Source organism: Pseudomonas sp. TKO26, from assembly GCF_003225665.1.
Classification (GTDB): domain Bacteria; phylum Pseudomonadota; class Gammaproteobacteria; order Pseudomonadales; family Pseudomonadaceae; genus Aquipseudomonas; species Aquipseudomonas saponiphila.
In genome coordinates this window covers 111,103-167,819 of the sequence record NZ_QKLN01000036.1, presented here as the reverse complement: position 1 = coordinate 167,819, position 56,717 = coordinate 111,103, and the positions used below count along the sequence as shown (strand labels likewise).

Here is a 56,717-nt window from a genome sequence, read left to right as displayed (position 1 = left end):
GTGATTTTCTTGGAGACGATGACCGGGTCGAACGGCACGTGGTTCTTGTCGCCCAGTTCCAGTTGCAGGGTGTGCTTGCCGGGGGCCAGGGTCACTTCGGTTTCGGTCTGGGCCTTGCCGAAGTGCAGGTGGTTGGCGTCCATCGGAATCGGCAGGTTCTCGGCCGGCAGCTGGTCGACGTCGATCAACAGGTGATGGTGGCCGGTGTTGGCGGTCTGATCACCGGCCGGGGCCAGGGCGACGCCCTCAACGCCGAACTTGACGGTAAAGGTCTTGTCCACAACGGCCCCATCAGCGGGGGAAACGATGAACACCTTGGCACCGGCGGGGGCTGCAGTGCGCGGTATTTCCGCTGCGCCGGCCAGCATCGAGGCACCAAGCAACAGCCCGGCCAGGGCCGCACGAGACATAAAAATTTTCATTATCTTCTCCAGTTTTTCCGCAATTCTTTTACGGTGATGACAACTTCGTGGCGATTCGTTGTCGAAGGCACTCAACACCTTAGCAAAGCGAGCCTGAACGGCGCATCGCTCATATAAATTCAAGGAGTGACCATGCGTTTCCTGCCTGGCCTGATACTTTTGCTGCCCCTTGTGAGCACTTGCGCTCAAGCCGAACTGATGGACGACATCAATGACCGCGGGGAACTGCGCATCGCCCTGGAAGCCAATGCGCCACCCTTCAACTTCAAGGATGACGGCAAACTCACCGGTTTCGAGGTGGAGCTGGGACAGTTGCTGGCCAGTGAGCTGGATGTGCGCCCGGACTTCGTGGTGACGGCTGCCGCCGACCTGCTGCCCGGTGTTGAAAGCGGCCGCTTCGACGTGGCCATCAACCACATAGCAGTGACCCCGGAACTCAAGGATCGTTTCGATTTCAGCGAGCCCTATAGCTACTCCAGCGCTCAATTGATCGTGCGCAAGGAAGAACAGCGCCCGCTGTTTTCCCTGCAGGCCCTGCGCGGCCAGGCCCTGGGCGTGGCTCAGGGCAGCCAGTTCGTCGACCAGGCGCGCACCGTGGAAGGGATCAATCTGCGCAGCTACGCCGATGCCCAGCAACCGATCAAGGACGTGGCGGACAAACAGATCGACGCCGCCATCAGCGATCGCCTGTTGATTCCCTACGCCATTCGCGACAGCCGCCTGCCGGTGAAGGAAGGGGCCAAGGTGGGGCCGACCCTGAGCCTGGCGATTCCGTTCCAGAAAGGTAACCCGGCGTTCCAGGCCAGCCTGGACAGCGCCCTGCAGCGGATCAAGGCCGATGGGCGACTGATGGCCCTATCGGAGAAATGGTTCGGCATGGATGCCAGCAAACCGCCCAGGACCGACGCCGGGCAATAAACCTGGCCTGTGGCCGCTTCGCAGGCTGTGAACGAGCCGAAGGAACGCCGGTGCTCGGACCCCAGGGTTCGGCGCAAGACCGCCAAGCAAGGCCCTGCGGGGCTTTTCACCGCCTCGCAGGAGCGAGGCGGCTACACGGACAATGCGGCCAGGGCGGCAGCGGCTTCAGGGAGTTGCAGTTCGCTGAAGACCTGGACCCCGTGCTGCATCAGCAATGCTGCGGTCACCCCTTCGCCCGGGACTCTGACCCCGCTGAAGGTGCCGTCATAGGTCAGCAGGTTGCCGCAAGATGGGCTGTTGGCCTTGAGCACGGCAACGCGGATCCCGTGCTGCTCCACCAGCTCCAGGGCTTGGCGCGCCCCAGAGAGGAACTGGGCGCTGACATCTTCGCCTTCGGTGGTCATCACCGGAGCCCGTCCCTCAAGCACATCGCCCCCCTGGCCACCGGGAATCTCCGCCGCCGCCCGTGGCGTCGGCAAGCCACCGGCCACTTCCGGACAGAGTGCAACCACCCGCCCCTCTTGCAGCCAGGCGGCCAGTTGGTCGAACGGGCCGCTGGCGCCGCCGTCGTAGCGTACGCGGTGGCCCAACAGGCAGCGGCTGACCAGGATCTTGTGCATGTTCAGAACGGCTCGTTACCACGACGCCGGAACCAACCGGTCAGGGACAGGCGTTCCCGGGTCGCGGGCAGGACTTCATGGGGTACCTCGCCGGAGAGAAACACCACCAGCCGGCCCCCGACGGGGAGCACATCGTATTGCCCCTGGTCATTGAGGTACATGCGCAACTGCCCGCCGTGCTCGGGCAGCCACTGCTCATTGAGGTAGATCACCGCCGACACCATGCGCCGGTCATCGTCACGAAAACGGTCCACATGGCGTTTGTAGAATGCCCCTGGCGGATACATCGCAAAGTGGCACTCAAAGTCCTCCAGCCCCAGGAACAGACCGCGATTGAGGGCCTCGCGCAGGCTGTCCATCAACCCCAGGTAGGTATCACTGGCCTCGGCCTGGCCGGGCTCAAGCCACTGGATATGGTCGCCGCGGATACCCTCGCGGATCTCCTGGGCTGGGCCGCGTCCCACCGCCGCCGGCGCCAGTTCACCTTCAGCCGCACGTTTACGGCACTCGGCCGCCAGTTCGAGGGTCAGAGCCTCGGACAGAAAGACACTTTGCTGCGACCAGCCACGGGCGGCCAGGTCGTCGACAATGCTCAACAACAGCGGATGATCAGAGGGTATTTGCATGGCGCGCATAGTATCCAGCCTCAGATAAATCTGACAGAGCCGCAGAGCGGGGGATCGAGCATTTTTTTCAATGGGCTTACACATCATCGGTTTGCCGAGCGATGCTGATACGAATTCTCGACAACCACCGCCTTGCCCCGGAGAATAGTCGCCTGCTGACAGGAGTCCTTATGCGCCGTTTGCTTTTCTCACTGTTGATGTTCTGCGCCTTGCCTGCCTGGGCAGACAGCCACGACCAGTTGTACAAGGTCGCCGGTTGGCCGGAACAGCGCGCGCATTTCAACGATGCCCTCAGCGCCGCCCAGCAACGCTACCAGAACAGCCTGCCACCGGCGGTCTACCAGGCCCTGGTGGACAACAGCAATCAGCGCTTTGCACCCCAGGCCGTGGACCGCCGTGCCGAAGCCCAACTGCGCCAGCACCTGGCCGATCCAGCTCCGGCCCTGGCCTTCTTCCAGTCGCCCCTGGGCCGCAAGATCGTTGCCGCCGAACTGCTGGCCACCCGTCGCGACCAGTTGGCCAAGAACGCCCAGGGCCTGCCGAAGATGCAGGCCAGCGACACCCGCCAGTTGATCATCGGCCACCTGGCCCAGGCCCTGCCGGCCAAGGAAGCCGGGGCGGAAGTCAGCCTGGCGATTGCCGGGGTCGCCGCCGACAGCCTGAGCCAGATGATCCCCGGCCTGCTGGGCGGCGGTCAGGCCCAGGGCATGCTCAACGGCCAGCGCCAGCGATTGATGCAGCAGATCGGCAACGACCTGAACAACACCTTGCTCTACGTCTATCGGGATCTGTCCGACACCGAGCTGGAAGAGTTCGCCACCTTCGCCGAATCCAGCGAAGGCAAGGCCTACTACCAGGCGGCCCTGGCGGCGATTCGCGCCGGCCTGGCGGTCGGCCAGAGCACCTCCAGCCTCGCCCCCTGATTCCTGCACGCAAAGTACCCCCGTAGCGGTTGCCCAGGGCCGTGCAGCAGATTGCTGCTGCGTGCAACGCTCGCAGGCGGTCGTCGAGGTAACTCAGAAATACCGGTTGAGAAAGGCGAAATACTGGTCGCGGTACAGCGCAATTTCATTGGCCAGGTGGTGCCGGGCTTGCGACAGCATCAGAACCTCGGGCGTGGCGAACTTGTCGCGAACCACCTGCAGGTTGTGCTGCCAGTCCACGGTCATGTCCGCATCGCCCTGGACGATCAACGGCTGCCTGGAACAGCGTGGCGCCGCTTCCAGGCGCTTGATCCAGCGCGACAGCGCCCCCACCCAGGCGGTGGGTAACCGCAGCGGCTGCAAGGGATCAGCCTGGAGAAAGGCGAGAAACTCAGGATCATTGGAGTTCTCGCTGAAGCGTCGGGCAATGCCGGTGACGAAGGGCCGCAGCACGTAGTAGCTGAGCATCGACCAGCCCCAGGCCCGCGGCCGCACCAGCGGCGAGAGCAGCACCACCCGCCCCTGGGCCGGGCTCTCGGCGCCCTGGTTGAGCAGGTGATCCATGATGATGGCGCCGCCAGTGCTTTGCCCGAACAGGTGCCAGGGCTGGGGCAGTTCCAGGGCCCGAGCCTCGCCGAACAGGCCTTGCAGCACCCGCTGATACACCGCGAAGTCATCGATGCTGGCGCGCTCGCCGCTGGACAGGCCGTGCCCTGGCAGATCGCAGGAGATCACCACGAAGCGGCGCTGCAGCGCCCACTCGATCACATGCCGGTACAAACCCATGTGATCGTAGAAGCCGTGGAACAGAAACAGCGTCGCCCGCGGCTGCTCCGGCCACCAGACCTGGCAGACCACCTGGTAGTCGTCCACCTGGATACGGCCCAGGCGACTCTGGGACACCAGCGCCCGTCCGGCAAAGTCCAGCCCGTAGAAGCGTTGATAAGCCTGAGCCTCGGCCGACAAGGGCTGCCCGGCCACCAGGGGTTGCAGGCTGGCACGCAGATGGTCGGGGTCGAAGTTCACGGACATGGTTTTTTCCAAAACGGAGGGCATTGGGACAAAACGGGCTTTCTGGGCCTGCGATATTCATCTGTCGCGACAAGCATGGCAAGCTACGCGACCTTCGAGGACCGATCTCAATGCGCCACTCTTACCGCACGTCCCTGCTTGCCAGCCTGCTCGTCCTGATGTGCGCCGTTGTGCTGTGGAGCGCCTACGACTGGTTCCAGGGCCGCTATCTGCGGGCGTTCAGTGAACACACCGCGGTATTTTCCGGCGACCCGCTGCAACTGCCCGCCGAACTGGCCGGCCCCGGGGCCATTCGCCTGGTGCATTTCTGGGACCCGGCCTGCCCCTGCAACGTCGGCAACCAGCAGCACCTGGCCGAATTGATTGCCACCTATGGCCCGCAAGGCGTGGAGTTCTACTCGGTGCAGAAACCCGGCAGTCACGGCCAGTTGCCCGCGACCCTGAGCGCCCTGAAAGCCCTCGACCACCTGCCCGGCGCCGAACAGATCCCCGCCAGTCCGGCAGTGGCGATCTGGGACCGCAACGGCAAGCTGGCCTACTTCGGGCCCTACAGCGAGGGCCTGACCTGCAACTCCAGCAACAGCTTCATCGAGCCCATCCTCCAGGCCTTGGCCAGCGATCGCCAGATCAATGCCACCCATACCCTGGCGGTAGGCTGCTATTGTCCCTGGCCGGCCAATACCCACTAGGGCATTCGCGACTATTCAAGGACCGCCTCCTGACCGCGGCCCAAGACTTGTGCTAAATCTCTGCAGCTCTCAAGGCGGCACTGACAACAACAGCAAGGAGCCCGCATGAAACGCAGCCTGACCCTGGTCGCCGTCCTGATCCTCGCCCTGCTGGCGGGTGCCGCCGGTTATCTGTACAGCAAGCAGCCGACGCGTCAGGGCCAGGTGGAAATCCGTGGCCTGCAAGGCTCGGTCACCGTGCGCTACGACGAACGCGGGGTGCCGCACATCCGCGCGGAAAACGAAGCCGACCTGTATCGCGCCCTGGGTTACGTCCACGCCCAGGACCGGCTGTTCCAGATGGAAATGCTGCGCCGCCTGTCCCGGGGCGAGCTGGCAGAAGTCCTCGGCCCCAAGCTGCTGGACACCGACAAGCTGTTCCGCAGCCTGCGCATCCGCGAGCGCGCCGACAGCTACGTGGCCGGCCTGGACCGTCAGTCTCCGGCGTGGAAGGCCCTGGAAGCCTATCTGGACGGCATCAACCAATATCAGGACAGCCATGCCAGCCCCATGGAGTTCGATGCCCTGGGCATCCATAAGCGGCCGTTCACCGCCGAGGACACCGTCAGCGTCGCCGGCTTCATGGCCTACAGCTTCGCCATGGCCTTTCGTACCGAACCGCTCCTGACCTACATCCGCGATCAGCTGGGCAACGATTACCTGAAAGTCTTCGACCTCGACTGGCAACCCAAGGGCGTGCTGGCCAAGGGCAAGCCACAGCCGGCGCTGCCCCTGGCCGCCGTCGACTGGCAGGACCTGGGCCGAATCTCCCGCCTGAGCCAGGATGCCCTGAGCGACGCCGGGCTACCGCAATTCGAAGGCAGCAACGCCTGGGCCGTGGCCGGTACGCGGACCAGGAGCGGCCGCCCCCTGCTGGCCGGCGACCCGCACATCCGCTATTCCCTGCCGTCGGTGTGGTACGAGGCGCAGCTGTCGGCGCCGGGCTTCGAACTCTACGGCCATCATCAGGCCCTGGTGCCTTTCGCCTTCCTCGGCCACAACCTGGATTTCGGCTGGAGCCTGACCATGTTCCAGAACGACGATCTCGACCTGATCGCCGAGAAGGTCAACCCGCAAAACGCCAATCAGGTCTGGTTCCGTGACCAGTGGGTCGACCTGATCAGCAGCGAGCAGCAGATTGCGGTCAAGGGCCAGTCCCCGGTCACCCTGACCCTGCGCCGCTCGCCCCACGGGCCGATCATCAACGACATGCTCGGCACCACCGTGGGCAAGGCTCCGGTGGCCATGTGGTGGGGTTTCCTGGAAACCCCGAACCCGATCCTCGACGGTTTCTACCAGCTCAACCGCGCCGACACCCTGGCCAAGGCCCGCGCTGCGGCGGCCAAGGTCCATGCTCCCGGCCTCAACATCATCTGGGCCAACGCCAAGGGCGATATCGGCTGGTGGGCGGCGGCGCTGCTGCCCAAGCGCCCGGCCGGGGCCAAGCCGGCGTTCATACTCGATGGCAGTACAAGCATGGCCGACAAGGAAGGCTTCTATCCCTTCAGCGCCAACCCCCAGGAAGAGAACCCGCCCCGGGGCTACATCGTCTCGGCCAACTTCCAACCGGTGTCCCCTACCGGCATGGAGATTCCCGGCTACTACAACCTCGCCGACCGCGGCCAGCAACTGGATCGCCAGCTCAGCGACAAGAGCGTGAAATGGGACCTGGAAAACACTCAGAGGCTGCAACTGGGCACGACCACCGCCTACGGCCCGCGCCTGCTGGCACCGCTGCTGCCCGTGTTGCGGGAAGTGGTCGGCGACCCCGAGGAACTGAAGCTGGTGGAGCAACTGGCCAAGTGGCCGGGCGACTACCCGCTGGACTCCACCAGCGCCACGCTGTTCAACCAGTTCCTGTTCGAGCTGGCCAACGCCACTTTCCATGAAAAACTCGGTGACGCCTACTTCGACGCGCTGATCCAGGCCCGGGTGGTGGATGCCGCCCTGCCCCGGCTGGCGGCCGATCCCGACTCGCCCTGGTGGGACAACCGCACCACGCCACAGCGTGAAAGCCGGGCCGACACGGTCAAGCTGGCCTGGCGCGCCAGCATCGACCACCTGCGCCTGACCCTCGGCGCCAACCCGGCGCAGTGGCGCTGGGGCAGTGCCCACACCCTGACCCACGGCCATCCCCTGGGGATGCAGAAGCCTCTGGACCGGGTATTCAACGTCGGCCCCCTGGACGCTCCCGGCAGCCATGAGGTGCCGAACAACCTCACTGCCAAGATCGGCCCGGCGCCCTGGTCGGTGGTCTACGGCCCCTCGACCCGACGCATCATCGACTTCGCCGACCCGGCCCACAGCCTGACCATCAACCCGGTGGGTCAGAGCGGCGTGCTGTTCGACAAGCACTACGACGACCAGGCAGAGGCCTACATCGAGGGCGTCTACCAACAGGCCCACTTCAGCGAAGAGGAAGTCACCGCCAATACCCGCAGCACCCTGAAGCTGCTACCGGCACGCCGCCCCGCCCCGTAGCTGGCTAAGCCCTGCATACCACTCACGAACGCCTTCGCCGGCAAGCCGGCTCCTACGACGTGACGGGCGGCTCCTGGCAATAAAAAACCTCGCTCCCAGTCACGGGGCGAGGTTTTTTCGGTGACGCAACGCAGGTCAGACGGTTTCCGATGCCTGGGCCCGACGCACGTCCGGCTGCTTCCACGAGTCGGCAGCGCTTTCTTCGATGGCCTGCTGGATCGCGCGCTTGCGGGATTCTTCGGCGCGACGGCTGAAGAACCAGACCAGGAAGGTCACCAGGGACACCGCCAGCAGGATCAAGCTGGCCACGGCGTTGATCTCCGGTTTGACCCCCAGGCGCACCGCCGAGAACACTTCCATCGGCAAGGTGGTGGAACCCGGGCCGGAAACGAAACTGGCCAGCACCAGGTCATCCAGGGACAGGGCAAAGGACATCATGCCGCCGGCCGCCAGCGAGGGCGCGATCATCGGGATGGTGATCAGGAAGAACACCTTCCACGGCCGCGCCCCCAGGTCCATGGCCGCCTCTTCGATGGACAAGTCCAGCTCGCGCAGGCGAGCCGACACCACCACCGCCACATAGGCCGCGCAGAACGTGGTGTGGGCGATCCAGATGGTGACGATGCCGCGCTCCTGCGGCCAGCCCACAGCCTGGGCCATGGCCACGAACAGCAGCAGCAAGGACAGACCGGTGATCACCTCGGGCATCACCAGCGGCGCGGTCACCAGGCCACCGAACAGGGTGCGGCCCTTGAAGTGGGTGATCCGGGTCAGCACGAACGCCGCCAGGGTACCCAGGGCCACCGCCGCCACGGCGGTGTAGCAGGCGATCTCCAGGGAACGCACCACCGAGCCCATCAGCTGGGTGTTGTCCAGCAGGCCGATGTACCAGTTGATCGACCAACCGCCCCAAACGGTCACCAGTTTCGAGGCGTTGAACGAGTAGATCACCAGGATCAGCATCGGCAGGTAGATGAACAACAGGCCCAACACCAGCATCAGGCTGGAGAAACTGAAGCGCTTCATTCCTTGCCCTCCATTTCCTTGGCCTGACTGCGGTTGAACAGGATGATCGGCACAATCAGGATCGCCAGCATCACCACCGCCAGGGCGGACGCCACCGGCCAGTCACGGTTGTTGAAGAACTCTTGCCACAGCACCTTGCCGATCATCAGGGTTTCCGGGCCGCCCAGCAGTTCAGGAATCACGAACTCGCCCACCACCGGGATGAACACCAGCATGCAGCCGGCGATGATGCCGTTCTTGGACAGCGGCACGGTGATCTTCCAGAAGCTGTTGAAGGTACTCGAGCCCAGGTCGGCAGCGGCCTCCAGCAGGCTGGTGTCGTGCTTCACCAGGTTGGCGTACAGCGGCAGGATCATGAACGGCAGGTAGGAATAGACCACGCCGATGTACACCGCGATGTTGGTGTTGAGGATCTGCAGCGGCTCGTTGATCCAGCCCATGGACAGCAGGAAGCCGTTGAGCAGGCCGTTGTTGCTGAGGATGCCCATCCAGGCATAGACGCGGATCAGGATCGCGGTCCAGGTCGGCATCATGATCAGCAGCACCAGCACGGTCTGCAGCTCTTTGCGGGCACTGGCGATGGCATAGGCCATCGGGTAGCCGATCAGCAGGCAGAGGATGGTGCTGAAGAACGCCATCTTCAGCGAGCCGAGGTAGGCGGCGATGTACAGCTCGTCGTCCCCCAGCATGGCGTAGTTGCCCAGGTTGAGCAGCACCTGGAGCTTCTGGTCGACGTAGCTGTAGATCTCGGTGTACGGCGGAATGGCCACGTCCGCTTCGGCGAAGCTGATCTTCAGGACGATGAAGAACGGCAGCATGAAGAACAGGAACAGCCAGATGAACGGAACCCCGATGACCAGCTGGCGGCCACCGGGAATTATTCGATTGAGTCGGCGCTTGAGCTTTCGCATGTTCATGAGCGCAGTACCACGCCGCTGTCGTCTTCCCACCAGACGTAGACCTGGTCACCCCAGGTCGGCCGCGCGCCACGGCGCTCGGCGTTGGCGACGAAGGACTGCACCAGCTTGCCGCTCGGCAGCTCGACGTAGAACACCGAATGCCCGCCCAGGTAGGCGATGTCATGCACCTTGCCGCTGGACCAGTTGTTCTCGCAGGTCGGCATTTCGGCGGTGACCAGCAGCTTCTCGGGGCGAATCGCGTAGGTCACCGACTTGTCCTGCACCGAGGTACTGATGCCGTGGCCAACGTAGATGTTGCGGTCCAGGTCCTTGCAGGTGATCAAGGCGTGGCCTTCGGCGTCGTCCACCACTTCGCCTTCGAAGATGTTGACGTTGCCGATGAATTCGCAGACCAGGCGGCTGACCGGGGTTTCATAGATGTCGATCGGGCTGCCGATCTGGGCGATCCAGCCCAGGTGCATGATGGCGATGCGTTCAGCCATGGTCATGGCTTCTTCCTGGTCGTGGGTCACCATCACGCAGGTCACGCCGACGCGCTCGATGATTTCCACCAGTTCCAGCTGCATCTGCGAACGCAGTTTCTTGTCCAGCGCGCCCATGGGTTCGTCCAGCAGCAACAACTTCGGACGCTTGGCCAGGGAACGGGCCAGGGCCACGCGCTGGCGCTGGCCACCGGACAGCTGGTGCGGCTTGCGCTTGGCGTATTGGCTCATCTGCACCAGCTTGAGCATTTCCGCGACCCGGGCGTCGATCTCGGCGGCAGGAATCTTGTCCTGCTTGAGGCCGAAGGCGATGTTCTGGGCCACGGTCATGTGCGGGAACAGGGCGTAGGACTGGAACATCATGTTGATCGGCCGCTCGTAGGGCGGCATGTCGGTGATGTCCACGCCATCAAGGAAGATTCGCCCCTCCGTTGGCCGTTCGAAGCCGGCCAGCATCCGCAGCAAGGTGGACTTGCCCGAACCCGAACCGCCGAGCAGGGCGAAAATCTCGCCCTTCTTGATTTCCAGGGACACATCGTCCACGGCAACCGTCTCGTCGAACTTCTTCGTGACCCGGTCGATCTTGACCAGCACCTGCTTAGGTGTCTGGTCGCCCTCGAGGGCTTTCTTATAGGCGCCGGAGGCAACTGCCATTTGCGAAACTCCCAACAAAATTTGCAGCCCGCCCCACGCGGGCGGACCTTGGATAGTTTGAGCCTGTGGAACTATTTACCCGTCTTGACCTTGGTCCAGCTGCGGGTCATCAAGCGTTGGATATTGGCTGGCAACTCGATGGACACGTAGGTCTTGTCGAGCACGGCCTGCGGTGGATAAACCGCTTCGTCGGTGCGAATGGACTGCTCCATCAGCTTGTCCGACCCGGGGTTGGGGTTGGCATAACCGACATAGTCACTGACCTGGGCAATCACCTCAGGCTGCAGTACGTAGTTGATGAAGGCGTGGGCTTGCTTGACGTTGGTCGAATCCTTGGGGATCGCCAGCATGTCGAACCACAGGGCTCCCCCTTCCTTCGGAATGGCGTAGGCGATGTTCACGCCCTTGCCGGCGTCGGCGGCCCGGGCCTTGGCCTGGAACACGTCGCCGGAAAAGCCGATGGCCACGCAGATGTTGCCGTTGGCCAGGTCCGAGATGTACTTGGACGAATGGAAGTAGGTCACGTAGGGACGCACCGCCAGCAACTTGGCCTCGGCCTTCTTGTAGTCCTGGGGGTTGGTGCTGTTGGCATCCAGGCCCAGGTAATTGAGGACCGTGGGCATCATCTCATCGGCGGAGTCGAGGAAGGCTACGCCGCAGCTGTTGAGCTTCTTGATGTTCTCCGGCTCGAACAGCACGCTCCAGGAGTCGATCTTGTCCACGCCCAGGACAGCCTTGACCTTGTCGACGTTGTAGCCGATGCCGTTGGTGCCCCACAGGTACGGCACCGCGTACTGGTTGCCCGGGTCGTTCATTTCCAGGCGCTTGAGCAGCGCCGGGTCGAGATTCGAATAGTTGGGCAGCAAGCTCTTGTCGAGTTTCTGGAACGCGCCGGCCTTGATCTGCTTGCCCAGGAAGTGGTTGGACGGCACCACCACGTCATAACCGGTGCGGCCGGCCAGCAACTTGCCTTCCAGGGTTTCGTTGGAATCAAAAACGTCATACACCGGCTTGATACCCGTGGCCTTTTCAAACTCGGCCAGGGTGTTTTTCCCGATGTAGTCGGACCAGTTATAAATATGCACGGACGGTGCAGCCTGGACGCCAGCCACCAGCGTCAGGCTGGCGGCGACCAGCATGGCTTTGCGAAATAAAGAAATAGGCAAGTGGAGGTCCTCTTCAATAGTTGGGCCCAAGTTGCCCCGCGCTACCTGACAGCCTCCGAGCTGCCCAGCAACAAAACCGGCGCGCAACTTACCCTCGATAAACCAATCCAGCAAAACTTTCTGTCATTTAATTGTTTCCTGTTGCCGCCCTCGCCATGACGACGGCAACAGGTAGTGCTGCAAATCGACTTATTTGCCGGATTTGATCTTGGTCCAGCTGCGGGTCAGGATGCGCTGGGTCGCGGCCGGCAGGTCGGCAATCGCGTACAGCTTGGCCTGGACTTCAGCTGGCGGGTAAACACCCGGGTCGCTGGTGATGTCTTTATCGACCAACGGGGTTGCAGCCGCGTTACCGTTGGGGAAACGCACGGCGTTGGTGATTTCGGCCATGACTTCAGGCTTTTGCAGGAAGGTCATGAACTTGTAGGCGCCTTCGACGTTTTCGGCGTCTTTAGGGATGGCGACCATGTCGTAGAAGCTGCCAGCACCTTCTTTCGGAATGTTGTAGCTGACCTTGACCTTGTCGCCGGCTTCGGCAGCACGGGCCTTGGCCTGGTAGATATCGCCCGAGTAGCCGACGGCGACGCAGATGTTGCCGTTAGCCAGGTCGGAGATGTACTTGGACGAGTGGAAGTAGGCGATCGAAGGACGGATCTTGAGGAACAGCTTCTCGGCTTCGTCCAGTTGCTTCTTGTCCTGGCTGTCGGTCGGGTAGCCCAGGTAGTGCAGCGCCACCGGAATCATTTCGGTTGGCGAGTCGAGGAAGCTGACGCCGCAGGCCTTCAACTTCTCGGCATTTTCCGGCTTGAACAGCAGGTCCCAGGAGTTGGTCGGTGCGTCGGCGCCCAATACCGCCTTGACCTTCTCGGCATTGAAACCGATGCCGATCGAGCCCCACATGTAAGGGAAAGCGTGCTTGTTGCCCGGGTCGCTCACCGATACCGCCTTGAGCAGCGATTCGTTGAGGTTCTTCCAGTTCGGCAGCTTGGACTTGTCCAGTTCCTGATAGACGCCGGCCTTGATCTGCTTGGCCAGGAAGTTGTTGGAAGGCACTACCACGTCGTAACCGGATTTGCCGGCGAGCAACTTGGCTTCCAGGGTTTCGTTGCTGTCGAACACGTCGTAGACCACTTTGATGCCCGACTCGGCTTCAAACTTCTTGATGGTGTCCGGAGCGATGTAATCGGACCAGTTGTAAACGTGCAGTACTTTATCGTCCGCTTGCGCTGCCGCCGCCATCACGCCCATCAGGGACATGGCGAGGAGGGTCTTGCCAGCTAACTTCATACCTAATGCCTTCATGCGTAATGCTCCAATTATTCTTTTTAACCACTCGTTCAGCGGCCAATATCCGGGCAACCAAAACGGCGGGTAGTCTGGCAAGATCCAAGGCCGGCTTTCAAGGAAAGACCGGCCTTTATGCCTGCTTCGAACAGGGTGCCCGCAAGCACCGCGCTCAAAGCCTAGCACTCAGCCCTGCAGGGCACTCAAGGTCAGGTCCAGGCACTTGCGCGCCTTGGCTACCAGCTCGTCGATCTCCGCTTCGCTGATCACCAGCGGCGGGGCAATGATCATGGTGTCGCCCACGGCACGCATGATCAGACCGTTGTCGAAACAGAACTGGCGACAGATCATGCCCACGCCCCGGCCCTGATAGCGCGCCCGGGTGGCCTTGTCCTTGACCAGCTCGATCGCCCCCAGCAGACCAACCCCGCGAACCTCGCCCACCAACGGATGATCGCTCAGCTCACGCAGACGTTTCTGCAAATAAGGTGCCGTTTTTTCATGGACGCGCTGGATAATTTTTTCCTCGCGCATGATGCGGATGTTCTCCAGGGCCACGGCAGCGGCTACCGGATGCCCGGAATAGGTGAAACCGTGGTTGAAGTCGCCGCCCTCGTTGAGCACCGCCACCACTTCGTCACGCACGATCAGGCCACCCATGGGGATGTAGCCGGAAGTCAGGCCCTTGGCGATGGTCATCATGTCCGGCTTGAGGTCGTAGAAATCGCTACCGAACCACTCACCGGTACGACCAAAGCCACAGATCACCTCGTCGGCGACGAACAGGATGTCGTACTTGGCGAGAATTTCCTTGATCCGCGGCCAGTAGCTGTCTGGCGGCACAATCACGCCACCGGCGCCCTGGATCGGCTCGGCGATAAAGGCACCGACGTTGTCCACGCCCAGTTCCAGGATCTTTTCTTCCAGTTGATTGGCCGCCCAGATGCCGAACTCGTCGGGGCTCATGTCGCCGCCCTCGCCGAACCAGTAGGGTTGCGGGATATGGACGATGCCCGGGATCGGCAAGTCGCCCTGTTCGTGCATGTAGGTCATGCCGCCGAGGCTGGCACCGGCCACGGTGGAGCCGTGGTAGCCATTGACCCGGCTGATGATGGTTTTCTTGTTCGGCTGGCCCTTGATCGCCCAGTAATGGCGGACCATGCGCAGCATGGTGTCGTTGCCTTCGGAACCGGAACCGGTGAAGAACACATGGTTCATGCCTTGCGGCGCGATCTCGGCAATCACCTTGGACAACTCCAGCACCGGCGGATGCGCGGTCTGGAAGAACAGGTTGTAGTACGGCAGTTCGCGCATTTGCTGGCTGGCGGCATCGGCCAGCTCATCACGGCCATAGCCGATGGCGACGCACCACAGGCCGGCCATGCCGTCGAGAATCTGATTGCCTTCACTGTCCCAGAGATACACACCTTTGGCGTGGGTGATGATCCGCGGTCCCTTTTCTTTCAATTGCTTGAAATCACTGAAGGGCGCCAGGTGGTGATCACTGCTGAGGGTTTGCCACTCGCGGGTTTGCGGGTTTTTTTGAGTCATCAATCTCTCCTAAGTGTCAGTGAAGGCGCCACTGGCGGGCAGTGGCGCCCGGCGAATCAGACGGCGAACAACAGGAATTCCCGCTCCCACGAACTGATCACGCGCTTGAAGTTTTCATGTTCGGCCCGCTTCACCGCGACGTAGCCGGTGATGAACTTCTGGCCCAGGTACTTCTCGATGGTCTTGCTGTTCTCCATACGCTCCAGAGCGTCCTCGATGGTCAGCGGCAGACGCAGGTTGCGGCGTTCATAGCCGCGCCCGACCACCGGCGCACTCGGGTTGTGGCCCTCGACCATGCCGATGTAGCCACACAACAGACTGGCGGCGATCGCCAGGTAGGGGTTGGCATCGGCACCCGGCAGGCGGTTTTCCACCCGACGGTTCTGCGGACCGGCATCCGGCACCCGCAGGCCCACGGTGCGGTTCTCTTCGCCCCACTCGACGTTCACCGGTGCCGAAGTGTCCGGCAGGAAGCGGCGGAACGAGTTGACGTTGGGCGCGAACAGCGGCAGCAGCTCGGGGATGAACTTCTGCAAACCGCCGATGTGGTTGAGGAACAGCTGGCTCATGGTCCCGTCCTCGTTGGAGAAGACGTTCTTGCCGGTGTTGATGTCGATGATGCTCTGGTGCAGGTGCATGGCACTGCCGGGCTCGCCGGTCATGGGCTTGGCCATGAAGGTGGCGGCCACATCATGCTTGAGCGCGGCTTCGCGCATGGTGCGCTTGAACACCAGGATCTGGTCGGCCAGGGACAGGGCATCGCCGTGACGGAAGTTGATTTCCATCTGCGCCGTGCCGTCCTCGTGGATCAGCGTGTCCAGGTCCAGCTCCTGCAGTTCGCACCAGTCGTAGACGTCCTCGAACAGCGGATCGAATTCGTTGGCCGCTTCGATGGAGAACGACTGACGACCGGTTTCCGGGCGGCCGGAGCGGCCGATCGGCGGCTGCAGCGGGTAGTCGGGGTCATCACTGCGCTTGGTCAGGTAGAACTCCATCTCCGGCGCCACGATCGGCTGCCAGCCGTGGTCGGCGTAGAGCTTGAGGACTTTCTTCAAGACGTTGCGCGGCGACAGCTCGATGGGGTTGCCCTGCTTGTCGTAGGTGTCGTGGATCACCTGGGCCGTGGGCTCGATGGCCCAGGGCACCAGGTACACCGCGTTATGGTCCGGGCGGCAGACCATGTCGATATCCGCCGGGTCCAGCAGTTCGTAGTAGATGTCGTCTTCGACATAGTCGCCGGTCACGGTCTGCAACAGCACGCTCTCGGGCAGGCGCATGCCTTTTTCGGCAATGAACTTGTTGGTCGGCGAGATCTTGCCCCGGGTGATACCGGTCAGGTCGCCGATCATGCATTCGACTTCTGTGATCTTGTGGTCTTTCAACCAATCGGTGAGCTGGTCGAGGTTGTTACTCATAAATGCCTCTAGGCTGAGTTTCCTGACTCTCTATTAAGTCAGGCGTTGTGTGACGCTTCGGCGTCGCGTTGTTTTGCCCGCTGGCGGCAGGCATCACCAAAAGCCTGGAAAATGGCCAGGTAGTGAGGGTTGCAGCTTACCTGCCATTCGGGGTGCCATTGCACCCCCAACGCAAAAGCCTTGCTGGCCTCGACCGAAATGGCCTCGACCAGGCCGTCGGCAGCCAGCGCCTCGACCCGCAGCCCCGGCGCCAGACGTTCAACGCCTTGAGCATGAATCGAGTTGACCTGGATCGTCTGCGGCAGGCCCAGGCCCGCCAGGACACCGCCGGCCTGGACGTGCACGTCATGGGCCGGTGCGTACCAGGCATCCAGGGGCTGGTCGGCCTCTTCATCATGGCGGTGGTCCATGAACGGCTGCACTTCATGCACGTTCTGGTGGAGGCTGCCGCCCAGGGCGACGTTCATTTCCTGAAACCCGCGGCAGATGCCCAGCACGGGAACGCCCGCGGCAACGGCGGCGTCCAGCAGGGGCAGGGTCGCTGCATCCCGTGCAGAATCATGAGCAGTACCGGGCGCGCTGGCGGGCCCCTGATAATGGAAAGGTTCGATATTGGAGGGAGAGCCGGTAAAGAGGATGCCGTCCAGACCGTCCAGAATATCGGACGGGGAAACCAGCTGCGCCAGGGACGGAAGAATCACCGGCACGCCCTGGGCCGCGCTGGCTACTGCCTGGACATACTCGTCGCCACTGATGTGATAAGCATGCAGACCGATCTGCCTGGAGCAGGCGGTGATGCCGATTAACGGCAGGCGAGACATGAAACACCCCGGTATTATTGCTGTTATGGGTTTGATTCGAGCTTAGCCTTGTTCATTTTTTTACACAACACCCCCGTAAAAAATACAACACGGCCCGCTCAAGCCTGCGCTACCCGAGGCAGTCGCGTCCCAAAAAATGCCCTGTTTTGCCCCAAAAGAGCCTCACCAGCCCTTTATTAGGGCGTAAAGAGCCTTACTTGACTTCGGCATGCCGTTCGGGTTGACTGAAACCAGAAAAGATCAATGATTGATATTTTTAACAACAAAGGTGTTGCATCATGTCGGTACCCCCGCGTGCCGTTCAGCTTAACGAAGCGAACGCGTTCCTTAAGGAACATCCTGAGGTTCTGTACGTTGACCTTCTGATTGCGGATATGAATGGTGTGGTGCGCGGCAAGCGCATCGAACGCACCAGCCTCCACAAGGTTTACGAGAAAGGCATCAACCTGCCGGCCTCCCTCTTTGCCCTGGATATCAATGGCTCTACGGTGGAAAGCACCGGCCTGGGCCTGGACATCGGCGATGCTGACCGAATCTGCTATCCGATCCCCGATACCCTGTGCAATGAACCCTGGCAGAAGCGCCCTACCGCGCAACTGCTGATGACCATGCACGAACTCGAAGGCGACCCGTTCTTCGCCGATCCACGGGAAGTGCTGCGTCAGGTCGTGACCAAGTTCGACGAACTGGGACTGACCATCTGCGCGGCCTTCGAACTGGAGTTCTACCTGATCGACCAGGAGAATGTGAACGGCCGTCCACAGCCGCCACGCTCACCGATCTCCGGCAAACGTCCGCATTCCACTCAGGTCTACCTGATCGACGATCTCGACGAATACGTCGACTGCCTCCAGGACATTCTGGAAGGCGCCAAGGAGCAAGGCATTCCGGCCGACGCCATCGTCAAGGAAAGCGCCCCGGCGCAATTCGAGGTCAACCTGCACCACGTGGCCGACCCGATCAAGGCCTGCGACTACGCGGTACTGCTCAAGCGCCTGATCAAGAACATCGCCTACGACCATGAGATGGACACCACCTTCATGGCCAAGCCTTACCCGGGCCAGGCGGGCAACGGTCTGCACGTCCACATTTCGGTTCTGGACAAAGATGGCAAGAACATCTTTTCCAGCGAGGATCCCGAGCAGAACGCCGCACTGCGTCACGCGATCGGCGGTGTGCTCGAGACCCTACCGGCGCAGATGGCCTTCCTCTGCCCGAACGTCAACTCCTACCGTCGTTTCGGCGCCCAGTTCTATGTGCCGAACTCGCCAAGCTGGGGCCTGGATAACCGCACCGTGGCCATTCGCGTACCGACCGGCTCCGCTGATGCGGTACGCATCGAGCACCGGGTCGCCGGTGCCGACGCCAACCCGTACCTGCTGATGGCTTCGGTCCTGGCGGGCGTGCACCACGGCCTGACCAACAAGATCGAGCCGCCGGCACCGACCGAAGGCAACAGCTACGAGCAGAACGAACAAAGCCTGCCGAACAACTTGCGCGATGCCCTGCGCGAGCTGGACGACAGTGAAGTGATGGCCAAGTACATCGATCCGAAGTACATCGATATCTTCGTGGCCTGCAAAGAGAGCGAGCTGGAGGAGTTCGAACACTCCATCTCCGACCTCGAGTACAACTGGTACCTGCACACCGTCTAAGCGGTTGTCGCAAAAAAACGCCGCGTAGCTCACCGCTCGCGGCGTTTTTTTGTGCCTCGGATCCATGGCCAGCGGATTCAGGAATCCTCGCACTGTCGCGTACAATGCCCGCTGCCCAGTAGGAGACACCGATGACGCGCACCGCACCGCTACGCAAACCCCGTGCACGCAGCCAGGCCCGGATCGACTCGATACTCGAGGCCGCCCGGACCCTGCTGGCCAGCGAGGGCGTGGCCAGCCTGTCGATCTACAGCGTGGCCGAACGGGCGCAGATTCCACCGTCGTCGGTCTATCACTTCTTCGCCAGCGTCCCGGCCCTGCTGGAGGCCCTGACCGCCGATGTACACGCTGCTTTTCGCGCCTGCCTGCAAGCCCCCATCGACCACCAGCGACTCCAGGGCTGGCGTGACCTGTCACGCCTGGTGGAACAGCGCATGCTCGACATCTACGGCGCGGACGCGGCGGCCCGCCAACTGATCCTCGCCCAGCACGGGCTGACCGAGGTCACCCAGGCCGATCGCCAGCACGACCTTGAGCTGGGGGACCTGATGCACACACTGTTCAATCAGCACTTCGAGCTGCCGAGATTGCCCGCCGACGTGGACGTGTTTGCCCTGGCCATGGAGCTCGGGGACCGGGTGTATGCCCGCTCGGTGCAGCAGCACGGGCAGATCACCCCGCGCATGGCCGAGGAAGGCATGCGCGTGTTCGATGCCTACCTGAGTCTTTATCTACCGCCCTACCTGCCCAAGCGCCCCGCCCCGCTTTGAGGGCTCAGACCTGGCGTAACAACAGCCGGTCGATGCTGTGATCCGCTGACTTGTGGATGATCAGGTTGGCCCTTTCCCGGGTGGGCAGAATGTTTTCCAGCAGGTTCTTCAAGTTGACCCGGTCCCAGGTATCGGACGCCATCGACAGGGCCTCTGGGTCCGAGAGCCCCTTGTACTTATTGAAATAGGAGTCTCGGGACTGGAAGGCAGTGTTCTTCAAATAGACAAAACGCTCCAGATACCAGGCCTTGATCGTCTCCTCGGGCGCGTCGACGTAAATGGAGAAGTCGATGAAGTCCAAGGGATTCAAGCCCTGGCCCCGCTCCCCCTGCAGCACATTCAGGCCTTCGAGGATGATGATGTCCGGCGCCTCCACCGACTGCGCCTCATCGGCCAGGATGTCGTAGCGCACATGGGAATAGATGGGAATCCGCGCCGCCTCGCCCCTGCGGCACACGGCCTGGAGAAAATCCACGAACAGCGGTTCATCGTAGGACTCGGGAAACCCCTTGCGGTGCAGGATGTTTTTTTCCTGCAGGGTGGCCAGGGGGAACAGAAACGAGTCCGTGGTCACCAGGTGCACATTGGGTTTGCCCGGCCAATAGGCCAGGAGCGCCGCCAGAACCCGGGCAAAACTGCTCTTGCCCACCGCCACGCTGCCGGACACACCGATCACATAGGGGGCCTTGAAGCCGGTCTGTGGCACCTTGAGCGACTGCACCTGGGCCGCATGCAAATGCAGCAGGCGCGACAGGGGCAGCAGGATCTGCCGCACCTCTTCAGACGCCATGGGCTGGGTCGGACTGGTCAGCGAGTCCATCTCGGACGGCGACAGGTTCATGGGTTCTCCGGCCCGTAACGCCGACCAGTGGTCGCGATCGAACTCCAGATACCCTGCGTTTGGACCCTGCTCTGTTGTCATGTTTACTGTTCAGGTCTTGCCGAAAGCAGGGAAAGTATCAAATCTGACCGGTATTTACAGCGCCCATGAAAAAGCCCCGAAGGGCTCGCACCCTTCGGGGCTGATCTCTGGCCTCGCTCATAGCTTGGCGATCGACACCTCGGTGGACTTCACAAAGGCAATCACTTCGCTGCCGATGGACAGTTCCAGCTCCTTGACCGAACGGGTGGTGATCACCGAAGTGACAATCCCGGAAGCGGTCTGGACATCGATTTCCGAGAGCACGTCGCCTTCGACGATTTCCTTGATGGTGCCCTTGAACTGGTTGCGTACGTTGATGGCTTTGATGGTCATGGTATTTCTCCTGGGGTCGAAAAACAGAGCTGCAAGCTTCAAGCGCTCAGCGGCAAGCACAAGCGCGACGCTCTTGCTTGCCGCTTGCAGCTGAAAACTTGCCGCTGCTCTAAAGCGCCCAACGCAACTGCGTGGGCAAGGGTGAAACGGGTTCCGGTTCCGGCGGCGAGCCGGGCAGTGACAGCACGCGGTTGAGGACTTGGGTTTCCAGGGCCGCCAGACGATGGGAACCCCGCACGCGCGGACGCGGCAGCTCGACGTGCAGGTCCAGTCCCACCTCGCCGTCCTCGATCAGGATCACCCGATCGGCAATCGCCACCGCCTCGCTGACATCGTGGGTCACCAGCAATACGGTAAAACCGTGCTGCTGCCACAGGCGCTCGATCAACTGCTGCATCTCGATCCGGGTCAGGGCATCCAGCGCCCCCAACGGTTCGTCCAGCAGCAACAGCCGCGGTTGATGGATCAGGGCCCGGGCCAGCGCCACGCGCTGCTTCTGGCCACCGGACAGCGCCGCCGGCCACTCATTGGCGCGATCGGCCAGGCCCACCGCCTCAAGGGCTTCCAGGGCCTGGGGCCGCCAGTTGCCCGCAAGACCGAGCCCGACGTTGTCGATGACTTTCTTCCAGGGCAGCAGACGCGCTTCTTGGAACATCAGCCGGGTGTCTTCGATGGCGGCGCTCAAGGGCGCGGAGCCCGCCAGCAACTCCCCGGCCGAAGGCTGGTCGAGTCCGGCCAGCAGGCGCAGCAAGGTGCTCTTGCCGCAACCGCTGCGCCCCACCACCGCGACGAACTGGCCGGCGGGAATGTGCAGGTCGATTTCCCGCAGCACCTGGCGCGAGCCGAAAGTCTTTTGCAGTTTGCGCACGGCCAGGGGAATGCCCCGCAGCAGCCGTGGAGGTTGTTGAGCCGTCATTGGGCATCCCCCTTGGCCACTTGGTAGGCCGGATGCCAGCGCAGCCAGACCCGCTCCAGGCCACGCGCGGCCAGATCCGCCAGCTTGCCGAGCACTGCGTACATGACGATGGCCAGCACCACCACGTCGGTCTGCAGGAATTCCCGGGCGTTCATCGCCAAGTAGCCGATGCCCGAGCTGGCGGAGATGGTTTCGGCGACGATCAGGGTCAGCCACATGAAGCCCAGGGCAAAACGCACGCCCACCAGGATCGAAGGCAAGGCCCCCGGCAGGATCACCTGGCGAAACAGGGCAAAGCCGGACAGGCCATAGCTGCGCGCCATCTCCACCAGCGCCGGATCGACGTTGCGGATGCCGTGGTAGGTGTTGAGGTAGATGGGAAACAGAGTGCCCAGGGCCACCAGGAAAATCTTCGCCGACTCATCGATGCCGAACCACAGGATCACCAGCGGAATCAGCGCCAGGTGCGGCACGTTGCGGATCATCTGCACCGAGCTGTCCAGCAGCCGCTCGCCCCACTTCGACAGGCCGGTAATGAAGCCCAGCGCCAGGCCGATACCGCCACCGATGACAAACCCCAGCCCCGCGCGCCAGCCACTGATGGCCAGGTGGGTCCAGATATCACCGCTGCGTACCAGACTGATCCCGGCTTCGATCACCGCGCTGGGAGCCGGCAGGATGCGGGTCGAGAGCCACCCCGCCGACACCGACAGCTGCCACACCGCGAGCAGCAGCAAGGGCAGGCCCCAGGGCGCCAGACGCTGCACTATGCGTTGTCCATTCATGACCGCACCTCAGCTCTGGGACGCGGCTTTGGGAATGATGTCGTTGGCGACCATCTCCCCGAACGGGCTGACGTAACCAGCCGCTTCAGGCAGTTTGGGCCGTTCGATATCCAAGTGCGGGAACAGTAACTCGGCCACGCGATAGGACTCTTCCAGGTGTGGATAACCGGAGAAGATGAAGGTATCGATGCCCAGGTCCGCGTACTCTTTCATCCGCGCCGCCACCGTAGGGCCGTCTCCCACCAGAGCGGTGCCGGCACCGCCACGTACCAGACCGACGCCGGCCCAGAGATTGGGGCTGACTTCCAGCCGGTCGCGACGACCACCATGCAGGGCCGCCATGCGCTGCTGGCCAACCGAATCGAAGCGCGCCAGGGATGCCTGGGCCCGGGCGATGGTGTCGTCGTCCAGATGGGAAATCAGGCGTTCGGCGGCCTGCCAGGCTTCGGCATTGGTTTCCCGCACGATCACGTGCAGGCGGATGCCGAAACGCACGCTGCGTCCGAGCTTGGCGGCCTTGTCGCGCACCTGCTGGATCTTCTCGGCCACGGCGGCCGGTGGCTCGCCCCAGGTCAGGACCATCTCCACCTGCTCGGCGGCCAGGTCCTGGGCGGCTTCCGAAGAGCCGCCGAAATACAGCGGCGGACGGGGTTTTTGCAGTGGCGGATAGAGCAACTTGGCGCCCTTCACACTGATGTGCTGGCCGTCGTAATCCACGGTTTCGCCTTCCAGCACCCGGCGCCAGATACGGGTGAACTCCACAGAGGCCTGGTAACGCTCTTCATGGTCGAGGAACAGACCGTCACCGGCCAGCTCGTCCGGATCGCCACCGGTCACCAGGTTGAACAGCGCCCGGCCGCCGGACAGCCGATCCAGGGTTGCCGCCTGGCGCGCCGCCACCGTCGGCGAAATGATCCCGGGGCGCAGGGCGACCAGGAACTTCAGGCGCTGGGTCACCGGAATCAGCGAAGCCGCCACCAGCCAGGAATCCTCGCAGGAGCGTCCGGTGGGAATCAGCACGCCACCAAAGCCCAGGCGGTCGGCGGCCTGGGCGATCTGTTGCAGGTAGGCATGATCCACGGCGCGAGCGCCTTCGGCGGTGCCAAGGTAATGGCCGTCGCCGTGAGTGGGCAGAAACCAGAAGATGTTGAGGCTCATGGAGTTGTCTCCTAAGGGTTCGATTTACGGCGCTTTGGCCACGGCGGCGGTCGGCGTCCAGATCACGTCTTTGATGCTCAGCGGCTTGGGAATCAGCTTGAGCTGATAGAAGCTGTCGGCGATTTTCTGCTGCGCGGCGATCACCTCCGGAGTCAGGAAGCCCGCGCCGTAGCCCTGGCGCTTCACCGAGGTCAGGGTGATGTCAGTGGACAGGCCGAGCAGCGGCGCCACCTGCTCGGTGACCTCCTGCGGGTTGGCCTTGGACCACTCGCCCACCGCCCGCACCTCTTCCACCAGGGCCTTGATCACTTCTGGGTGCTGCTGTGCGTAGGGTTTGGTCGCCAGGTAGAACTGGTGGTTGTCGACGATGCCGCTGCCGTCGCGCAGGGTGCGCGCCTGCAGTTGCTGCTCGGCCGCCGCCTGGTAAGGGTCCCAGATGACCCAGGCGTCGACGCTGCCGCGCTCGAACGCAGCGCGGGCATCGGCCGGGGGCAGGAACACGGTCTGGATGTCGCTGTACTTGAGGCCGGCGTCTTCCAGGGCACGGACCAGCAGGTAATGAACGTTGGAGCCCTTGTTCAGCACCACTTTCTTGCCCTTGAGGTCCTGCACCGACTTGATCGGCGAGTCCTTGGGCACCAGGATCGCCTCGCTATGGGGCGCCGGAGGTTCGTAGGCCACGTAGAGCAGATCGGCCCCGGCGGCCTGGGCGAACACCGGCGGGGTTTCGCCGGTCACGCCGAAGTCGATGGAACCGACGTTCAGCCCTTCCAGCAACTGCGGACCACCGGGAAACTCGGTCCACTTCACGTCCACGCCTTGCTGCGCCAGGCGCTTTTCCAGGGTGCCCTTGGCCTTGAGCAGCACCAGGGTGCCGTACTTCTGATAACCGATACGCAGGGTTTCGGCTTGAGCTTGAACGATGGCGCCGAAGGACACAGCCGCAGCAAACAGAGCGACCAGACCGCGACGCAAAATGACAGGGCGCATGGCGCTCTCCTTTTTGCTGTGGGGGTTGTGGCTGCACCTGCTTGCCCGTTGGCGGGCGAGTAAGGTCAGTACTTCAAATCAGGGGTATGGCTCAAATGCTCCAGCGAGCACTCAACAGACGTTCATTCAACAGATGCGGGTCCAGCGGCTTGGGGCGGCGCGCCATGGCGCTATGGAACTGCTCCAGCGCCTCGCGCAGGCGCAGTTCCAGGGCCTCGGCCAGCTGCGGCTGGGCACTGCCTTCGCCATAGGCGATCTGGCTGTCCTCGGCAAAGATGCCCTGGAGCATTTCCTGGGCCTTGAGCGCCGAGAGCACGGGCTTGAGGGCGTAGTCCACCGCCAGCATATGGGCGATGCTGCCGCCGGTGGCCATGGGCAATACCACTTTGTGGCTCAGGGCACGCTCCGGCAGCAGGTCGAGCAGGGTTTTCAATGCCCCGGAAAACGACGCCTTGTACACCGGCGTGGCGATCAGCAGGCCATCGGCCTGGTCGATCTGTTGCAGCAAGTCGATGACCTTGGGGCTGTCGAAGCGAGCGTGGAGCAGATCCTCGGCCGGGAAGTCCCGCACCTGGTAACTGACCACTTCCACGCCGTGCTGCTGTAACCAGCGCTTGGCCAACTCCAGCAACACCCCGGAACGGGAGCGTTGGCTGGGACTGCCACCGAGAGAGACCACCAGCATTCACGGGATTCCTTGAACAAGATGAGCGATTCGCGGGATGCGATCTCGCCGGACTGCACAGACCTTAACAGCCTATTTATATATCCATAAATCTTATTTTTTCATTTGTTTATTCCTTGAATGAATATGAGAAACGGTGATTTCCAGGCAAAAAAATAGGCCGTCGAAACGGCCTTAAAACCCCTGCTTTGTGGTTCTGTTACCCCTGAGCTCTCCGTAGGAGCGGGCTTGCCCGCGAACAAGCCCGCAAAACCTTGCATCGACCTCACGACCGCCTTCGCCGGCAAGCCGGCTCCTGCAGCGGTGAGTGGGTCAGCGGTTGGGTTGTGGAGTCAGGCGCAGGTAGGGCTTCACTGCGCGATAGCCTTTGGGAAAGCGGCGCTTGATCTCGTCCTCGTCCTTGAGCGAAGGCACGATCACCACTTCGTCACCGTCCTGCCAGTTGGCCGGCGTGGCCACCTTGTAGTTGTCGGTGAGTTGCAGCGAATCGATCACCCGGAGAATTTCATGGAAGTTGCGCCCGGTGCTGGCTGGATAGGTGATGGTCAGGCGGATCTTCTTGTTCGGGTCGATGATGAATAGCGAACGCACGGTCAAGGTGTCGCTGGCATTGGGGTGGATCAGGTCGTAGAGGTCCGACACCTTGCGATCGGCGTCCGCCAGGATCGGGAAGTTGACCCGGGTGTTCTGGGTTTCGTTGATGTCCTCGATCCACTTGTGATGGGAGTCCACCGGGTCCACCGACAGGGCAATGGCTTTCACCCCGCGCTGGGCGAATTCGTCCTTGAGCTTGGCAGTGAAGCCCAGCTCGGTGGTGCACACAGGAGTGAAGTCCGCCGGATGGGAAAACAGCACGCCCCAGCTGTCGCCCAGCCACTCGTGGAAACGAATCTTGCCGGCACTGGAATCCTGTTCGAAGTCGGGGGCGATGTCGCCCAGTCTGAGGCTCATGGGTGCTGCTCCTGTGAGTGCGTGATGAAGCTACTCTGCCTGCGCTGGAGCTTATTTAAAAAGAATAAATATCGATTTATTAAGACCCGAAAGGAATATTAAAAATCTCTTCACTGGACTCGCGCGCAGGCGAAGACCACCCTTCTCAACAAGGTTCGAGAAGGCCTTGAGTCGCTGTACAAAGAGGGGAATTCAGGAAGGGCTCACGGGGGTGGGCCTGACTTGAAGCAGTACCTCGCCCGGCATTGCGCCGGGCGAGGCTTGAACCGCGAATTACTTCAACGGGATCGAGTAGCTGACGATCAGACGGTTTTCGTCCTGGTCGCGCTGGCCCGGAATGTCGTTACGCCACATGGCGTTTTTCCAGGTCAGACCCAGGTTCTTCAGCGGACCTTGCGGAACCACGTAGGACAGGGTCAGGTCGCGTTCCCACTCGGTGCTGCCAGTGCCCAGAGTCGGGTTCTTGTCAGCGCCGATCTTGCCGGCGGTGTTGATGTTGTTGCCGCGCAGGTAAATGATGCCGGCGGTCAGGCCAGGCACGCCAACCTTGGCGAAGTCATAGGCGTAGCGAGCCTGCCAGGTACGTTCGCCGGCACGGGCAAACTTCTGGATCTGCATGTCGGTGATGGTGCTGTTGGACGAACCGTCACCCTGGTTCAGCCAAGGGAAGTCGCTGTCACCATTGCTGTACTGATAGCCGCCACCGAAGGTGTGACCTTCAACCGAGTACAGGGCCAGGTAGCTGTACAGGTTGTTGTCGACCTTGCCCTTGGTGATTGCCGACAGGCCTTTGTCCGGGTAGTAGCCGGTGGTGTAGTAGGCAGCGGTGTCGCCGTTGGAGCCGTTGTCGCGGCTGCGGTAGTAGCGCAGGTCGCTTTTCAGTACGCCTGGACCGATGGACCAGTTGTGTACCAGGCCCAGGAAGTTCTGCGAGTAGAAGTCTTTCAGCTCACCGTAGTAGTAAGAAGCGGTCAGATCCTTGGTGATCTTGTAGTCAGCACCAGCGTAGTAGAACTTGTTGCTGAACTTGCCGGCATCGTAGTTGGAGCTGGCGTTGGCACCGGCGATGGACAGGCCTTCGTTGTTGCTCGAGTTACGCCCTTTGGCGTGCTCGATCTGACCTGCGGTCAGGGTCAGGTCCTTGATCTCGTTCGAAGTGATCTGGCCACCCTGGAAGGTTTGTGGCAACAGACGACCGTCGTTGTACTTGATCACCGGGTTGTTTGGCTGCAGGGTGCCGATCTTCAGCTCGGTCTGGGAAACCTTGACCTTGCCGGTCAGACCCAGGCTGGAGTAGTCGTTCACCGCTTGAGCGTTCTTGCCGCTGGAGGAGTGAGTCGGGAAAACGGTGCCGCCAGAAGATGTGGTGGTCGCGCCGTTGGTGCCGCCACCGGAGTCCAGGCGCACGCCCAGCAGGCCGATTGCATCCAGGCCAAAGCCGACGGTGCCTTCGGTGTAGCCAGAAGTGAAGTTGAAGATGAAGCCTTGGCCCCATTCTTCCTGCTTGTTCTGGGCCTTCGCGGCTTTGGTGTTGCTATCACGGTTATCGGTATTGATATAGAAGTTACGCAGCCCCAAGGTGGCCTTGCTGTCTTCGATGAAACCGGCGGCGCCTGCCTGCTGCGCCAAAACCCCTACGGCCACAGCCAGGGCCAAGGTGGACTTGTTCATGTTTCGCTCCTCTCGTTTCTAATTCTTGTGGTTCCTGGCCCCGGATCGAACGCCCGGGTGCCACAGATGCGCGATTAGCGCCAGACCGTGACTGATAAGTCAATCGTAACGATCTGTGTCTACGACCATGGTCTAATCGCCGTAATTTGGTCCCTGCAGGGTAATGAATTACTCATAAACCCAAAAAGAATTGTTTAATTCTTTTTCATGCCTTTCAGGAATAAAGCTGGCCATCAACACGCCGAACTACCCAGCGTAGACACTTGCAAGCTCATTGCTAAAAAGAATTTTCCGATCTTGCTGCCCATGATCCGGAGCGTTTTAGACGAAAAACGTCAAACAGGATCAAAAAAGCGACGCAATCATGGCTAAGAGCCTATCCTCCCGTCAATTTGTTACAGTTTTTGTATCGAAATGAAATTTTTCTGACATGTCCCCAAAGCACAACGCCTCGATCCGGGGACCGAGGCGTTGCCGATTGCGGGGCGAGCGGAGGACTCAGAGAGCCTTCTCGAAGATCTTCGAGTTGCGCTGATAGTTGTACAGCGAAGCCCTGGCCGAAGGCAGGCGCTCGACGCTGCTGGGCACAAAGCCCCGCTCACGGAACCAGTGCGCGGTGCGGGTGGTGAGCACGAACAAGGTTTTCAGGCCCTGGGCCCGGGCCCGGGCTTCGATCCTTTCCAACAGTTCATCGCCACGTTTGCCATGGCGATATTCCGGGTTCACCGCCAGACAGGCCAGTTCGCCGGCATCGGAATCGGCAATCTGATACAAGGCCGCGCAGGCAATGATCATGCCCTCGCGCTCGACCACGCTGAACTGTTCGATCTCGCGCTCCAGCACCTCGCGGGAACGCCGCACCAGGATGCCCTGCTCCTCCAGCGGACTGATCAGATCCAACAAGCCGCCGACGTCTTCAATCGCCGCCTCGCGCACCCGCTCGAACTGCTCCTGGGCCACCAGGGTGCCGCCGCCATCACGGGTGAAAAGCTCGGTCAACAGCGCACCATCTTCGGCATAGCTGACGATATGGCTGCGCCCCACCCCGCCACGGCAGGCCTCGGCGGCGGCATCCAGCAGCTCGGCCTGGTAGTTGCTGCCCAGGCGCTGCAGATGGGCCGGCACCTGTTGCGGACGCAGCTCACGCACCAGCTTGCCGTTTTCATCCAGCAATCCAGGGTCGGCACCGAACAGCAGCAGCTTGTCGGCACCCAGGTCGATGGCGGCACGGGTCGCCACGTCCTCGCAGGCCAGGTTGAAGGTTTCACCGGTGGGCGAATAACCCAGAGGCGACAGCAGCACGATGGAGCGCTCATCCAGCAGGCGGTTGATGCCCTTGCGATCGACCCGACGCACTTCGCCGGTGTGGTGGAAGTCGACGCCTTCCAGCACGCCGATCGGCCGCGCCGTCACCAGGTTGCCGCTGGCCACCCGCAACCGCGAGCCCTGCATCGGCGACGAAGCCATGTCCATGGACAGCCGCGCCTCGATGGCAATGCGCAACTGGCCGACGGCATCGATCACGCACTCCAGGGTCGCCGCATCAGTGATGCGCAGGCCGTGATGGTAATGCGGGGTCAGGCCACGAGCCGCCAGGCGCGCTTCGATCTGCGGGCGGGAACCGTGCACCAGCACCAGACGCACCCCCAGGCTGTGCAGCAGCACCAGGTCGTGAACGATATTGCCGAAGTTGGGGTGTTCAACACCGTCGCCGGGGAGCATGACCACAAAGGTGCAATCCCGGTGAGCATTGATGTAGGGAGACGCATGGCGAAGCCAATTGACGTATTCGGGCATGAACCTGAGCCTGTAAATAAATAGCAGCCTATAAAAGGACGAAACGGAAAACGCACAGCGGGCTGATGGTTATCGTCGGAACAGGCTTGGCAACACGCTTACTCTCCTCAATGGGTACGGACAGGAATACCGGCAATTTACTTACAGTTGGGCCGGTGTCAGGCAGTAATGCTCGATCAACTCTCGTAATAGATGCACGGTAGGCTGCAAGCGTGACATTTCGAGGTATTCCCCCGGCTGGTGGGCACAGGCGATATCACCCGGACCGAGCACCAGGGTCTCGCAGCCAAGGCGCTGAAGATAAGGCGCTTCGGTGCCAAACGCTACTGCTTCGGCGCGATGCCCGGTCAACCGCTCAGCCACCCGCACCAACTCGGCGTCCTCGGGCTGCTCGAACGGCGGCACGGCGGGAAACAGCGGGGCATAGTCGATCTGCACTTCATGGCGCTGGGCGATCGGCGCCAGCTTCTGACGAATGGCCTCGCGCAACATCTGCGGGTCCATGCCTGGCAAGGGCCGCAGGTCGAACTCCAGGGAACACTGGCCACAGATGCGATTGGGGTTGTCGCCACCATGGATGCAGCCGAAGTTCAGGGTCGGCTGCGGCACGCTGAACTGCGGATTGCGGTACTCGCGTTGCCACAGCAGCCGGAGCCCGCGCAGCTCGCCGATGGCGTCGTGCATCGCTTCCAGAGCACTGCGGCCCAGGCTCGGGTCGGAGGAGTGGCCGCTGCGCCCGAGAATGTCGATGCGCTCCATCATCACCCCCTTGTGCAGGCGGATCGGCTTGAGCCCGGTGGGTTCGCCGATCACCGCCGCGCGCCCCAGGGGGCGCCCGGCTTCCGCCAGGGCCCGCGCTCCGGCCATGGAGCTCTCTTCGTCGCAAGTGGCCAGGATCAGCAGCGGCTGCTTGAACGGCTGCTCCAGCAACGGCCGCACCGCTTCGATGATCAGGGCGAAAAAACCCTTCATGTCGCAACTGCCCAGACCGACCCAGCGGCCGTCGATCTCGGTCAGCTTTAGCGGATCGCTCTGCCACAACGCGGAGTCGAACGGCACGGTGTCACTGTGCCCGGCCAGCACCAGTCCACCAGGACCACTGCCGTAGCTGGCCAGCAGGTTGAACTTGCCGGGGCTGACCGGCTGGATATCGCAGTTGAACCCCAGGTCGCCGAGCCAACCGGCCAGCAAGTCGATCACCTCACGGTTGGACTGGTCCAGCGCAGGCTGGGTGCAGCTCACCGACGGCGCGGCGATCAGTGCGGCGAACTGCTCCTTCAAGGACGGCAATGGCATGAGCTGGCTCCGGAAATCCCAAGATGAGCAGCATCATAGAGGCATCCGGCGAGAGGAAGGAACCGTCGTGGCGCCTCCACGCGCCCGGTCCTGTACACTGCACGGCCTTGGCAGCCAACTCTTCCTCCGGCTGCACTCCCGATCCTGGATTTTCCGGCCATGCAGAAAGAAACCGAAATCAAACTCCGCGTCAGCCGCGAAACCCTCGCCGCACTGCGCGAGCACCCGCTCCTGAAAAAACGCAACAAAAGTGGCTGGGAACGCCGTGAGCTGATGAACCAGTACTTCGACACCCCAGAACGCGATCTGGCCCGGGCCAAAGTCGCCCTGCGCCTGCGCCGCGACGGTGATGCGGTGATCCAGACCCTCAAGACCAGCGGTCAGAGCGTCGCCGGCCTGTCAGAACGCAACGAGTACGACTGGCATCTGCCCAAGGCCAAGCTCGACCTGAAGAAACTCGACGGCGAATGCTGGCCCGAAGCCCTCGCCGAGCTGGACAAAAAGACTCTCAAGCCACTGTTCACCACCGATTTTGTCCGCGAGCGCGCAGAAATCGCCTGGGGCCGGGGCAAGGCCAAGGTGGTGATCGAAGCCGCTCTGGACCTGGGCCAGGTGATTGCCGGCAAGCACAAGGAAGAAATCTGCGAGCTGGAACTGGAGCTGCGCGAAGGCGAACCGGCCGCGTTGCTGGAACTGGCCGCGGAACTGGCCCTCACCCTGCCGTTGATGCCCTGCGATATCAGCAAGGCCGAGCGCGGCTACCGCCTGTTCGATGCCGGCAGCTACTCCCTGAGCCTGCCGGCGCCACAGCTGAGTGCCGAAACCCCGCTGGACGACGCCTTCGCCGCCCTGGCCTGGCATCTGCTGGGCAGCAGCCAGCGCCTGGCCGAACAGTATCGCTTCAACGGCCACTGGCGCCTGCTGCAGGATTGGGTAGACAACCTCGCCGAACTGCGGGCCCTCGCCAGCAGCCTGGGACAGGCCGCGCCGCGCCAGTCCACCGCCGAACTGCGCAGTGCCCTGGATGCCCTGCTGGAAGACTGGCGCCCGCTGGTACAGGCCGGCCTCGACGATGAAGACGTGCGCAAGGCCGCACCGGAGCAATTCATCGAAGAGCTGCAGGACGTGCGCTGGGGCCTGTTCTCCCTGAACACTTCGCGCTGGCTGCTGGCCCGCTCCTGGACCGCCGAGCGCAACACCCGTGGCAACCGCCAGGGCGCGGCGCAGCTGGGCAGCTGGCTGCCACGCCTGCTGGCCGAAGAGGCCACCTCCCTGCAACTGCCGCGCTACCAGCAGCAGCCCGAAGACCTGGCCGAGCAACTGCCGCGGATCGAGCGCATCCAGGCCTGGTTGCACCACGCCCGCGCCGCACTGGAGATCCCGGAGCTCGATCGCCTCTACGGTGAACTGAACAAGCTGGCCCAACTGGCCAACGAACCAATCACCGACGAAGCTCTCGATGCTCGCAAGCAGCAAGCCATCGCGGTGTTCCAGAACCGCGCCTGGAAGACCCTGCTGCGCCTGTAATCGATCGCCCTCAGCGCAATACCGGCAGGCTGGTGGTGGACTTGATCTCCGACAGGGCGACGATCGAGTTCACCTCCTGAATGCCAGGCACCATGGACAGCTTCTCGAAGAAGAACCGCTCGTAGGCTTCGATATCCGCCGTCACGATGCGCAACAGGAAGTCCACGGCCCCCATCAGCACATAACACTCCAGCACCTCGGGAAAACCGCGAATGGCTTCGGTGAACTCGGTGAAGTTGGAGCGTCCATGGGCGTTGAGCTTGATCTCGGCAAAGATCTGCGTGTTCAGGCCAATCTTCTTGCGGTCGAGCAAGGTCACCTGGCCGCGAATCACCCCTTCATCCTTCATGCGCTGAATCCGCCGCCAGCAAGGCGACTGGGACAACCCCACCCGTTCGGCAATCTGGGCACTGGAAAGCGACGCGTCGTCCTGCAGCAGCGCAAGGATCCGGCGATCGTAGGCATCCAGCTCGCTTTGCATAAACAACCCCCGAAATCGTTAAAATACGAATCATGCAATTTGCCAACAGGCAAATTCACTCCATCTTAGATAAGAAAAACCCGAAACCGAATGTAAAAATTTCTCCACTGACCTGGAGATCGCCATGCCCTTTCACACCCCCGTCCCGAGCCCTGCGACCCGCGCCGATGTCTGGAACCACGACAATGCCCAGTGCCATGTGCACTACCAGCTGCTCGCCGATGTCGAGGCCGATGTACTGTGCCGGGTACTCAATCATTTCGCCCTGCAGCTCCTGGTGCCGCACCGGGTTGCGGTCCTCCAGCAGGACGACACGCTGCATATCGAAGTGGAGCTCGCGGGCCTGAGCTGGCACCGGGCCCGAGTGATCGGCGACAAGCTGCGCAACCTGATCAGTGTCATCTCGGTGGAGCTGCAATTGCTGGAGGCTTCGCCCCTGCAAGCCACCGGCTGAGGCCGGTAAAACCCTGCAACCCTTGGCCGGCGGCTGCGCCGTCCGATGCGACTATCCTTGGCTGTTTGCGGCCAGAGACACGACTCTGGACCACGCTGCCGAGGAGTCCCCATGCACGCCGCCCAGGTGTCCCCGGACCGCTGGCTGGATCTCAGCGAGCTGCTCAGTGAACTGCTGGCCCAGGAGCGCATCAGCCAGGACGCCGCCGAACAGGCCATGAGCGAGCGTCGCCAGGGGGCCGATCCGAGCCTGCATCCTCTTGAGTTCATCGCCAGCCAGCAGTTGCCTGACCGACAGCATCCTGGGCGACACCTGGATCTGGACAGCCTCACTGCCTGGCTGGCGCAGCAGGCCGGCCAGCCGTACCTGCGCATCGATCCGTTACAGATCGACGTGGCCGGCATCACCCCCTTGATGTCCTTCGCCTTCGCCCAGCGGCACAAGATCCTCGCCGTCGCGGTGGATGCCCACAGCGTTACCGTGGCCAGCGCCCAACCCTATGTCAGGGGCTGGGAGGCCGATCTGGCCCATGTGCTCAAGCGTCCGATCCAACGGGTCGTGGCCAGCCCGGCGGATATCCAGCGCCTGACCCTGGAGTTCTACCGCCTGGCCAAGTCGGTCAGCGGCGCCAGCAGCGAACAGAAGACCAGCGGCCCGGGCAGCTTCGAACAACTGCTCAAGCTGGGAGCCAACGACCAGGCACCGGATGCCGACGATGCCCATATCGTCAACATCGTCGACTGGCTGTTCCAGTACGCCTTCCAGCAACGGGCCAGCGACATTCATATCGAACCACGCCGCGAACACGGCACCCTGCGCTTTCGCATCGACGGTGTGCTGCACAACGTCTATCAGTTTCCGCCCCAGGTCACCCTGGCCATGGTCAGCCGCCTCAAGAGCCTGGGACGCATGAACGTCGCAGAAAAGCGCAAGCCCCAGGACGGCCGAATCAAGACCCGCCCTCCCGAAGGCAGCGAAATCGAACTGCGCCTGTCGACCCTGCCCACGGCCTTCGGGGAAAAACTGGTCATGCGCATCTTCGATCCCCAGGTGCTGCTCAAGGACTTCAACCAACTGGGCTTTGGCGCCGACGACCTGAGCCGCTGGCAAGCCATGACCTCCCAGGCCCACGGCATCATCCTGGTCACCGGGCCCACCGGCTCGGGCAAGACCAGCACCCTGTACACCACCCTGAAGCAGCTCGCGACACCTGAAATCAACCTCTGCACCATCGAAGACCCGATCGAGATGATCGAGCCGGCATTCAACCAGATGCAGGTCCAGCCCAACATCGACCTGGGTTTTTCCAGCGGCGTACGGGCGTTGATGCGCCAGGACCCGGACATCATCATGATCGGCGAGATCCGTGATCTGGAAACTGCGGAAATGGCCATCCAGGCCGCGCTCACCGGGCACCTGGTGCTGTCCACCCTGCACACCAACGACGCCCCGGCCGCCATCAGCCGCCTGCTGGAACTGGGCGTGCCGCACTATTTGCTCAGGGCCACCCTGGTCGGGGTCATGGCCCAGCGCCTGGTGCGCACCCTGTGCCGACACTGCAAGGCCCCCGCCGAACTCGCCAGCGATGACTGGCAGAACCTGATCCACCCCCGGCAATCGCCACCACCGCGCCATGGCATGCGGGCCGTGGGCTGCGCCGAGTGCCGGGGCACCGGCTACCACGGACGCACTGCGGTCTACGAAGTCATGCCCTTGAGCACCGCGCTCCGGGCCCTGATCCATCGCGACCTCGACCTCGCCGAGTTGCGCCGCCAGGCCGCCGAGGACGGCATGCACAGCCTGCGCCAGGCCGCCGCCCGCAAGCTTGCCGAAGGCCTGACCAGTTTCGAGGAGGTATTGCGGGTCACGCCGCAGAACCGGGATAGCTAGCCGACAACTCGCCAGGCGGCGAACCCCGAGCACTGAACTACGCTTCAGTTACCGCCAAAACGAGCAGGAAGCCAGGCATGAATATTCGTCAAAACATGATCGCCTCCGGGGTCCTCAGCCTACTGGCCATTGCCCTAGTGGCGGGTCTCGGTCTGTGGGGACAATCGCGCCTGGCCGGCGCACTGCATGACAATGAACTCAATGCCAGCGCCCTGCGCAACCACCTGGAGGCCGACATGATGCACGACGCCCTGCGGGCCGATGTGCTGGAGGCGCTGAGCAGCGAACCCGGCGACAGTGCGGCCGGCGAGGAGGTGCGTAGCAGCCTGCGTGAACACGGCGACTGGTTCCGCAAGGCACTGGCGGAAAACGCCAAACTGCCCCTGGCGCCGGATATCCGCGATGCCATCAGCGAGCTGCAGCCGGTCCTGGAGAACTACATTCATGCCGCCGAGAGCATCGCCGACCAGGCCCTCAAGGACCCGCAGGCGGCACGCCAGCACATGCAGGAGTTTTCACAGCGCTTCAGCGAAGTGGAAACCCGCAACACGGCATTGAGTAGCAAGATCGAAGCGATTTCGGCACAAACTCGTCAAGACAGTGAACATGCCGTGCGCCAGGCGGCCGGATGGCTGATCGGCGGCAGCCTGATTGCCGCCCTGGCCCTGTGCCTGCTGACCCGCCAGTTGCTCATCCGGGTACTCAAACCCCTGGAAAAGTCGGTCGCCACCGCCCGGGCCATCGCCCAGGGCAACCTGACCAGCGTCATCAGTATCGACAGCCGGGACGAAGCGGGGCAGTTGCAACAGGCCCTGGGTGAAATGCAGGACAACCTGCGGCAGATGATCACCACCATCCGCCACGAGAGCGAGGAGCTGCGGGGACGCTCCCACAGTCTCAGCGACACCTCACTGGGCATTGCCGAGGGCGCCACCGAGCAGGCCGACGGCGCCACCAACATGGCCGCGGCCATGGAACAGATGATCAGCAACATTGCCCAGGTCGCCGAGCACGCGCGCAATGCCCAGAGCATTGCCGCCCAGTCCGAATCCCTGGCCGGCAGCGGTGGCCAGGTGATCCTCGGGGTGGTGGACGGCATGAGCCACATTGCCGAAGCGGTGAACAACTCGTCCCAGAGCATCACCGCCCTGGGACAGTCCTCGGAAGAGATTCATTCGATCATCCAGGTGATCAACGGCATTGCCGAACAGACCAACCTGCTGGCCCTGAATGCCGCCATCGAGGCGGCCCGGGCCGGCGAGGCCGGACGCGGATTTGCCGTGGTCGCCGACGAGGTACGCAACCTCGCGGCGCGCACCGCGCAATCCACCCGGGAGATCACCGGCATGATCCAGCGCATCCGGGAAACCACCGAACAGGCGGTGAGCAGCATGCAAACCGGGGTCAGCCGGGTCAACGACGGGGTGCATATGGCCCAGCAGGCGGGGACCTCGATCAATGAGATACGCCAGGGCGCTCAGCGCTCGGCACTGATGGTGGAAGAGATTTCCCACACCATCGGCGAACAGTCCAAGGCCGGCAGCGAAGTGGCCCAGCGGGTGGAAATGATCAGTCAGGTAGCGCGGCGCAACAGCCAGGCCATGCGGGACCTGACCCTCACGGTGGAGCAGATGGAAAACTCCGTGGCCACGTTGCAGACGTCGGTCACCCGCTTCCGGCTGTGAGCGGATCGCACGCCAGGACGGGCAGCCCGCCTACATTCGTGCGCGCCGTCCCCCTTGAGCAATGACTGAGCAGGTGAATGTGATGCAGATCGGAAGCGTACTGTTACTTTTCGTCGCCCTGGCGGTGGCCCTGGTCTTCATGGGCTTCAAGGTCGTGCCCCAAGGCTATCAATGGACCGTGGAACGCTTCGGCCGCTACACCAACACCCTCAAGCCGGGGCTGAACATCATCATTCCGGTGATGGACCGCATCGGTCGCAAGATCAATGTCATGGAAAGCGTGCTGGACATCCCTCCCCAGGAAGTCATCACCGCCGACAACGCCACGGTGAAAATCGACGCCGTGTGCTTCTTTCAAGTGGTCAACACGGCCCAGGCCGCCTACGAGGTCAACAACCTCGAGCACGCCATCCGCAACTTGCTGCAAACCAATATCCGTACCGTGCTCGGGTCCATGGAACTGGATGCGATGCTCAGCCAGCGTGACGCTATCAACGAGAAACTCCTGCGTACCGTCGACGAAGCCACCGCGCCCTGGGGCATCAAGATCACCCGGATCGAAATCAAGGACATCAGCCCGCCCGCCGACCTGATGGCAGCCATGTCCGGGCAGATGAAGGCCGAACGGGTCAAGCGCGCACAGATCCTCGAGGCTGAGGGCCTGCGGGCGGCGGCCATCCTCACGGCCGAAGGCAAGAAACAGGCGCAGATTCTGGAAGCCGAGGGCGAGCGTCAGGCGGCGTTTCTCGAATCCGAAGCCCGGGAGCGTCAAGCCGAAGCCGAAGCCCGGGCGACCCAGGTGGTGTCCGAAGCGATCGCCAGCGGCAACGTTCAGGCGATCAACTACTTCGTGGCGCAAAAATACATCGATGCCCTGGGCAAGCTGGCGGCAGCCAACAACAGCAAGGTGATCCTGATGCCGCTGGAGGCCAGCCAGGTGATCGGCGCCGTGGGCGGCATTGGCGAAATCGTCAAGGCCACGTTCGACGGCAAGAAAGGCTGAGGCACGCACCATGCTGGCATACCTGCAAACCCTGTCGTTCTGGGACTGGCTCGCCCTGGGCACCCTGCTGCTGATCTTCGAGGTGTTCGGTGCCGGCGGCTACCTGCTGTGGATCGGACTGGCAGCCGCTTTCGTCGGGGCCATGACCTTCCTGATTCCCGGGCTGTCCTGGGAGGTGCAGCTTTTCCTGTTCGGCCTGCTGTCGGTGCTGACGGCCCTGTACTGGTGGCGACGTCAGCGCAGCGTGGCCCGCCCCAGCGACCAGCCGAACCTGAACCTGCGGGGCCAGGAACTGATCGGCAAGACCTTCGTCGTGCATCAGGCAATCATCAATGGCCGCGGCCGGATCAAGGTCGCCGACGGGGTGTGGATCGCCAAGGGCGCCGACGCGCCGGTGGGGTCCCGGGTGCGGGTGATAGGTCAGGAGGGCGCCGTCCTGCTGGTCGAAAACCTTGACTGATAGGTCACGGAACTCCGCTGGGGTATCTAGAATCAAACCGTGCAGATCCCCCCCTGTTGGAGTCACCCATCATGCGTCTGAAAATAGCTGTCGCCACCCTTGCCCTGCTTTCCCTTCCCGTTGGTTCGGCGATGGCCGACACCTTCTGGCGTAACGTCATTTCCTCCGGTGCCACCACTGGCTCCACTTACCTGACCTTCAAGGACCACAAACTGATCGTCGCCGCTCAGGACGACGCCGGTAGCTTCGTCGCCAGCGAAGGCAGCATCCGCGGCCCATACCTGGAGGCCGCGATGCAGAAAGTCCGCGCCGACAACCCTGGCCTCAAGGCCACCGACATGGAGCTGGCCAACGCCATCCTGGCCAAGAACGCCGTCGCCCAGGAGTAAGAACCGGCCCTGGAATCGCCAAACAACAACGCCGACCTCTGGGTCGGCGTTTTTTTTTGCCCGGACAATGGCCTATACGGGAGTCGAAGCCCGAGACACGGCAGCCAGGCCGGCCAGGGCGTAACTCATCATGTGCTCGATCAACGCCGGCGGATCGAGGGCCAACCCGGGCAACACATGGCGCGTCAGCGGCTCATGGGCAATCAGCAGAAACAGGCATGGCGCAAACACGCTGACCGCGCTGCGCAACGTGGCCGGGTCGTCCGGCGGCAGTTGCATGATCTGGCCAAGAATGTTGCGCACGATCTGCGCCTTGGGAAAGGCTTGCTCCTCCAGCACCTCCGGCAACACCGACGAGGGCGACAGCAGCTCGCGGGTCAGCACCTTCAGCGCCCAGCCCTCGCGCTGGTTGGCCAGCCCCTCGATCAGCACGGTGACGATGGCTCGCAGCTTGTCCTCGGCGCGGTCCTGGCTCTGGCTCAGGGTGATCATCGTCTCGATCCGCAGCAGGCGGTCATGGGCTTCGCGCAACACCGCCCGATACAGGCCGTCCTTGTTTTCGAAGTGATAATTGACCGAGGCATTGTTGGCCTTGGAGTTCTCGCAGATCTGCTTGCTGGTGGTGTTGGCGTACCCCTGCTCGGCAAACAGCTGGCCGGCCGTTTCCAGAATCTGCTGGCGAGTCGCCTGGCCATCCTGGCGCGGTGCACGGGCCGCAGGCATCTGCGGGGAAGCGGAAAGATCCATGGCTTTCTCACTAAGTTAAATTCAAATTTGACTTTTATTTATGCGCTGCTTAGCTACAAAGCGCCAGTTTCTCGTGCAACCACGTATGAGGGAGTACAGGAAGAGGCCGGCCACTCGTCTAGTCAAGCCAAAGGATATCAGCATGGAAGCGCGCGTCATGACTCCCTTCACCTACTTCTCCCTGCCCATGCAGAAGCTGTTCCTGCGCAACCAGGCGGCGGTCAAGAACAAGCCCTATGGCAAATATTTCCGCTCGGAAATGCGTGTGCCGCTGTCCGCCGTGCGCAAGATCCAGCAAGGCCCCATGGACCTCAAAGACACCCTGACTCCGAGTGTGGAGGACATCAATCGCCTGCTCGACCCGGACTTCGTCAGCGAAGAGTCCGGCTATGCCCTGCTGCCCGGCCCGATGGCCTATGTGCAGAGCCGCAAATTCTTCCCCGGCTGCAGCGCACAAATGTTCAAGTGGTGGTTCATGTGGCACCCGGCGGAAGCGGAGCGCTACACCCTGTGGTTCCCCTACGCCCATGTCAGTAATCCATGCGTGAACCACCAGCGCCTGGGTGACGCGTCCTTGAGTTTCGAGGAGCGTTTGTACGGCAATACCTTCTGTGCCTCGGAATATGTTGGCGACCGCCTGATGCACCTGCATATCGATTTCAAGGAGCCGGCCAGCCTGGGCCTGGACCCCGACCTGTATCGCGAAGCGAAAATCGATGGCAGCGTCAGCGCCCTGATGAGTCTGGCCGAGCATCCGCAGGTGCCGGTGTCACTGATGGTGCATCTGTTCAAGGAGGTTCCGGGCGGCATGTACCTGACCAGCCGCTACTGGGTCGGTTCGCACCCGTCGATGACCCGCTTTCCCGGGGCAGAAAAAGCATCGGCGCTGCTCAAGGAAAGCGGTTTCGGCGAAGCCGAGCTGGAAACCCTGGCCTATGAGTTCGCCGTTCACGACATGTGCGAGTTCAATCATCTGGCCAGCTTTCTGCCGGACCTGTATCGGGAGTTCGCTACCGCTTCGGCCTGAAACTCCGGTCATTGAGCCCGCATCCAGTGCAGGCTCAATGCAGTCAAAGGATCAACGTTGGGCGCCGGAACAGACACCGTTGATCAGTAAATCAGTGAATTCCTCAATATCCTGTTCCGCGCTCAACTGCTCGGTCAGCAGCCGATACCAGCAAAAACCGAAAATCATATCGAGCAGCAATTCGCGATTGGTGTCCTTGGGCAACTCACCATTGCTGATGGCATTTTCCACCAACTTTTTCGGCATCTCCCTTCTGCGCTCCATGAACTGATCCTTGAGCTGGGTCAATGTAGCTGGATCCAGCTGGGCTTCGGCAATCACACAGCGAAACGCCTCTCCGCAAATGGTTTCTCGCCAGACTTTCCAGAGATTACGCAGCAAAAAGTCGAGATCCGCCTTGAACGAGCCGAGATCAGGAAACTTTCTCACCTGTTCGCTCTCGTTTTCATAGACTTCCGCGATCAACGCCGCTTTGTTCGACCACCACCGGTAGATAGTCGGTTTGCTGGCGCCCGCCCGGCGCGCGACCGACTCAATGCTGAGCCCGGAATAACCGCATTCCTTGAGGATCTCGATGGTGGAACTGAGGATGGCTTTGTGGGTATGCGGACTTCGCAAAGAGCCGATGGAGCTGCGAGATGGGGTACGAGCCACAATAAAAAATCTCCAGGCAGGGCGCTTGACAATCGCAACGCAGGGTATAGGATTCCCTCGAATCGAAATGAAACGGTCCGTTTCGTTTCATTCTTGAAAGAATCATGAATTTCTTACACCGATCCATCTAGTTCTTAAAATTTCTCGTAAGGGTTGAGCTGATCAAGCCTTGTAACTCTGGGTTCCTCGAATTCTAGGCTTAAACCCTTTCCTCTTAAGAGACTGGATCGTCTGAAATTATTATTAAACGAAACGTTCCGTATCATAGCACAGCGAGGTGAAGAAAAACAGCTTTCGAGCGGGTTTTCCCCTTTTTGGAACCTGCTCTGAAACCCCTCTGGCCTGAGGGTTTACGCGGTGTCGGCCAGAGTCGGGCAGCACAAACTGTTTTCCGTATGTTTCAAGAGTGCTTCTGAGCAAGCACGACCCAGTTTTCTCAAAATGAATGGAATCAAGAGGAAAATGAACGTGAAAAAAGTAGGCATTGTCAGCTACGGCGCGGCTGTTCCGGTATGCCGTCTCAAAGTTCAGGACGTGATCAACGTCTGGAAAAACACCGACCTCAAGCTGGTGGAGGAAAGCCTCGGTATCAGCGAAAGAGCGGTGCTGCAGCCGGATGAAGATGTCATCACCCTCGGCGTGCAGGCAGCGCAACGGGCCCTGGACAAAGTCCCCGGCCATGAGCTCCAGGCCCTTTATCTGGGTACTTGCACCAACCCCTACGATTCACGAGCCTCGGCCTCGATCATCCTGGAAATGCTCGGCAGCGGTTACGACGCCTATTGCGCCGACGTCCAGTTCGCCGGCAAGTCCGGGACTTCCGCCCTGCAGATCTGCCAGGCCCTGGTGGGATCCGGCATGACCGGCAGCGCCCTGGCCATCGGCGCCGACACCATCAACCGCAACACCGCGCCGGGCGACCTGACCGAGTCCTATGCCGGGGCCGGCGCCGCGGCATTGCTGATCGGCACTCAGAATGTCATCGCCGAGTTCGACGCCAGCTTCTCTTGCGCCGCCGATATCGCCGATAACATTCGCCCCCAGGGTGATCGCTACATTCGCTCCGGGATGGGCCTGGGCTCGGACAAGAACAGCATCGGCCTGGAAGACCAGACCCGTCGCGCCGCCGAGGGCCTGATGGCCAAGCTGCATACCAGCCCGGCCGACTATGACTACGTGGTATTCCAGCAGAACCTGGTGTCCACGCCCTATTCCCTGGGCAAGCACCTGGGCTTCAACAGCCAGCAGATCGAACCGGGGATCTACGCCGGTGATGTCGGCGACACCGGTGCCGCCAGCCCGCTGCTCGGCCTGATTAACGTGCTGGACCAGGCCCGTCCGGGGCAGAAGATCCTCATGGTGTCCTATGGTTTCGGGGCCGGCAGTGACGCCATCGCCCTGACCGTCACCGACGCCATCGAGCAGTACCAGAAGCACAACAAGCCCCTGCGCGAACTGCTCGAAGCCAAGACCTATGTCGATTACGGCACCTCCATCAAGTACGAGTTCAAGTACCTGCGGGCTGACTACGCCCTGACCGCCTATCTCTGATTACGCCTGTCTACGCAAGGAGCATGCACATGTGCGCACGTCGTGTTGCAATCGTTTCGGCCGCCTATACGCCGAAGCCCGGAAGTTCACGAGTTCGGCAGACGTTCAAGGAAATGATCGTCGAGTCCGCCTATAAGGCCCTCAAGGACGCCAAGATGCATCCCCGGGAAATCCAGGGGGTCGCCTACGGCTATCACGGTGAAGGCATTTCCGAATATGGCGGCCTGGGGCCGACCATTTCCGACGCCCTGGGCATCAGCCCGGCGCCGACCTTCATGAGCACCGCCAACTGCACCAGCAGCTCGGTGTCGTTCCAGATGGGTCACCAGATGGTGGCATCCGGTGAGTACGACATCGTCCTGTGCGGCGGTTTCGAGAAAATGACCGATCACTTCAACTACGCCGAGTACATCGGCTCCAGCACTGAATGTGAATACGATTACTTCCTCGGCATCTCCCACACCGACGCCTTCGCCCTGGCCACCGCCGAGTACTTCCAGAAGTTCGGCTATGCCGGTCGCGAGGCCGATGTCCTGGCCACTTTTGGTCGGCAGATGCGCGTCTATGCCCACAACACCCCGACCGCCACCCGCTACGGCCAGCCGATTCCCACCCTGGAAGCGCTGAAGAACAGCGAAGCCTGCGGTTCGATGCTGGCCTGGGGCGAAGCCAGCGGCTGCGCGATCCTGGTGGCCGAGCACCTGGCCCACAAGTACACCGACAAACCGGTGTTCGTCCGCGGCTGCGCCTACACCGGCGTCTCCCACTACTTCGGCACGCGCTTCCACAACCCGACCCTGCACCATCCGGGCCTGCCCAAGGACGTGGGCATGGCCGTATCGGCCAACTCCATCGCCTGCGCGGAAATTGCCTATAAGAAAGCCGGGATCACCGCCAAGGACATCGATGTGGCCCAGGTCTACGACCTGCTCGGCGCCGGGCTGATCCAGATGGAATCCATGGGCATCTGCGGCAAGGGCCAGGCCGGCGATTTCGTACTCGAAGGCGGCATCGCCCTGGACGGCCAACTGCCGCTGAACACCGACGGCGGCAATATCGGCCGCGGCCACGCTTCCGGCTGCGACGGCATCCTGCACATCACCGAGCTGTTCCGGCAGCTGAGAGGTGAATCCGACAACCAGGTCAAGGGCGCACGCATCGGCGTGTCGCAGAACCTTGGCGGTTATGCGGCGCACAACTCAGTGATTGTCCTCTCGAACGACTAAGGAGCCCGGACCATGTCCATGTACCCAGAACAGATCCACAGAATGACCACCGCCAGCATGCTCCGCGAATGGCGCGAGCATGGCGGCAAATACCGCCTCGAAGGCAGCCAGTGCGAAGAATGCAACGAGATCTTCTTCCCCCGGCGCACCGTCTGCGGCGCTTGCAACTCCCTGAGCGTGAAGCCCTACCGCTGCAAGCGCACGGGCAAGATCGAAGTCATGGCCCACGCCGAGAACCCGGTCCTGGCTGCCATGGGCTACGGCGAAACCGTGCCGCGCATGATGGCCATGGTGCGCCTGGACGACGGCCTGGTGATCGCCTCAGAAATCGTCGACGTCTGCGACCCGCAACAGCTGAAAGTCGGTGCGCCGGTGCGCATGGTGATTCGCAAGCATGTGCGCGAAAGCAACCTGGCCTGGCAATACGCTTATAAGTTCGTACTGGATATATAAGTTGTTGTTCAAGGTGCCTTCATATAAGGCACCTTGAAGTTAGTCATTAAAATAAAATCCAACTTAAAAGTTACATCAACGGCCACTTCACGCCTAGAAGTTGCCTTAAGGTCCTGATTTCCTTTAGGCCCTAAAGATTCCTTTGCCTATTTAACGGGGACTATCCCCACAACTTAATTATTGGCCTACCTATAGCCAAGGACCCATCATGTCTACACTTTGCCTCCCACATGTAATGTTTCCGCAACACAAGATCACCCAGCAACAAATGGTTGATCACTTGGAAAACCTGCACGCCGATCACCCACGCATGGCCCTGGCCAAGCGCATGATCGCCAACACCGAAGTCAACGAGCGCCATCTGGTGTTGCCGATCGACGAGTTGGCGGTGCACACCGGCTTTACCCACCGCAGCATCGTCTACGAGCGTGAAGCCCGGCAGATGTCGTCCGCTGCGGCACGCCAGGCCATCGAGAATGCCGGGTTGCAGATCAGCGATATCCGCATGGTCATCGTCACCTCCTGCACCGGCTTCATGATGCCGTCGCTGACCGCGCACCTGATCAACGACCTCGGCCTGCCCAACTCCACCGTGCAACTGCCGATCGCCCAGCTGGGCTGCGTGGCCGGTGCCGCGGCCATCAACCGGGCCAACGATTTCGCCCGGCTCGATGCGCGCAACCACGTGCTGATCGTGTCCCTGGAGTTCTCTTCGCTGTGCTATCAGCCGGACGACACCAAGCTGCACGCCTTCATCTCCGCGGCGCTGTTCGGCGATGCGGTGTCGGCCTGCGTGCTGCGCGCCGATGACCAGGCCGGCGGCTTCAAGATCAAGAAGACCGAGTCGTTCTTCCTGCCCAAGAGCGAGCACTACATCAAGTACGACGTGAAGGACACGGGCTTCCACTTCACCCTCGACAAGGCGGTGATGAACTCCATCAAGGACGTGGCACCGGTGATGGAGAAGCTCAACTACGACAGCTTCGAACAGAACTGCGCGCACAACGACTTCTTCATCTTCCACACCGGTGGTCGCAAGATCCTCGACGAACTGGTGATGCACCTGGACCTGGCCTCGAACCGGGTGGCGCAATCGCGCAGTAGCCTGTCGGAAGCCGGCAACATTGCCAGCGTGGTGGTGTTCGACGTGCTCAAGCGTCAGTTCGATTCCAATCTGAATCGGGGCGACGTCGGCCTGCTGGCAGCCTTTGGCCCGGGCTTCACCGCAGAAATGGCGGTGGGCGAGTGGACCGCCTGAAGTAGCGTCCTGCGTCTGTCCGACCCGAGGTTGCCGGGCTGCACGGCCACCTCGGGTCGCACCCCCACGGCGCACCGCGCCGGGTTCATGGTTTCACAAGGAAGCTGAGCGATGAACGCTGGAATACCGACCACGGCTGCCGACAGCCGTTACGAAAGAACCATGGTGCTGCTGCTGTCACTGAGCTTCGGGCTGGTGGGGCTGGACCGCTTCATCATCCTGCCGCTGTTCCCGGTGATCATGCACGACCTGCAACTGGACTATCAGGACCTGGGCTACCTGTCCGCCGCGCTGGCCTTCACCTGGGGACTGTCCGCCCTGGGCATGGGCAGCGTGATCGAGCGCCTGGGCACTCGCCGCGTGCTGGTGATCTCCATCACCGTACTGTCGCTGCTGTCCGGCTTCTCCGCGCTGGCCACCGGGGTCCTCGGGCTGGTCATCTTGCGCGGGCTGATGGGCATCTGCGAAGGCGCCTTCACCCCGACCAGCATCATTGTCACCGACGAAGTCTCGCGCCCCGACCGGCGCGGACTGAACCTGGGCATCCAGCAGGCGCTGTTTCCGATTCTCGGCCTGTGCCTGGGGCCGCTGATCGCGGCCGGCCTGCTGCAACTGACCGGCTCCTGGCGTGCGGTCTTCGCGATCATCGCCCTGCCCGGCCTGCTTCTGGCCGGCTACCTGTGGAAGGCCTACCGGCCGCTGCCGGCAACACCCCGTACAGGGTCCGACGCCAGCGCCGGGCGCCACTGGCTGGCGGCATTCAAGAGCGGCAACGTCAGCCTGAACATCCTCATCATGTTCTGCATCCTCACTTGCCAGTTCGTGCTTTGCGCCATGCTGCCCAGCTACCTGACCGACCATCTGCACCTGCAGAACCTGTCCATGGCCCTGGTCATCTCGGCCATCGGCCTGGGCGGCTGCATCGGCCAACTGATCATTCCCGGCCTGTCCGACCGCCTCGGGCGCAAGCCGGTGGTGTCGGTGTGCTTCATGACCAGCAGCACCCTGGTGGGCCTGCTGATCGTCAGCCCGGCGATTCCCTGGCTGCTGTTCCTGCTGCTGTTCCTGCTGTCGTTCTTCAATTTCAGCCTGATCTGCATGACGGTGGGCCCGCTGACCAGCGAGTCCGTGGCCCCCGCCCTGTTGCCGACGGCGACCGGGATCGTCGTGGGTTTCGGCGAGATCCTCGGCGGCGGGCTGTCCCCGGCCGTGGCCGGGTTTGCCGCCAGCCATTTCGGCCTGCCGTCGATCCTGTACGTGGCCCTGAGCGGCAGCCTGGCCGGCTTGTTCCTGTCATTGCTGCTCAAGGACAGTACGCGCCAACCCCAGCGCGCGCTGGCCTGCGGGCCGCTGCCTATCCTCCCCGCCCGCTTGCCCCTCAAGGACTAGAGAATCATGGATGATTACCTGCTGTTGCTGGATGTCTGCCACAAGGATCAACGCGCCATCGGGCTGTTCGACTTTCACAATGGCCAGAGCCTGCGCGCCCTTTCCGAACATGGCGGGCTGTACGAAACCCTGCAGTTCTGCGCCCGCCGCCATCTGAACTGGAGCGAACACCTGCGTAGCCTCCCGGCCCATCCCCGGCTGCCTGCCGAAGGCCATCCGCAAGGACCGCTGCGCCCGCCGCTCAAGCCCAGCGACAACCTGCTGGCCCAGGTCTGCGAGGTCACTCTGAACACCGCGCACACGCACCAGGGCTGGTTCTACAAGGGCAACGGCAACCTGCTCAAGACCGATGGCGAGGCGCTGGCGATCCCCTACCACGCCCTGAGCATCAGCAGTCAGCCAGGGGTGGTCTGCGTGTACCTGGTGGATCACTTCAAGCAACTGCGGTTTGTCGGTTTCAGCCTGGGCCAGGACATCCACGACCCGCTGTTGAGCCACCAGGACGCCAGCTCCTGCGCGCAATCGCGGCTGCGCCAATGCGCCATCGCCCCGGCACTGATCCTTGGCGAACTGCAGCACAGCCTGTCACTCAATGTCCGGGTGGAACGCCAGGGCGCGCAGTTGTCCTACCTCGGCTACCACCTGGATCTGCAGAACTGGTGGGCGCTGCGCAAGTATTCCCAGACGTTCCTCGAACAAAACGAGCAGTTCCTGCAACCGGGCATGGTCCACTACGTGTTCCACAGCGCCAGCCGGCGCGAGAACGAACTGCAGCTGCAGCACGGCGACTGGCTGGACCTGGACTGCCCGGAGCTGGAGCTGGGCCTGAGCAACCAGGTCAGCGAAGAAGAGCTGCTGCACCTCTATCCCCTGGAGAGCCAGCCACACCGGGGCCGCACCCACCGCACCCGCCCGACGCGGCTACGCCAGCACTACTGAGGCGAACTCAGCGATAGGCCGCCACCGGGACACAGGCGCAGAACAGGTTGCGGTCACCGTAGACGTTGTCCACCCGGTTGACCGTCGGCCAGTACTTGTGGGCCCGCGTGTGGGCGCTGGGCAGCACCGCCTGCTCGATGCTGTAAGGCCGCTCCCAGGTCCCGGCGATATCCGTCAGGGTATGGGGCGCGCCCTTGAGCGGATTGTCCTCGGCCGGCCAGTTGCCCTCCTGGACCTGGGCGATCTCGGCGCGGATGTTCAGCATGGCCTCGACAAAGCGATCCAGCTCGGCCTTGGACTCGCTTTCGGTGGGCTCCACCATCAAGGTGCCCGGTACCGGGAACGACATGGTCGGGGCATGGAAGCCGTAGTCCATCAGGCGCTTGGCCACATCCTCCTCGCTGATGCCGGTCAGGGCCTTGAGCGGTCGCAGGTCGAGAATGCATTCATGGGCCACCCGGCCATTACGCCCGCTGTAGAGCACCGGGAAGGCCCCGCTTAGCTGGTCGGCCAGGTAATTGGCGGCCAGGATCGCCACTTCGCTGGCATCCGCCAGTTGCGGCCCCATCAGGGCGATGTACATCCAGCTGATGGGGAGGATGCTGGCGCTGCCCCAGGGCGCCGCGCTGACCGCGCCGTTGTCCGCCAGCGGCCCGTCGATCGGCACCACCGGGTGATTGGCGACAAAGGGCGCCAGATGGGCGCGCACGCCGATCGGCCCCATGCCCGGGCCACCGCCGCCGTGGGGAATGCAAAAAGTCTTGTGCAGGTTCATGTGGGAGACGTCGGCGCCGATGTCCGCCGGCCTGGCCAGCCCCACCTGGGCGTTGAGGTTGGCGCCATCCATGTACACCTGGCCACCGTGGCTGTGGATAACTTCGCAGACCTGGCTGATGCCCTCCTCATAGACACCGTGGGTCGACGGATAAGTCGCCATCAGGCAGGACAGACGATCACCGGCTTCGGCGGCCTTGGCTTTCAGGTCCTCGAGATCAACGTTGCCGGACTCGTCACACTCGACGATCACCACCTGCATCCCGGCCATCTGCGCCGACGCCGGATTGGTGCCATGGGCCGAGGCCGGTATCAGGCAGATGTGCCGCCCGCCTTGCTGACGGCTCTCGTGGTAGCGACGAATCGCCAGCAAACCGGCGTACTCGCCCTGGGCCCCGGAGTTGGGCTGCATGCAGACCGCGTCGAAACCGGTAATAGCGCACAGCCAACGCTCCAGCTCCTCGATCATCAAGGTGTAACCGACGGCCTGCTCCCGAGGAGCGAAAGGGTGCAGGTTGGCGAATTCCGGCCAGGTGATGGGGATCATCTCGCTGCTGGCATTGAGCTTCATGGTGCAGGAGCCCAGGGGGATCATCGACTGGTTGAGCGCCAGGTCCTTGTTCTCCAACTGCTTGAGGTAGCGCAGCATCCGGGTTTCGCTGTGATGGCCGTTGAACACCGGATGGGTCAGGCAGGGGCTGCGCCGCAGCAGTTGGTCGGGCAGCCCTGACTCCAGCGCCTCGGCGTCCAGTTCAGCAACGTCCAGCCCGTGGTCGGCACCGAGAAACACGTCCAGCAGCCGGGCCACGGTGGTTTCGTCACAGGTTTCATCCAGGCTCAGGCCCAGCCGGCCGCGCCCGAGAATCCGCAGGTTGATCTGCAGCGCCCTGGCGCTCTCGATGATCGCCGTCTGGCTGCCCCCGACCTCCAGGGTCAGGGTGTCGAAGAAGTGCCGGTTGACCCGGGTGATCCCTTTGCGCTCAAGGCCGGCGGCGAGAATGCAGGTCAGCCGATGCACCCGCTGGGCAATGCGCTTGAGCCCCGCCGGGCCGTGATAGACCGCATAGAAGCCGGCGATATTGGCCAGCAGCACCTGGGCGGTGCAGATGTTGGAGTTGGCCTTTTCGCGGCGAATGTGTTGCTCGCGGGTTTGCAGGGCCATGCGCAGCGCCACCTGGCCCCGGGCATCCTTGGACACGCCGATGATGCGCCCGGGCATGGCGCGCTTGTACTCGTCACGGCAGGCGAAAAACGCCGCATGCGGACCGCCGTAGCCCATGGGCACGCCGAAGCGCTGGGAGGAACCCAGCACCACGTCGGCCCCCAGCTCGCCGGGCGGGGTCAGCACCAGCAGGCTGAGCAGATCGGCAGCGACGCAGGCCAGCGCCTGCTGTGCGTGCAGGTGGTCGATCAGCGGCCGCAGATCGACGATCTCGCCGTGGGTATCCGGGTATTGCAACAGGGCGCCGAACACTTGGTGCGCGGGCAAGTTATCCACAGCGTCGACGATCAGTTCAAAGCCAAAGCCTTCGGCCCGGGTACGCACCACGGAGATGGTCTGCGGATGGCAGTGTTCATCGACAAAGAACAGATTGCTCTTGGACTTGGTCACGCGCTTGGCCAGGGCCATGGCTTCAGCGGCCGCCGTTGCCTCGTCGAGCAACGAAGCGTTGGCCAGGTCGAGGCCGGTGAGGTCGATGGTCATCTGCTGGAAGTTGAGCAGCGCTTCGAGCCGGCCCTGGGCGATTTCCGGCTGGTAGGGCGTGTAGGCGGTGTACCAGCCGGGGTTCTCCAGCACGTTGCGCAGGATCACGGTGGGCGTCAGGGTGCCGTGATAGCCCATGCCGATCAGACTGGTCCAGACCTGATTCTGCGCGGCATAGCCCTTGAGCCGGGCCAGGGCGGCCTGTTCATCCAGCGCTGGTGGCAGGTCCAGGGGGCGGTTGAAGCGGATTCCTGGCGGCACCGTCTGCTCGATCAGCTCGCTCCGGCTGCCTAGCCCGAGGCTGGCGAGCATCGCCTGCTGCTCCTCGGCGTCGGGACCCAGGTGCCGGTTGAGAAAAGCGTTGGGCTCGCGTAACTGGCTCAGGGACGGCGACTGGGACATGGCAGGCTCTCCGATAAGCGGTGCTCAGCGTCGGTACAACAGGGTGCAAAGCAGCATAGCAGCCGATTCCACCGCTCGACGCACTGGCGTCCCGAGGCAATCGGTACCATCATGCAGGGCGTTCGCGCGCCAGCCCCGGCGCGCCTCAACCCCTGCTTCCATCGTCCGCTTATCGGGTGTCCCACTGTCATGAGCCAACTGCCATTCCTGCCGTTCTCCAAACCCACCATCGATGAAGCCACCATCGCCGCCGTCGGCGAAGTGCTGCGTTCGGGCTGGATCACCAGCGGTCCCAAGGTCCAGGCTTTCGAAGCCCAGCTGTCGGAGTTCTTCGGCGGGCGCGCGGTGCGTACCTTCAACTCCGGCACCTGCACCATGGAGATCGCCCTGCGCATCGCCGGCATCGGCCCCGGGGATGAAGTCATCACCACGCCGATTTCCTGGGTCGCCACCGCCAACGTGATTCTCGAAGTGGGCGCCACGCCGGTGTTCGCCGACATCGACCCGGTCACCCGCAACATCGACCTGGCCCAGGTCGAAGCGGCGATCACCCCGCGCACCAAGGCCATCATCCCGGTGTTCCTGGCCGGCTTGCCGGTGGACATGACTCGCCTGTATGCCCTGGCCAGGAAACACGGCCTGCGGGTGGTGGAAGACGCGGCCCAGGCCCTGGGCTCCAGCTGGAACGGCCAGCGCATCGGCGCTGGTGGCGATTTCGTGTCCTTCAGCTTCCAGGCCAACAAGAACGTCACCTCGTCCGAGGGCGGCTGCCTGGTACTCAACACCCCGGAGGAAGTGCGCCTGGCCGAGAAGTACCGCCTGCAAGGCGTGACCCGCAGCGGCTTCGACGGCCTGGACGTGGACGTGCTCGGCGGCAAGTTCAACATGACCGACGTCGCGGCCGCCATCGGCCTGGGCCAGTTTGCCCATATCGAGGCAATCACCGCCCATCGCCGCGAGCTGGCCCGGCACTACTTCGAATGCTTCGGCAGCGACTTCGAGGCCCGCTATGGCGCCCAGCTACCGCCGGCGGATTTCAGCAACAGCAACTGGCACCTGTTCCAGCTGGTGCTGCCGGAGCGTAAAGACGGCAAGCCGGCCCGCGCCACCTTCATGGAGCAGATGCAGGAACGCGGCATTGGCATCGGCTATCACTACCCGCCGATTCATTTGCTGAGCCTGTACCGCGAGCGCGGTTTCAAGGAAGGGATGTTCCCGGTGGCGGAACGGGTTGGTCGGTTGATCGTCTCGTTGCCGATGTTCACCGCCATGGGCAAGGCCGACGTGGAACGTGCGGTGGCGGCGGTGAAAGAGGTGTTGCAGGCTTAAATGCCTTCGCGAACAGGCCCGCTCCCGGGAAACGGGAGCGGGCCTGCTTGCAGGAACGGCTTACTCGCCGATGGCGGCCTTGTAGCCGGCGGCGTCCAGCAGCTTGTCCAGCTCGGCCAGGTTGCTTGGCTTGAGCTTGAAGATCCAGGCGTCGTAAGGCTCGCTGTTGAGCAACTCGGGGCTGGAGCTCAGCTCTTCGTTGACCGCGATCACTTCACCGGCCACCGGGGCATAGATGTCGGAAGCGGCTTTCACCGACTCCACCACACCAGCCTGGTCCCCCGCGCCAAACACATTGCCGACTTGCGTCAGCTCGACAAACACCACATCGCCCAGGGCTTCCTGGGCGTGATCGCTAATACCCACGGTCACCGTGCCGTCGGCTTCCAGACGGGCCCATTCATGGCTCTCGGCAAAACGCAGGTGGGCAGGGATATCGCTCATGTTCTGTGTCCTCAGGAAGAAATGTCAGCGGCGCGATGCCGGCTGAAAAAGTTAGATCAAGGCTTTGCCGTGACGCACGAAGGTCGGTTTGACCACTCGCACCGGGTACCACTTGCCGCGGATTTCCACTTCGGCACGGTCAGCGGTGGCCATTGGCACCCGCGCCAGTGCGATCGATTTACTCAGCGTAGGGGAGAAACTACCACTGGTGATCTCGCCTTCGCCAACATCGGCGATGCGAACCACCTGATGAGCACGCAAAACCCCACGTTCCTCCAGTACCAAACCCACCAGCTTTTGCTTCACGCCCGACGCTCGCTCAGCCTCCAGGGCGGTACGACCGATGAATTTGCGCGACGCAGGTTCCCAGGCAATGCTCCAGGCCATGTTCGCCGCCAGGGGCGAGACATCCTGGTGAATATCCTGGCCATAGAGGTTCATGCCGGCCTCAAGACGCAAAGTGTCCCGGGCGCCCAGGCCGATGGGCGAGATTCCCGCCCCCACCAGATCGTTGAAGAAGGCCGGGGCCTGGTCGGCGGGCAGGACTATCTCCAAACCGTCCTCGCCGGTGTAGCCGGTACGGGCGATGAACCAGTCACCGTCGAAACCCGCTTCGAATGGCTTGAGCTGCTGGATCAGGGTGCCGCGTGACTGGGTTACCAGTTCGGCAATCCTGTTGCGTGCCTGCGGGCCCTGGATCGCCAGCATCGCCAGCTCCGGGCGTTCGTGCAGCTGCACCTGGAAGTCCCCCAGTTGCGCCTGCATCCAGGCCAGGTCCTGGTCCCGGGTCGCGGCGTTGAGCGCCAGGCGATAAGCGTCTTCGAGGCGATAGACGATCATGTCGTCGACGATGCCGCCGCGCTCATTGAGCATGGCGCTGTACAAGGCCTGGCCGGGCCTTTGCAGACGTTCGACATCATTGGCCAGCAAGCGCTGGAGCCAGGCCTTGGCCTGGGCGCCGCTGACATCGATCACGGTCATGTGGGATACATCGAACACACCGCAATCACGTCGCACCTGATGGTGCTCCTCGACCTGCGAACCGTAATGCAAGGGCATATCCCAACCGCCAAAATCGACCATTTTCGCGCCGAGGGCGAGATGCAGGTCATACAGAGGCGTACGCTGTCCCATGGGTTTCTCCTTCCGGGCGTGGCGAGGGTGCGGACTGGCGCTGCTAGGGTGAAAGCCTTGAAATAGATGGCTTGCAGCCGATTTCAGCGTCCCGGCCAAACAACAGGCCGCACCGAATGCCGCGCATTGTAGCTGCAAGGTGCAAGGCTGGCACCTAACCGATTCGATGAGCCGAGCGACGGATCAGGCCAATCACCGGCAGCAGTCCAACCAGCACCAGGGTCAGCGCCGGCAACGACGCCCGGGCCCACTCCCCTTCGCTGGTCATCTCGAAGATCCGCACCGCCAGCGTGTCCCAGCCAAACGGGCGCATCAGCAAGGTCGCGGGCATTTCCTTGAGCACGTCGACGAACACCAGCAAGGCCGCGCTCAGGGTCCCGGGCAGCAACAGCGGCAGATACACTTTGAAAAACAGTCGCGGCCCACCCACCCCCAGGCTGCGCGCAGCTTCGGGCAGTGATGGGCGAATCCGCTCCAGGCTGCTTTCCAGCGGCCCGTAGGCCACCGCGATGAAACGCACCAGATACGCCAGCAGCAAGGCCGACAGGCTGCCCAGCAACAGTGGCTTGCCGGCCCCGCCCAACCAGCCGGACAACGGGATCACCAGTTCCCGGTCCAGGTAACTGAAAGCCAGCATGATCGACACCGCCAGCACCGAACCGGGCAAGGCGTAGCCCAGGTTGGCCAGGCTGACCCCGGCGCGGATGCCGCGGGTCGGCGCCTGGCGACGGGCGAAGGCCAGCAGCAGGGCCACGCTGACGGTGATCAACGCCGCCATGCCCCCCAGGTACAGGGTATGCACGATCAATCCGCCATAGCGTTCGTCCAGATCGAAGCGCCCGCGCTGCCAGAACCACGCCAGCAGCTGCAGCAGCGGAATCACGAAGGCGCAGGCAAAGACCAGAAGGCACCAGCCCGTGGCCGCCACGGCCTTGATTCCCCGCAGGTGATACAGGGCCTTGCCCCGGGGCCGCTCGTTACCGGTGCGGCTGGCACCCCGTGCGCGGCGCTCGCCGTACAACACCAGCATCACTGCCAGCAGCAACAGGCTGGCCAGCTGCGCAGCGCTGGAAAGGCTGAAGAAGCCATACCAGGTCTTGTAGATGGCGGTGGTGAAGGTATCGAAGTTGAACACCGCCACCGCGCCGAAATCCGCCAGGGTTTCCATCAGCGCCAGGGCCACGCCGGCACCGATGGCCGGCCGCGCCATGGGCAGCGCCACGCGCCAGAACGCCTGCCAGGGTGATTGGCCGAGCACTCGCGCAGCCTCCATCAACCCCTTGCCCTGGGCCAGGAAAGCGTTGCGCGCCAGCAGGTAGACATAGGGATAGAACACCAGCACCAGCACCAGGATCACCCCGCCAGTGGAGCGCACCCGCGGCAGTCGCAGGCCGCTGCCGAACCATTCCCGCAGCAGGCTCTGCACCGGCCCGGAAAAGTCCAGCAGGCCAACGAAGACGAACGCCAGCACATAGGCCGGAATCGCGAAGGGCAGCATCAGCGCCCAGTCCAGCCAGCGCCGCCCGGGAAACTCGCAGAGGCTGGTAAGCCAGGCCAGGCTCACCCCCAACAGCGTGACGCCAACCCCCACCCCGAGCACCAGGGTCAGGGTGTTGCTCAACAGACGCGGCATCTGCGTGTCCCACAAGTGGGACCAAATCTGCGCATCGACGGCCTGCCAGGACAACAGCAGCACACTCAGCGGCAGCAAGACCAGGGCCGCTACGGCAAAGACCAGGGGATACCAGCGACGTTGGGCGGGATGGGCCACAAAAAACTCTCGGGCAGGTGGAACGTACAAAAGGGAAGCGGCGGCACCATCGCGGGCGAGCCCGCTCCTACCGGCAGGCCGTTAAACAAAACGCCCCGCAGAGGCGGGGCGCAGTATAACGGCAGGCTCAGTTCCAGCCAGCGCGGTCCATCAAGCGGATGGCTTCGGCCTGGCGCTTGCCGGCGATTTCAACCGGCAGGGTGTCGGCCACGAACTTGCCCCAGCTGGCCACTTCTTCCGAAGGTGCCACTGCCGGGTTGGCCGGGAACTCCTGGTTGACGTCGGCGAAGATCTTCTGCGCCTCGGGCGTGGTCATCCACTCCACCAGGGCCTTGGCCGCTTCCGGGTGCGGCGCATGCTGGGTCAGCCCGATACCCGACAGATTGACGTGCACCCCGCGGTCGCCCTGGTTCGGCCAGAACAGCTTCACCGCCAAGTTCGGCTTCTGCTTGTGCAGACGGCCGTAGTAGTAGGTGTTGACGATGCCGACGTCGCATTGCCCGGCGTTGATCGCATCCAGCACGGCGATGTCATCGGAGAACACATCGGTGGACAGGTTGTTGACCCAGCCCTTGATGATCTCTTCGGTCTTCGCCGCGCCGTGGGTTTCGATCAGGGTGGCGGTCAAGGACTGGTTGTAGACCTTCTTCGCGGTGCGCAGGCACAGGCGACCTTCCCACTGCTTGTCGGCCAGGGCTTCGTAGGTGGTCAGCTCGGAAGGTTTGACCCGCTCGGTGGAGTAGGCCAGGGTCCGCGCCCGCAGGCTCAGGCCGGTCCAGGCATGGTTGGAAGAGCGGTATTGCAGGGGAATGTTGCTGTCGATGACCTTGGAAGTGAACGGCTGGAGGATGCCCATCTGCTCAGCCTGCCAGAGGTTGCCGGCATCCACGGTGAGCAGCAGGTCGGCGGTGGCATTCTCGCCTTCGGCCTTGATCCGCTGCATCAGCGGTGCTTCCTTGTCGGTGATGAACTTGATCTTCACCCCGGTCTTTTGGGTGTAGGCATCGAACACCGGCTTGATCAGCTC

Annotated in this window: 52 protein-coding genes and 1 pseudogene (2 of these 53 only partly in view); 22 read left to right on the top strand and 31 right to left on the bottom strand. The window is 62.5% G+C overall.

The window, feature by feature from the left end; genetic code table 11:
• Positions 1-422 carry the 5' portion of a DUF4399 domain-containing protein gene (locus tag DNK59_RS25075; RefSeq protein ID WP_110724978.1) on the bottom strand. The gene continues 16 nt to the left of window position 1, outside the view, so the window shows 422 of its 438 coding nt (coding positions 1-422); its start codon is at positions 420-422; its stop codon lies off the left edge, out of view.
• Between the two features lie 132 nt (positions 423-554).
• Between DNK59_RS25075 and DNK59_RS25070 the strand changes: the two genes are divergently transcribed.
• Positions 555-1,340 (top strand): transporter substrate-binding domain-containing protein, encoded by a 786-nt coding sequence (locus tag DNK59_RS25070; RefSeq protein ID WP_092308611.1) that lies wholly within the window; start codon positions 555-557, stop codon positions 1,338-1,340.
• A 131-nt stretch (positions 1,341-1,471) separates the two neighbouring features.
• Here the strand turns inward: DNK59_RS25070 and DNK59_RS25065 are convergent, their stop codons facing one another.
• Both DNK59_RS25065 and DNK59_RS25060 read right to left on the bottom strand, forming a co-directional pair.
• Positions 1,472-1,960: a DUF523 domain-containing protein gene (locus DNK59_RS25065; protein ID WP_110724977.1), complete on the bottom strand. Its 489-nt coding sequence runs from the start codon at positions 1,958-1,960 to the stop codon at positions 1,472-1,474.
• Between the two features lie 2 nt (positions 1,961-1,962).
• Positions 1,963-2,595, bottom strand: coding sequence for a 2OG-Fe(II) oxygenase (locus tag DNK59_RS25060; RefSeq protein WP_177431297.1), 633 nt, complete (start codon positions 2,593-2,595; stop codon positions 1,963-1,965).
• Positions 2,596-2,756: 161 nt separating this feature from the next.
• Here DNK59_RS25060 and DNK59_RS25055 point away from each other — a divergent pair, with 161 nt between their 5' ends.
• A complete protein-coding gene (locus DNK59_RS25055) occupies positions 2,757-3,509 on the top strand; it encodes a DUF2059 domain-containing protein (protein WP_016963463.1) in 753 nt (250 codons plus the stop codon).
• Between the two features lie 93 nt (positions 3,510-3,602).
• Here the strand turns inward: DNK59_RS25055 and DNK59_RS25050 are convergent, their stop codons facing one another.
• A complete protein-coding gene (locus DNK59_RS25050; protein ID WP_110724976.1) occupies positions 3,603-4,541 on the bottom strand; it encodes an alpha/beta hydrolase in 939 nt (312 codons plus the stop codon).
• Between the two features lie 110 nt (positions 4,542-4,651).
• Here DNK59_RS25050 and DNK59_RS25045 point away from each other — a divergent pair, with 110 nt between their 5' ends.
• Together DNK59_RS25045 and DNK59_RS25040 are read left to right on the top strand one after the other, a co-directional pair.
• Positions 4,652-5,230 (top strand): DUF6436 domain-containing protein, encoded by a 579-nt coding sequence (locus tag DNK59_RS25045; RefSeq protein WP_110724975.1) that lies wholly within the window; start codon positions 4,652-4,654, stop codon positions 5,228-5,230.
• A 105-nt stretch (positions 5,231-5,335) separates the two neighbouring features.
• Positions 5,336-7,750 (top strand): penicillin acylase family protein, encoded by a 2,415-nt coding sequence (locus DNK59_RS25040; RefSeq protein WP_110724974.1) that lies wholly within the window; start codon positions 5,336-5,338, stop codon positions 7,748-7,750.
• 135 nt (positions 7,751-7,885) lie between these two features.
• Here DNK59_RS25040 and DNK59_RS25035 read toward each other — a convergent pair whose 3' ends face one another.
• From DNK59_RS25035 to DNK59_RS25000, 8 genes are all read right to left on the bottom strand, one after another.
• On the bottom strand, positions 7,886-8,776 hold the full coding sequence (locus DNK59_RS25035) for an ABC transporter permease subunit (protein ID WP_092308594.1): 891 nt from the start codon (positions 8,774-8,776) through the stop codon (positions 7,886-7,888).
• Positions 8,773-9,654 carry an ABC transporter permease subunit gene (locus tag DNK59_RS25030; RefSeq protein WP_177431301.1) on the bottom strand — a complete coding sequence of 294 codons (882 nt, stop codon included), beginning with the start codon at positions 9,652-9,654 and terminating at the stop codon, positions 8,773-8,775. The genes DNK59_RS25035 and DNK59_RS25030 overlap by 4 nt, the downstream gene beginning before the upstream one ends.
• A 35-nt stretch (positions 9,655-9,689) precedes the next feature.
• A complete protein-coding gene (locus tag DNK59_RS25025) occupies positions 9,690-10,832 on the bottom strand; it encodes an ABC transporter ATP-binding protein (protein WP_110724973.1) in 1,143 nt (380 codons plus the stop codon).
• Between the two features lie 71 nt (positions 10,833-10,903).
• Positions 10,904-11,998: a polyamine ABC transporter substrate-binding protein gene (locus DNK59_RS25020; protein WP_092308579.1), complete on the bottom strand. Its 1,095-nt coding sequence runs from the start codon at positions 11,996-11,998 to the stop codon at positions 10,904-10,906.
• A 189-nt stretch (positions 11,999-12,187) separates the two neighbouring features.
• On the bottom strand, positions 12,188-13,285 hold the full coding sequence (locus DNK59_RS25015; protein ID WP_092308576.1) for a polyamine ABC transporter substrate-binding protein: 1,098 nt from the start codon (positions 13,283-13,285) through the stop codon (positions 12,188-12,190).
• A 183-nt stretch (positions 13,286-13,468) separates the two neighbouring features.
• On the bottom strand, positions 13,469-14,833 hold the full coding sequence (locus DNK59_RS25010) for an aspartate aminotransferase family protein (RefSeq protein WP_110724972.1): 1,365 nt from the start codon (positions 14,831-14,833) through the stop codon (positions 13,469-13,471).
• A 56-nt stretch (positions 14,834-14,889) separates the two neighbouring features.
• On the bottom strand, positions 14,890-16,248 hold the full coding sequence (locus DNK59_RS25005; protein WP_060841608.1) for a glutamine synthetase family protein: 1,359 nt from the start codon (positions 16,246-16,248) through the stop codon (positions 14,890-14,892).
• A 38-nt stretch (positions 16,249-16,286) separates the two neighbouring features.
• On the bottom strand, positions 16,287-17,069 hold the full coding sequence (locus DNK59_RS25000) for a gamma-glutamyl-gamma-aminobutyrate hydrolase family protein (RefSeq protein WP_110724971.1): 783 nt from the start codon (positions 17,067-17,069) through the stop codon (positions 16,287-16,289).
• 278 nt (positions 17,070-17,347) lie between these two features.
• Between DNK59_RS25000 and DNK59_RS24995 the strand changes: the two genes are divergently transcribed.
• Both DNK59_RS24995 and DNK59_RS24990 read left to right on the top strand, forming a co-directional pair.
• Complete coding sequence (locus DNK59_RS24995; protein WP_092308569.1) at positions 17,348-18,724, top strand: glutamine synthetase family protein; 1,377 nt, start codon at positions 17,348-17,350, stop codon at positions 18,722-18,724.
• 131 nt (positions 18,725-18,855) lie between these two features.
• The gene (locus tag DNK59_RS24990; RefSeq protein WP_092308567.1) at positions 18,856-19,494 is read left to right on the top strand and encodes a TetR/AcrR family transcriptional regulator; all 639 of its coding nucleotides are present in this window, start codon (positions 18,856-18,858) and stop codon (positions 19,492-19,494) included.
• A gap of 4 nt (positions 19,495-19,498) precedes the next feature.
• On the opposite strand, the gene coaA is transcribed toward DNK59_RS24990, so the two are convergent.
• From coaA to argE, 11 genes are all read right to left on the bottom strand, one after another.
• Positions 19,499-20,416 carry a type I pantothenate kinase gene (gene coaA / locus DNK59_RS24985; RefSeq protein WP_092308565.1) on the bottom strand — a complete coding sequence of 306 codons (918 nt, stop codon included), beginning with the start codon at positions 20,414-20,416 and terminating at the stop codon, positions 19,499-19,501.
• A 117-nt stretch (positions 20,417-20,533) separates the two neighbouring features.
• Positions 20,534-20,749 carry a molybdopterin-binding protein gene (locus tag DNK59_RS24980; RefSeq protein WP_011064106.1) on the bottom strand — a complete coding sequence of 72 codons (216 nt, stop codon included), beginning with the start codon at positions 20,747-20,749 and terminating at the stop codon, positions 20,534-20,536.
• A gap of 109 nt (positions 20,750-20,858) precedes the next feature.
• Positions 20,859-21,665: an aliphatic sulfonates ABC transporter ATP-binding protein gene (gene ssuB / locus DNK59_RS24975; protein WP_016967636.1), complete on the bottom strand. Its 807-nt coding sequence runs from the start codon at positions 21,663-21,665 to the stop codon at positions 20,859-20,861.
• Positions 21,662-22,450 carry an aliphatic sulfonate ABC transporter permease SsuC gene (gene ssuC, locus DNK59_RS24970; protein ID WP_092308563.1) on the bottom strand — a complete coding sequence of 263 codons (789 nt, stop codon included), beginning with the start codon at positions 22,448-22,450 and terminating at the stop codon, positions 21,662-21,664. The genes ssuB and ssuC overlap by 4 nt, the downstream gene beginning before the upstream one ends.
• Positions 22,451-22,459: 9 nt before the next feature.
• On the bottom strand, positions 22,460-23,608 hold the full coding sequence (gene ssuD, locus DNK59_RS24965) for an FMNH2-dependent alkanesulfonate monooxygenase (protein ID WP_092308561.1): 1,149 nt from the start codon (positions 23,606-23,608) through the stop codon (positions 22,460-22,462).
• Positions 23,609-23,632: 24 nt separating this feature from the next.
• Positions 23,633-24,598, bottom strand: a complete 966-nt coding sequence (locus tag DNK59_RS24960) for a sulfonate ABC transporter substrate-binding protein (RefSeq protein ID WP_092308559.1) — start codon at positions 24,596-24,598, stop codon at positions 23,633-23,635.
• A gap of 91 nt (positions 24,599-24,689) precedes the next feature.
• Entirely contained in the window at positions 24,690-25,283 is a 594-nt protein-coding gene (ssuE, locus tag DNK59_RS24955) for an NADPH-dependent FMN reductase (RefSeq protein ID WP_110724970.1), read from the bottom strand.
• Between the two features lie 312 nt (positions 25,284-25,595).
• The gene (locus DNK59_RS24950) at positions 25,596-26,234 is read right to left on the bottom strand and encodes a peroxiredoxin (RefSeq protein ID WP_016967641.1); all 639 of its coding nucleotides are present in this window, start codon (positions 26,232-26,234) and stop codon (positions 25,596-25,598) included.
• 273 nt (positions 26,235-26,507) lie between these two features.
• Positions 26,508-27,905, bottom strand: a complete 1,398-nt coding sequence (locus tag DNK59_RS24945) for an OprD family porin (RefSeq protein WP_110724969.1) — start codon at positions 27,903-27,905, stop codon at positions 26,508-26,510.
• Positions 27,906-28,403: 498 nt separating this feature from the next.
• On the bottom strand, positions 28,404-29,702 hold the full coding sequence (gene argA / locus DNK59_RS24940) for an amino-acid N-acetyltransferase (protein WP_016967643.1): 1,299 nt from the start codon (positions 29,700-29,702) through the stop codon (positions 28,404-28,406).
• 141 nt (positions 29,703-29,843) lie between these two features.
• A complete protein-coding gene (gene argE, locus DNK59_RS24935; protein WP_110724968.1) occupies positions 29,844-30,998 on the bottom strand; it encodes an acetylornithine deacetylase in 1,155 nt (384 codons plus the stop codon).
• Positions 30,999-31,157: 159 nt separating this feature from the next.
• Here argE and DNK59_RS24930 point away from each other — a divergent pair, with 159 nt between their 5' ends.
• Positions 31,158-32,525, top strand: coding sequence for an inorganic triphosphatase (locus DNK59_RS24930; RefSeq protein ID WP_110724967.1), 1,368 nt, complete (start codon positions 31,158-31,160; stop codon positions 32,523-32,525).
• A gap of 10 nt (positions 32,526-32,535) precedes the next feature.
• Here the strand turns inward: DNK59_RS24930 and DNK59_RS24925 are convergent, their stop codons facing one another.
• A complete protein-coding gene (locus DNK59_RS24925; RefSeq protein WP_092308553.1) occupies positions 32,536-33,006 on the bottom strand; it encodes an Lrp/AsnC family transcriptional regulator in 471 nt (156 codons plus the stop codon).
• Between the two features lie 124 nt (positions 33,007-33,130).
• Between DNK59_RS24925 and DNK59_RS24920 the strand changes: the two genes are divergently transcribed.
• The 7 genes and pseudogenes from DNK59_RS24920 to DNK59_RS24895 all read left to right on the top strand — a co-directional run bounded on the left by DNK59_RS24920 (position 33,131) and on the right by DNK59_RS24895 (position 38,887).
• Complete coding sequence (locus DNK59_RS24920) at positions 33,131-33,460, top strand: hypothetical protein (protein WP_110724966.1); 330 nt, start codon at positions 33,131-33,133, stop codon at positions 33,458-33,460.
• Between the two features lie 111 nt (positions 33,461-33,571).
• Entirely contained in the window at positions 33,572-35,350 is a 1,779-nt protein-coding gene (locus tag DNK59_RS24915; protein WP_110724965.1) for a GspE/PulE family protein, read from the top strand.
• A gap of 77 nt (positions 35,351-35,427) precedes the next feature.
• A pseudogene (locus DNK59_RS32605) lies at positions 35,428-36,180 on the top strand (HAMP domain-containing protein); the annotation flags it as partial.
• On the top strand, positions 36,172-37,035 hold the full coding sequence (locus DNK59_RS32600) for a methyl-accepting chemotaxis protein (RefSeq protein WP_371920323.1): 864 nt from the start codon (positions 36,172-36,174) through the stop codon (positions 37,033-37,035). The pseudogene DNK59_RS32605 and the gene DNK59_RS32600, both read left to right, overlap by 9 nt.
• An 82-nt stretch (positions 37,036-37,117) precedes the next feature.
• Positions 37,118-38,038, top strand: a complete 921-nt coding sequence (locus DNK59_RS24905) for an SPFH domain-containing protein (protein WP_092317004.1) — start codon at positions 37,118-37,120, stop codon at positions 38,036-38,038.
• Positions 38,039-38,048: 10 nt separating this feature from the next.
• Entirely contained in the window at positions 38,049-38,498 is a 450-nt protein-coding gene (locus DNK59_RS24900; protein ID WP_092308547.1) for an NfeD family protein, read from the top strand.
• Between the two features lie 71 nt (positions 38,499-38,569).
• Complete coding sequence (locus tag DNK59_RS24895) at positions 38,570-38,887, top strand: DUF2388 domain-containing protein (protein ID WP_016966055.1); 318 nt, start codon at positions 38,570-38,572, stop codon at positions 38,885-38,887.
• Positions 38,888-38,959: 72 nt separating this feature from the next.
• Here DNK59_RS24895 and DNK59_RS24890 read toward each other — a convergent pair whose 3' ends face one another.
• Positions 38,960-39,634, bottom strand: coding sequence for a TetR/AcrR family transcriptional regulator (locus DNK59_RS24890; RefSeq protein WP_110724963.1), 675 nt, complete (start codon positions 39,632-39,634; stop codon positions 38,960-38,962).
• A 142-nt stretch (positions 39,635-39,776) separates the two neighbouring features.
• Between DNK59_RS24890 and DNK59_RS24885 the strand changes: the two genes are divergently transcribed.
• Complete coding sequence (locus DNK59_RS24885; RefSeq protein WP_110724962.1) at positions 39,777-40,661, top strand: DAPG hydrolase family protein; 885 nt, start codon at positions 39,777-39,779, stop codon at positions 40,659-40,661.
• Positions 40,662-40,712: 51 nt separating this feature from the next.
• Here the strand turns inward: DNK59_RS24885 and DNK59_RS24880 are convergent, their stop codons facing one another.
• Positions 40,713-41,315 carry a TetR/AcrR family transcriptional regulator gene (locus DNK59_RS24880; RefSeq protein WP_092308538.1) on the bottom strand — a complete coding sequence of 201 codons (603 nt, stop codon included), beginning with the start codon at positions 41,313-41,315 and terminating at the stop codon, positions 40,713-40,715.
• Between the two features lie 462 nt (positions 41,316-41,777).
• Between DNK59_RS24880 and DNK59_RS24875 the strand changes: the two genes are divergently transcribed.
• From DNK59_RS24875 to DNK59_RS24850, 6 genes are all read left to right on the top strand, one after another.
• Positions 41,778-42,866 (top strand): hydroxymethylglutaryl-CoA synthase, encoded by a 1,089-nt coding sequence (locus DNK59_RS24875; protein ID WP_092308536.1) that lies wholly within the window; start codon positions 41,778-41,780, stop codon positions 42,864-42,866.
• A gap of 29 nt (positions 42,867-42,895) precedes the next feature.
• On the top strand, positions 42,896-44,092 hold the full coding sequence (locus tag DNK59_RS24870; RefSeq protein WP_016966051.1) for a thiolase family protein: 1,197 nt from the start codon (positions 42,896-42,898) through the stop codon (positions 44,090-44,092).
• Between the two features lie 12 nt (positions 44,093-44,104).
• Positions 44,105-44,545 carry a Zn-ribbon domain-containing OB-fold protein gene (locus tag DNK59_RS24865; RefSeq protein ID WP_060844923.1) on the top strand — a complete coding sequence of 147 codons (441 nt, stop codon included), beginning with the start codon at positions 44,105-44,107 and terminating at the stop codon, positions 44,543-44,545.
• 208 nt (positions 44,546-44,753) lie between these two features.
• Entirely contained in the window at positions 44,754-45,803 is a 1,050-nt protein-coding gene (locus tag DNK59_RS24860) for a type III polyketide synthase (protein ID WP_110724961.1), read from the top strand.
• 111 nt (positions 45,804-45,914) lie between these two features.
• On the top strand, positions 45,915-47,192 hold the full coding sequence (locus DNK59_RS24855; RefSeq protein WP_092308530.1) for an MFS transporter: 1,278 nt from the start codon (positions 45,915-45,917) through the stop codon (positions 47,190-47,192).
• 6 nt (positions 47,193-47,198) lie between these two features.
• Entirely contained in the window at positions 47,199-48,131 is a 933-nt protein-coding gene (locus DNK59_RS24850) for a fumarylacetoacetate hydrolase (RefSeq protein ID WP_092308527.1), read from the top strand.
• A gap of 7 nt (positions 48,132-48,138) precedes the next feature.
• Here the strand turns inward: DNK59_RS24850 and gcvP are convergent, their stop codons facing one another.
• Positions 48,139-51,012, bottom strand: coding sequence for an aminomethyl-transferring glycine dehydrogenase (gcvP, locus tag DNK59_RS24845; protein WP_110724960.1), 2,874 nt, complete (start codon positions 51,010-51,012; stop codon positions 48,139-48,141).
• A gap of 189 nt (positions 51,013-51,201) precedes the next feature.
• Here gcvP and DNK59_RS24840 point away from each other — a divergent pair, with 189 nt between their 5' ends.
• Positions 51,202-52,341 carry a DegT/DnrJ/EryC1/StrS aminotransferase family protein gene (locus DNK59_RS24840; protein WP_110724959.1) on the top strand — a complete coding sequence of 380 codons (1,140 nt, stop codon included), beginning with the start codon at positions 51,202-51,204 and terminating at the stop codon, positions 52,339-52,341.
• A 60-nt stretch (positions 52,342-52,401) separates the two neighbouring features.
• Here the strand turns inward: DNK59_RS24840 and gcvH are convergent, their stop codons facing one another.
• The 4 genes from gcvH to DNK59_RS24820 form a co-directional block, all read right to left on the bottom strand.
• Positions 52,402-52,785, bottom strand: a complete 384-nt coding sequence (gene gcvH, locus DNK59_RS24835) for a glycine cleavage system protein GcvH (RefSeq protein WP_092308519.1) — start codon at positions 52,783-52,785, stop codon at positions 52,402-52,404.
• 51 nt (positions 52,786-52,836) lie between these two features.
• Positions 52,837-53,919: a glycine cleavage system aminomethyltransferase GcvT gene (gcvT, locus tag DNK59_RS24830; RefSeq protein ID WP_092308513.1), complete on the bottom strand. Its 1,083-nt coding sequence runs from the start codon at positions 53,917-53,919 to the stop codon at positions 52,837-52,839.
• 154 nt (positions 53,920-54,073) lie between these two features.
• Positions 54,074-55,690, bottom strand: a complete 1,617-nt coding sequence (locus tag DNK59_RS24825; RefSeq protein ID WP_092308510.1) for an iron ABC transporter permease — start codon at positions 55,688-55,690, stop codon at positions 54,074-54,076.
• A gap of 127 nt (positions 55,691-55,817) precedes the next feature.
• Positions 55,818-56,717: the 3' portion of an extracellular solute-binding protein gene (locus tag DNK59_RS24820; RefSeq protein ID WP_110724958.1), read on the bottom strand. 102 nt of this gene lie beyond the right edge of the window; only the last 900 of its 1,002 coding nucleotides appear in the window; the start codon falls outside the window, past its right edge; it ends in the stop codon at positions 55,818-55,820.

Excerpts from the sequence above, each read along its gene's own strand:
- ssuC (WP_092308563.1), bottom strand. The coding sequence starts at position 22,450 with ATGAATGGACAACGCATAGTGCAGCGTCTGGCGCCCTGGGGCCTGCCC.
- DNK59_RS25070 (WP_092308611.1), top strand. The coding sequence starts at position 555 with ATGCGTTTCCTGCCTGGCCTGATACTTTTGCTGCCCCTTGTGAGCACT.
- DNK59_RS25035 (WP_092308594.1), bottom strand. The coding sequence starts at position 8,776 with ATGAAGCGCTTCAGTTTCTCCAGCCTGATGCTGGTGTTGGGCCTGTTG.
- DNK59_RS24870 (WP_016966051.1), top strand. The coding sequence starts at position 42,896 with ATGTGCGCACGTCGTGTTGCAATCGTTTCGGCCGCCTATACGCCGAAG.
- DNK59_RS24915 (WP_110724965.1), top strand. The coding sequence starts at position 33,572 with ATGCACGCCGCCCAGGTGTCCCCGGACCGCTGGCTGGATCTCAGCGAG.
- DNK59_RS24865 (WP_060844923.1), top strand. The coding sequence starts at position 44,105 with ATGTCCATGTACCCAGAACAGATCCACAGAATGACCACCGCCAGCATG.
- DNK59_RS25050 (WP_110724976.1), bottom strand. The coding sequence starts at position 4,541 with ATGTCCGTGAACTTCGACCCCGACCATCTGCGTGCCAGCCTGCAACCC.
- DNK59_RS32600 (WP_371920323.1), top strand. The coding sequence starts at position 36,172 with ATGCAGGACAACCTGCGGCAGATGATCACCACCATCCGCCACGAGAGC.
- DNK59_RS24890 (WP_110724963.1), bottom strand. The coding sequence starts at position 39,634 with ATGGATCTTTCCGCTTCCCCGCAGATGCCTGCGGCCCGTGCACCGCGC.
- ssuE (WP_110724970.1), bottom strand. The coding sequence starts at position 25,283 with ATGCTGGTGGTCTCTCTCGGTGGCAGTCCCAGCCAACGCTCCCGTTCC.
- DNK59_RS24950 (WP_016967641.1), bottom strand. The coding sequence starts at position 26,234 with ATGAGCCTCAGACTGGGCGACATCGCCCCCGACTTCGAACAGGATTCC.
- DNK59_RS25060 (WP_177431297.1), bottom strand. The coding sequence starts at position 2,595 with ATGCGCGCCATGCAAATACCCTCTGATCATCCGCTGTTGTTGAGCATT.
- DNK59_RS25065 (WP_110724977.1), bottom strand. The coding sequence starts at position 1,960 with ATGCACAAGATCCTGGTCAGCCGCTGCCTGTTGGGCCACCGCGTACGC.
- DNK59_RS24860 (WP_110724961.1), top strand. The coding sequence starts at position 44,754 with ATGTCTACACTTTGCCTCCCACATGTAATGTTTCCGCAACACAAGATC.
- DNK59_RS24920 (WP_110724966.1), top strand. The coding sequence starts at position 33,131 with ATGCCCTTTCACACCCCCGTCCCGAGCCCTGCGACCCGCGCCGATGTC.
- DNK59_RS24895 (WP_016966055.1), top strand. The coding sequence starts at position 38,570 with ATGCGTCTGAAAATAGCTGTCGCCACCCTTGCCCTGCTTTCCCTTCCC.
- DNK59_RS24960 (WP_092308559.1), bottom strand. The coding sequence starts at position 24,598 with ATGCGCCCTGTCATTTTGCGTCGCGGTCTGGTCGCTCTGTTTGCTGCG.
- DNK59_RS24900 (WP_092308547.1), top strand. The coding sequence starts at position 38,049 with ATGCTGGCATACCTGCAAACCCTGTCGTTCTGGGACTGGCTCGCCCTG.
- DNK59_RS24925 (WP_092308553.1), bottom strand. The coding sequence starts at position 33,006 with ATGCAAAGCGAGCTGGATGCCTACGATCGCCGGATCCTTGCGCTGCTG.
- DNK59_RS25055 (WP_016963463.1), top strand. The coding sequence starts at position 2,757 with ATGCGCCGTTTGCTTTTCTCACTGTTGATGTTCTGCGCCTTGCCTGCC.
- DNK59_RS24885 (WP_110724962.1), top strand. The coding sequence starts at position 39,777 with ATGGAAGCGCGCGTCATGACTCCCTTCACCTACTTCTCCCTGCCCATG.
- ssuB (WP_016967636.1), bottom strand. The coding sequence starts at position 21,665 with ATGACGGCTCAACAACCTCCACGGCTGCTGCGGGGCATTCCCCTGGCC.
- DNK59_RS24850 (WP_092308527.1), top strand. The coding sequence starts at position 47,199 with ATGGATGATTACCTGCTGTTGCTGGATGTCTGCCACAAGGATCAACGC.
- DNK59_RS24840 (WP_110724959.1), top strand. The coding sequence starts at position 51,202 with ATGAGCCAACTGCCATTCCTGCCGTTCTCCAAACCCACCATCGATGAA.
- DNK59_RS24990 (WP_092308567.1), top strand. The coding sequence starts at position 18,856 with ATGACGCGCACCGCACCGCTACGCAAACCCCGTGCACGCAGCCAGGCC.
- gcvP (WP_110724960.1), bottom strand. The coding sequence starts at position 51,012 with ATGTCCCAGTCGCCGTCCCTGAGCCAGTTACGCGAGCCCAACGCTTTT.
- gcvH (WP_092308519.1), bottom strand. The coding sequence starts at position 52,785 with ATGAGCGATATCCCTGCCCACCTGCGTTTTGCCGAGAGCCATGAATGG.
- DNK59_RS25015 (WP_092308576.1), bottom strand. The coding sequence starts at position 13,285 with ATGAAGTTAGCTGGCAAGACCCTCCTCGCCATGTCCCTGATGGGCGTG.
- DNK59_RS25040 (WP_110724974.1), top strand. The coding sequence starts at position 5,336 with ATGAAACGCAGCCTGACCCTGGTCGCCGTCCTGATCCTCGCCCTGCTG.
- DNK59_RS25025 (WP_110724973.1), bottom strand. The coding sequence starts at position 10,832 with ATGGCAGTTGCCTCCGGCGCCTATAAGAAAGCCCTCGAGGGCGACCAG.
- DNK59_RS24995 (WP_092308569.1), top strand. The coding sequence starts at position 17,348 with ATGTCGGTACCCCCGCGTGCCGTTCAGCTTAACGAAGCGAACGCGTTC.
- DNK59_RS25045 (WP_110724975.1), top strand. The coding sequence starts at position 4,652 with ATGCGCCACTCTTACCGCACGTCCCTGCTTGCCAGCCTGCTCGTCCTG.
- gcvT (WP_092308513.1), bottom strand. The coding sequence starts at position 53,919 with ATGGGACAGCGTACGCCTCTGTATGACCTGCATCTCGCCCTCGGCGCG.
- DNK59_RS24980 (WP_011064106.1), bottom strand. The coding sequence starts at position 20,749 with ATGACCATCAAAGCCATCAACGTACGCAACCAGTTCAAGGGCACCATC.
- DNK59_RS24930 (WP_110724967.1), top strand. The coding sequence starts at position 31,158 with ATGCAGAAAGAAACCGAAATCAAACTCCGCGTCAGCCGCGAAACCCTC.
- DNK59_RS24855 (WP_092308530.1), top strand. The coding sequence starts at position 45,915 with ATGAACGCTGGAATACCGACCACGGCTGCCGACAGCCGTTACGAAAGA.
- DNK59_RS24875 (WP_092308536.1), top strand. The coding sequence starts at position 41,778 with ATGAACGTGAAAAAAGTAGGCATTGTCAGCTACGGCGCGGCTGTTCCG.
- DNK59_RS24945 (WP_110724969.1), bottom strand. The coding sequence starts at position 27,905 with ATGAACAAGTCCACCTTGGCCCTGGCTGTGGCCGTAGGGGTTTTGGCG.
- DNK59_RS25005 (WP_060841608.1), bottom strand. The coding sequence starts at position 16,248 with ATGAGTAACAACCTCGACCAGCTCACCGATTGGTTGAAAGACCACAAG.
- argA (WP_016967643.1), bottom strand. The coding sequence starts at position 29,702 with ATGCCCGAATACGTCAATTGGCTTCGCCATGCGTCTCCCTACATCAAT.
- DNK59_RS25010 (WP_110724972.1), bottom strand. The coding sequence starts at position 14,833 with ATGACTCAAAAAAACCCGCAAACCCGCGAGTGGCAAACCCTCAGCAGT.
- DNK59_RS24905 (WP_092317004.1), top strand. The coding sequence starts at position 37,118 with ATGCAGATCGGAAGCGTACTGTTACTTTTCGTCGCCCTGGCGGTGGCC.
- coaA (WP_092308565.1), bottom strand. The coding sequence starts at position 20,416 with ATGACAACAGAGCAGGGTCCAAACGCAGGGTATCTGGAGTTCGATCGC.
- ssuD (WP_092308561.1), bottom strand. The coding sequence starts at position 23,608 with ATGAGCCTCAACATCTTCTGGTTTCTGCCCACTCACGGCGACGGCCAT.
- DNK59_RS25000 (WP_110724971.1), bottom strand. The coding sequence starts at position 17,069 with ATGTCTCGCCTGCCGTTAATCGGCATCACCGCCTGCTCCAGGCAGATC.
- argE (WP_110724968.1), bottom strand. The coding sequence starts at position 30,998 with ATGCCATTGCCGTCCTTGAAGGAGCAGTTCGCCGCACTGATCGCCGCG.